Annotated in this window: 50 protein-coding genes; 22 read left to right on the top strand and 28 right to left on the bottom strand. The window is 42.8% G+C overall.

What is annotated here, in order from left to right; translation table 11 throughout:
• Nucleotides 1-22: 22 nt before the first annotated feature.
• Together feoB and ACNS8M_RS01005 are read right to left on the bottom strand one after the other, a co-directional pair.
• Nucleotides 23-1,879, bottom strand: a complete 1,857-nt coding sequence (gene feoB / locus ACNS8M_RS01010; protein WP_168541836.1) for a ferrous iron transporter B — start codon at nt 1,877-1,879, stop codon at nt 23-25.
• Nucleotides 1,876-2,136 (bottom strand): FeoA family protein, encoded by a 261-nt coding sequence (locus tag ACNS8M_RS01005; RefSeq protein ID WP_168418377.1) that lies wholly within the window; start codon nt 2,134-2,136, stop codon nt 1,876-1,878. Before ACNS8M_RS01005 ends, feoB begins: the two co-directional genes overlap by 4 nt.
• A gap of 184 nt (nt 2,137-2,320) precedes the next feature.
• On the opposite strand from ACNS8M_RS01005, the gene xerD reads away from it, so the two are divergent.
• The 4 genes from xerD (at nt 2,321) to thrC (ending at nt 6,844) form a co-directional block, all read left to right on the top strand.
• On the top strand, nt 2,321-3,238 hold the full coding sequence (gene xerD, locus ACNS8M_RS01000) for a site-specific tyrosine recombinase XerD (protein ID WP_168460937.1): 918 nt from the start codon (nt 2,321-2,323) through the stop codon (nt 3,236-3,238).
• 89 nt (nt 3,239-3,327) lie between these two features.
• Nucleotides 3,328-4,143 (top strand): DsbC family protein, encoded by an 816-nt coding sequence (locus ACNS8M_RS00995; RefSeq protein ID WP_168460938.1) that lies wholly within the window; start codon nt 3,328-3,330, stop codon nt 4,141-4,143.
• A 199-nt stretch (nt 4,144-4,342) separates the two neighbouring features.
• The gene (locus tag ACNS8M_RS00990; protein ID WP_168460939.1) at nt 4,343-5,647 is read left to right on the top strand and encodes a homoserine dehydrogenase; all 1,305 of its coding nucleotides are present in this window, start codon (nt 4,343-4,345) and stop codon (nt 5,645-5,647) included.
• A 57-nt stretch (nt 5,648-5,704) separates the two neighbouring features.
• A complete protein-coding gene (gene thrC, locus ACNS8M_RS00985; RefSeq protein ID WP_104852917.1) occupies nt 5,705-6,844 on the top strand; it encodes a threonine synthase in 1,140 nt (379 codons plus the stop codon).
• 114 nt (nt 6,845-6,958) lie between these two features.
• On the opposite strand, the gene ACNS8M_RS00980 is transcribed toward thrC, so the two are convergent.
• A complete protein-coding gene (locus ACNS8M_RS00980; RefSeq protein ID WP_168541838.1) occupies nt 6,959-8,050 on the bottom strand; it encodes a serine hydrolase in 1,092 nt (363 codons plus the stop codon).
• 219 nt (nt 8,051-8,269) lie between these two features.
• On the opposite strand from ACNS8M_RS00980, the gene ACNS8M_RS00975 reads away from it, so the two are divergent.
• Genes ACNS8M_RS00975 through ACNS8M_RS00965 form a run of 3 tightly spaced genes read left to right on the top strand, consistent with a single transcriptional unit; the run spans nt 8,270 to nt 11,997 of the window.
• On the top strand, nt 8,270-8,905 hold the full coding sequence (locus ACNS8M_RS00975) for a response regulator (RefSeq protein WP_004975702.1): 636 nt from the start codon (nt 8,270-8,272) through the stop codon (nt 8,903-8,905).
• A gap of 52 nt (nt 8,906-8,957) precedes the next feature.
• Nucleotides 8,958-10,526, top strand: a complete 1,569-nt coding sequence (locus tag ACNS8M_RS00970; RefSeq protein WP_168418369.1) for a sensor histidine kinase — start codon at nt 8,958-8,960, stop codon at nt 10,524-10,526.
• Nucleotides 10,527-10,569: 43 nt separating this feature from the next.
• Nucleotides 10,570-11,997, top strand: a complete 1,428-nt coding sequence (locus tag ACNS8M_RS00965) for a sigma-54-dependent transcriptional regulator (protein WP_168541840.1) — start codon at nt 10,570-10,572, stop codon at nt 11,995-11,997.
• 56 nt (nt 11,998-12,053) lie between these two features.
• Here ACNS8M_RS00965 and ACNS8M_RS00960 read toward each other — a convergent pair whose 3' ends face one another.
• The 4 genes from ACNS8M_RS00960 to lptF all read right to left on the bottom strand — a co-directional run bounded on the left by ACNS8M_RS00960 (nt 12,054) and on the right by lptF (nt 17,106).
• The gene (locus ACNS8M_RS00960) at nt 12,054-13,223 is read right to left on the bottom strand and encodes a S41 family peptidase (RefSeq protein WP_168525656.1); all 1,170 of its coding nucleotides are present in this window, start codon (nt 13,221-13,223) and stop codon (nt 12,054-12,056) included.
• Nucleotides 13,224-13,241: 18 nt separating this feature from the next.
• Nucleotides 13,242-14,789, bottom strand: a complete 1,548-nt coding sequence (gene gpmI, locus ACNS8M_RS00955) for a 2,3-bisphosphoglycerate-independent phosphoglycerate mutase (RefSeq protein ID WP_168418366.1) — start codon at nt 14,787-14,789, stop codon at nt 13,242-13,244.
• Nucleotides 14,790-14,933: 144 nt separating this feature from the next.
• The gene (gene lptG, locus ACNS8M_RS00950) at nt 14,934-16,004 is read right to left on the bottom strand and encodes an LPS export ABC transporter permease LptG (protein WP_419225031.1); all 1,071 of its coding nucleotides are present in this window, start codon (nt 16,002-16,004) and stop codon (nt 14,934-14,936) included.
• A gap of 1 nt (nt 16,005) precedes the next feature.
• Nucleotides 16,006-17,106, bottom strand: coding sequence for an LPS export ABC transporter permease LptF (gene lptF / locus ACNS8M_RS00945; protein WP_168460951.1), 1,101 nt, complete (start codon nt 17,104-17,106; stop codon nt 16,006-16,008).
• A 158-nt stretch (nt 17,107-17,264) separates the two neighbouring features.
• On the opposite strand from lptF, the gene ACNS8M_RS00940 reads away from it, so the two are divergent.
• The 4 genes from ACNS8M_RS00940 to ACNS8M_RS00925 all read left to right on the top strand — a co-directional run bounded on the left by ACNS8M_RS00940 (nt 17,265) and on the right by ACNS8M_RS00925 (nt 20,144).
• Entirely contained in the window at nt 17,265-18,713 is a 1,449-nt protein-coding gene (locus ACNS8M_RS00940; RefSeq protein ID WP_168460969.1) for a leucyl aminopeptidase, read from the top strand.
• Nucleotides 18,706-19,113 (top strand): DNA polymerase III subunit chi, encoded by a 408-nt coding sequence (locus ACNS8M_RS00935; protein WP_168418363.1) that lies wholly within the window; start codon nt 18,706-18,708, stop codon nt 19,111-19,113. The genes ACNS8M_RS00940 and ACNS8M_RS00935 overlap by 8 nt, the downstream gene beginning before the upstream one ends.
• Nucleotides 19,114-19,160: 47 nt before the next feature.
• Nucleotides 19,161-19,781 carry a cell division protein BlhA gene (blhA, locus tag ACNS8M_RS00930; RefSeq protein WP_168418362.1) on the top strand — a complete coding sequence of 207 codons (621 nt, stop codon included), beginning with the start codon at nt 19,161-19,163 and terminating at the stop codon, nt 19,779-19,781.
• 144 nt (nt 19,782-19,925) lie between these two features.
• Complete coding sequence (locus ACNS8M_RS00925) at nt 19,926-20,144, top strand: hypothetical protein (protein ID WP_136144345.1); 219 nt, start codon at nt 19,926-19,928, stop codon at nt 20,142-20,144.
• 67 nt (nt 20,145-20,211) lie between these two features.
• On the opposite strand, the gene ACNS8M_RS00920 is transcribed toward ACNS8M_RS00925, so the two are convergent.
• The 7 genes from ACNS8M_RS00920 to glnK form a co-directional block, all read right to left on the bottom strand.
• The gene (locus ACNS8M_RS00920; protein ID WP_325781435.1) at nt 20,212-20,757 is read right to left on the bottom strand and encodes a VTT domain-containing protein; all 546 of its coding nucleotides are present in this window, start codon (nt 20,755-20,757) and stop codon (nt 20,212-20,214) included.
• 121 nt (nt 20,758-20,878) lie between these two features.
• Nucleotides 20,879-21,538: a riboflavin synthase gene (locus ACNS8M_RS00915; protein ID WP_096902235.1), complete on the bottom strand. Its 660-nt coding sequence runs from the start codon at nt 21,536-21,538 to the stop codon at nt 20,879-20,881.
• A gap of 33 nt (nt 21,539-21,571) precedes the next feature.
• Nucleotides 21,572-22,864: a DNA adenine methylase gene (locus tag ACNS8M_RS00910; protein WP_131260998.1), complete on the bottom strand. Its 1,293-nt coding sequence runs from the start codon at nt 22,862-22,864 to the stop codon at nt 21,572-21,574.
• Complete coding sequence (gene ribD, locus ACNS8M_RS00905) at nt 22,861-23,964, bottom strand: bifunctional diaminohydroxyphosphoribosylaminopyrimidine deaminase/5-amino-6-(5-phosphoribosylamino)uracil reductase RibD (RefSeq protein ID WP_136144347.1); 1,104 nt, start codon at nt 23,962-23,964, stop codon at nt 22,861-22,863. The genes ACNS8M_RS00910 and ribD overlap by 4 nt, the downstream gene beginning before the upstream one ends.
• Before the next feature lie 36 nt (nt 23,965-24,000).
• The gene (gene nrdR, locus ACNS8M_RS00900) at nt 24,001-24,459 is read right to left on the bottom strand and encodes a transcriptional regulator NrdR (protein WP_096902237.1); all 459 of its coding nucleotides are present in this window, start codon (nt 24,457-24,459) and stop codon (nt 24,001-24,003) included.
• A 139-nt stretch (nt 24,460-24,598) separates the two neighbouring features.
• A complete protein-coding gene (locus ACNS8M_RS00895; RefSeq protein ID WP_325781434.1) occupies nt 24,599-26,011 on the bottom strand; it encodes an ammonium transporter in 1,413 nt (470 codons plus the stop codon).
• 63 nt (nt 26,012-26,074) lie between these two features.
• Nucleotides 26,075-26,413 carry a P-II family nitrogen regulator gene (gene glnK, locus ACNS8M_RS00890; protein ID WP_004650081.1) on the bottom strand — a complete coding sequence of 113 codons (339 nt, stop codon included), beginning with the start codon at nt 26,411-26,413 and terminating at the stop codon, nt 26,075-26,077.
• A gap of 275 nt (nt 26,414-26,688) precedes the next feature.
• On the opposite strand from glnK, the gene ACNS8M_RS00885 reads away from it, so the two are divergent.
• Nucleotides 26,689-26,916, top strand: coding sequence for an accessory factor UbiK family protein (locus tag ACNS8M_RS00885; RefSeq protein ID WP_136143898.1), 228 nt, complete (start codon nt 26,689-26,691; stop codon nt 26,914-26,916).
• 69 nt (nt 26,917-26,985) lie between these two features.
• Nucleotides 26,986-28,473: a YifB family Mg chelatase-like AAA ATPase gene (locus ACNS8M_RS00880; RefSeq protein WP_168418358.1), complete on the top strand. Its 1,488-nt coding sequence runs from the start codon at nt 26,986-26,988 to the stop codon at nt 28,471-28,473.
• Between the two features lie 122 nt (nt 28,474-28,595).
• On the opposite strand, the gene ACNS8M_RS00875 is transcribed toward ACNS8M_RS00880, so the two are convergent.
• Nucleotides 28,596-29,351 carry a TorF family putative porin gene (locus ACNS8M_RS00875; RefSeq protein ID WP_373683483.1) on the bottom strand — a complete coding sequence of 252 codons (756 nt, stop codon included), beginning with the start codon at nt 29,349-29,351 and terminating at the stop codon, nt 28,596-28,598.
• Nucleotides 29,352-29,823: 472 nt separating this feature from the next.
• On the opposite strand from ACNS8M_RS00875, the gene ACNS8M_RS00870 reads away from it, so the two are divergent.
• Both ACNS8M_RS00870 and ACNS8M_RS00865 read left to right on the top strand, forming a co-directional pair.
• Nucleotides 29,824-30,015: a hypothetical protein gene (locus ACNS8M_RS00870; protein WP_179989575.1), complete on the top strand. Its 192-nt coding sequence runs from the start codon at nt 29,824-29,826 to the stop codon at nt 30,013-30,015.
• Between the two features lie 489 nt (nt 30,016-30,504).
• The gene (locus ACNS8M_RS00865) at nt 30,505-31,833 is read left to right on the top strand and encodes an OprD family outer membrane porin (RefSeq protein WP_419225030.1); all 1,329 of its coding nucleotides are present in this window, start codon (nt 30,505-30,507) and stop codon (nt 31,831-31,833) included.
• A 98-nt stretch (nt 31,834-31,931) separates the two neighbouring features.
• Here ACNS8M_RS00865 and ppa read toward each other — a convergent pair whose 3' ends face one another.
• Both ppa and ACNS8M_RS00855 read right to left on the bottom strand, forming a co-directional pair.
• On the bottom strand, nt 31,932-32,468 hold the full coding sequence (gene ppa, locus ACNS8M_RS00860; RefSeq protein WP_004975651.1) for an inorganic diphosphatase: 537 nt from the start codon (nt 32,466-32,468) through the stop codon (nt 31,932-31,934).
• Between the two features lie 124 nt (nt 32,469-32,592).
• Complete coding sequence (locus ACNS8M_RS00855; protein ID WP_419225029.1) at nt 32,593-32,991, bottom strand: MAPEG family protein; 399 nt, start codon at nt 32,989-32,991, stop codon at nt 32,593-32,595.
• 104 nt (nt 32,992-33,095) lie between these two features.
• On the opposite strand from ACNS8M_RS00855, the gene ACNS8M_RS00850 reads away from it, so the two are divergent.
• Nucleotides 33,096-33,476 (top strand): hypothetical protein, encoded by a 381-nt coding sequence (locus tag ACNS8M_RS00850; protein ID WP_168460960.1) that lies wholly within the window; start codon nt 33,096-33,098, stop codon nt 33,474-33,476.
• 100 nt (nt 33,477-33,576) lie between these two features.
• On the opposite strand, the gene ACNS8M_RS00845 is transcribed toward ACNS8M_RS00850, so the two are convergent.
• The 6 genes from ACNS8M_RS00845 to ACNS8M_RS00820 form a co-directional block, all read right to left on the bottom strand.
• On the bottom strand, nt 33,577-35,253 hold the full coding sequence (locus ACNS8M_RS00845) for an AMP-binding protein (RefSeq protein ID WP_419225027.1): 1,677 nt from the start codon (nt 35,251-35,253) through the stop codon (nt 33,577-33,579).
• 148 nt (nt 35,254-35,401) lie between these two features.
• The gene (gene parC, locus ACNS8M_RS00840) at nt 35,402-37,621 is read right to left on the bottom strand and encodes a DNA topoisomerase IV subunit A (RefSeq protein ID WP_419225026.1); all 2,220 of its coding nucleotides are present in this window, start codon (nt 37,619-37,621) and stop codon (nt 35,402-35,404) included.
• A 174-nt stretch (nt 37,622-37,795) separates the two neighbouring features.
• On the bottom strand, nt 37,796-39,115 hold the full coding sequence (locus ACNS8M_RS00835) for an MFS transporter (protein ID WP_168419441.1): 1,320 nt from the start codon (nt 39,113-39,115) through the stop codon (nt 37,796-37,798).
• A gap of 148 nt (nt 39,116-39,263) precedes the next feature.
• The gene (locus ACNS8M_RS00830) at nt 39,264-39,908 is read right to left on the bottom strand and encodes a trimeric intracellular cation channel family protein (protein WP_168419440.1); all 645 of its coding nucleotides are present in this window, start codon (nt 39,906-39,908) and stop codon (nt 39,264-39,266) included.
• 64 nt (nt 39,909-39,972) lie between these two features.
• Nucleotides 39,973-40,440 carry a YchJ family protein gene (locus tag ACNS8M_RS00825; protein WP_168525636.1) on the bottom strand — a complete coding sequence of 156 codons (468 nt, stop codon included), beginning with the start codon at nt 40,438-40,440 and terminating at the stop codon, nt 39,973-39,975.
• A 424-nt stretch (nt 40,441-40,864) separates the two neighbouring features.
• Entirely contained in the window at nt 40,865-42,448 is a 1,584-nt protein-coding gene (locus ACNS8M_RS00820) for a TerC family protein (RefSeq protein ID WP_168419438.1), read from the bottom strand.
• Nucleotides 42,449-42,782: 334 nt separating this feature from the next.
• On the opposite strand from ACNS8M_RS00820, the gene ACNS8M_RS00815 reads away from it, so the two are divergent.
• Nucleotides 42,783-43,403, top strand: a complete 621-nt coding sequence (locus ACNS8M_RS00815) for a TIGR00730 family Rossman fold protein (protein WP_168419396.1) — start codon at nt 42,783-42,785, stop codon at nt 43,401-43,403.
• 138 nt (nt 43,404-43,541) lie between these two features.
• Here the strand turns inward: ACNS8M_RS00815 and ACNS8M_RS00810 are convergent, their stop codons facing one another.
• Nucleotides 43,542-45,434: a choice-of-anchor I family protein gene (locus ACNS8M_RS00810; protein WP_419225025.1), complete on the bottom strand. Its 1,893-nt coding sequence runs from the start codon at nt 45,432-45,434 to the stop codon at nt 43,542-43,544.
• 182 nt (nt 45,435-45,616) lie between these two features.
• Here ACNS8M_RS00810 and mdtD point away from each other — a divergent pair, with 182 nt between their 5' ends.
• The 5 genes from mdtD (at nt 45,617) to ACNS8M_RS00785 (ending at nt 50,851) form a co-directional block, all read left to right on the top strand.
• Nucleotides 45,617-47,008, top strand: a complete 1,392-nt coding sequence (mdtD, locus tag ACNS8M_RS00805) for a multidrug transporter subunit MdtD (protein ID WP_168461855.1) — start codon at nt 45,617-45,619, stop codon at nt 47,006-47,008.
• 75 nt (nt 47,009-47,083) lie between these two features.
• Complete coding sequence (locus ACNS8M_RS00800; protein WP_419225024.1) at nt 47,084-47,875, top strand: GH25 family lysozyme; 792 nt, start codon at nt 47,084-47,086, stop codon at nt 47,873-47,875.
• Nucleotides 47,876-47,909: 34 nt separating this feature from the next.
• Nucleotides 47,910-48,953, top strand: coding sequence for an MBL fold metallo-hydrolase (locus tag ACNS8M_RS00795; RefSeq protein ID WP_419225023.1), 1,044 nt, complete (start codon nt 47,910-47,912; stop codon nt 48,951-48,953).
• Nucleotides 48,954-49,001: 48 nt separating this feature from the next.
• Nucleotides 49,002-50,057 (top strand): DNA polymerase IV, encoded by a 1,056-nt coding sequence (gene dinB / locus ACNS8M_RS00790; RefSeq protein WP_419225022.1) that lies wholly within the window; start codon nt 49,002-49,004, stop codon nt 50,055-50,057.
• Between the two features lie 440 nt (nt 50,058-50,497).
• Nucleotides 50,498-50,851, top strand: coding sequence for a RidA family protein (locus tag ACNS8M_RS00785; protein WP_168461858.1), 354 nt, complete (start codon nt 50,498-50,500; stop codon nt 50,849-50,851).
• A 121-nt stretch (nt 50,852-50,972) separates the two neighbouring features.
• On the opposite strand, the gene ACNS8M_RS00780 is transcribed toward ACNS8M_RS00785, so the two are convergent.
• From ACNS8M_RS00780 to ACNS8M_RS00765, 4 genes are all read right to left on the bottom strand, one after another.
• Nucleotides 50,973-51,515 carry a DUF2726 domain-containing protein gene (locus ACNS8M_RS00780; RefSeq protein WP_168526632.1) on the bottom strand — a complete coding sequence of 181 codons (543 nt, stop codon included), beginning with the start codon at nt 51,513-51,515 and terminating at the stop codon, nt 50,973-50,975.
• A gap of 344 nt (nt 51,516-51,859) precedes the next feature.
• Nucleotides 51,860-54,232, bottom strand: a complete 2,373-nt coding sequence (locus ACNS8M_RS00775) for a YgiQ family radical SAM protein (protein WP_419225315.1) — start codon at nt 54,230-54,232, stop codon at nt 51,860-51,862.
• A gap of 192 nt (nt 54,233-54,424) precedes the next feature.
• On the bottom strand, nt 54,425-55,621 hold the full coding sequence (locus tag ACNS8M_RS00770; RefSeq protein WP_419225021.1) for an MFS transporter: 1,197 nt from the start codon (nt 55,619-55,621) through the stop codon (nt 54,425-54,427).
• A 434-nt stretch (nt 55,622-56,055) separates the two neighbouring features.
• The gene (locus ACNS8M_RS00765; RefSeq protein ID WP_168419404.1) at nt 56,056-57,405 is read right to left on the bottom strand and encodes an aromatic acid/H+ symport family MFS transporter; all 1,350 of its coding nucleotides are present in this window, start codon (nt 57,403-57,405) and stop codon (nt 56,056-56,058) included.
• Nucleotides 57,406-57,671 lie beyond the last annotated feature (266 nt).

Below are 57,671 nucleotides of genomic sequence, written 5' to 3'. Positions count from 1 at the left end.
TCCTGTGAAACCTAAAATAGCCTTAACCCAATAAATATGAGGCTGTTTGATAAGTCAGGAATGACATAAAGTAGGCCAAACCAAATAAATACACCGTCATAAAACTGACTGTACGCCATGAACCTGTTTCACGCTTTACAGTAGCCAAAGTCGCCAAACAATGCGGTGCATAAATAAACCACACCAACAATGACAAACCTGTCGCCAATGACCAACCAAGCTCACCACCGCCACTAATTAAAGCGGCCAAACCTTCGGACATGGCATCCTCATCAACTGCAGACAAGGCGTAGACTGTACCCAATGCTGCCACGACTACTTCACGTGCTGCCATGGCAGGAATCAAAGCAATTACAATCTGCCAGTTAAAACCAATGGGTGCAAAAATTGGCTGTAACACATGCCCCAACATCCCTGCAAAGCTGTAATCAATCGCAGGCATGGTCGCGCCTTCTGGCGGTTGTGGGAAGGTACACAAAAACCATAGCAAAATAGACAGCGCAAAAATAATGCCACCGACACGCTTTAAGAAAATTTTGGCGCGATCTAGCAAACCAATCCACACACTTTTTAGGTCTGGAAAACGGTAGCTTGGCAATTCCATTAACAACACGTGTTCAGATTTGTCTTTTTGCAAAAATTTGAGCACAAACGATACGCCCAAGGCACTTAAAATGCCCGCCATATAAAGACCGAATAACACCAAACCTTGTAAATTAAACATGCCCCAAACGGTTTGATTTGGAATGAACGCCGCAATCAATAAGGCATATACTGGCAAACGTGCGGAACAAGTCATCAATGGCGCAACCATGATCGTGGTTAAACGATCACGTGGATCAGCAATGCTGCGGGTGGCCATAATCCCTGGAACTGCACAGGCAAAACTGGACAACAAAGGAATAAAGGCACGACCACTCAAGCCTGCACTAAACATCAGCTTATCTAGTAGGAATGCAGCGCGGGGCAAATAGCCCGATTCTTCTAAAATCAAAATAAACAGGAACAAAATTAGAATTTGTGGCAAGAACACTACCACACCGCCTGCACCTGCGATAATGCCATCTACAATTAAGCTGTTCAGCAAAGGATGTGAGATATTTTCCCCAAGCACCTCGCCTAACCAGCCAAAGAAGCTTTCAATACCATCCATAAATGGTGCAGCCCAAGCAAAAACAGCTTGGAATACAATGAACATCATCACGGCAAGGCTTACCAAGCCAAACACAGGATGCAGAAAAATTTTATCTAGAAAGTCAGAGCGTTTGTCTTCTTCATCTACAAACTGCACCACATCATGCAAAATGGTTTGAATACGTTGGTGCTGGCTGCCTTTTAAGCCTGTCAATTCAGTCTGTGGTACCGAAAACTTACCCAAATCCAACGCATTCATTAAATTTTGAATACCTGAATCACGCACCGCAACGGTTTCCACCACAGGCACACCCAAACGCTCAGATAGCTTTTGCGTATTAATTTGCATTCCGCGGCGGCGTGCTTCATCCATCATGTTGAGCACCAATAAAATTGGACGTCCCAACTCAATCATTTCAAGTACTAAACCTAGATGCAGTTTCAGGTTGGTCGCATCGACCACACACAAAAATGCATCTTGCTGACCTTCTTCAGCAATTTTGCCCTGCACTACATCACGGGTAATGGCTTCATCTGGGCTGGTGGCTTCTAGGCTGTATGTACCTGGTAAATCCAGTACACGTACCGCCTGCCCCGAAGGCAAGTTGAACTGACCCACTTTGCGCTCTACGGTAACACCCGCATAGTTTGCAACTTTCTGACGCGTCCCTGTCAAATGGTTAAATAAAGAAGTTTTACCGCAGTTTGGATTCCCTACAAGTGCGATACGTAAGGGATCACTCATGCAGTTACTCCCTGTTCAATTTCAACGCGATCAGCTTCCACTTTGCGCAAGGCAAAACGGGTAAATCCCACCTGAATTAAGATCGGATCTCCACCAAAAATACCTTTGGTAATCACCTGCACAGGCGTTCCAGGCACAAAGCCCAACGTTTCTAAGCGATTCGCAACCAAATCATTTAGGGATGTTCCACCATCGGCAGTCCGAAGTACCTGACGAATGATGGCTGTTTGTTTTGCTTTGAGTTCTGACAAACGCACCGTAAAATTCCTATACTATTTTGCCCATTATATACGCAAATGAGAATAATTAACAAATAAGGTCAACTTACATTTAATGGTTTTATATCACATCGACAGGCTTACTGAATTGGATTAGAGTAGGAAATAACTATGCTTATTATCGATTTCCCCAATCAACATTGGGATTTTTCATGTGATCACTATGCTGAACAAAAAACCGCGTATTCCTGCTGCAATTCAAATTCCAGAATCCCTGAGTTTTTTGGAAGGCTATCGCAATGATTTAATTGCACAAAGTGTGAGCCCACATACACGTAATGCCTATTTATCCGATTTAATTCAGTGCAGCGAATATGTCAGTAAACCCATGCCAGACTGGCAACATGATGATATTTCTGATGTGTTGATTGCGCTGACCAAACAACAGAAAAGTCCACGCTCGATAGCACGCTGTCTTTCTGCCCTGCGCTCTTTTTACAAATTTTTAAGAGAACACAAACTACGTTCCGACAACCCTGTTGCAGCACATAAAACACCTAAGTTAGGTCGTGCTCTACCCAAAGACTTGTCCGAAGCCGATGTCGATGCATTGATTCAAGCACCGAATATTCAGACGGCCTTGGGCTTACGAGATCGTGCCATGCTGGAAGTCCTGTATGCCTGCGGTTTACGTGTCACTGAATTACTCAACTTGCGTCTAGACTTGATTAACCTCAAACAAGGTTATTTACGCATTGTGGGAAAAGGCAATAAAGAACGCTTAGTACCCATGGGGCAAGTCGCATGTGAATGGATCGAGCAATATTTAACAGAATCGCGCCCACAACTGTATAAAACCGCCACAGATTATCTATTTTTAACGCAGCATGGCGGCATTATGAGTCGCCAGAACTTCTGGTACGCCATTAAACGCTATGCCCTGCAAGCAGGCATTCAGGCCGAGTTATCGCCACACACCTTAAGACATGCATTTGCCACCCATTTGCTGAATCATGGTGCAGATTTACGTGTGGTACAAATGCTGCTCGGACACAGTGATTTATCTACCACACAAATTTATACACATGTGGCACAAGTCCGTATGCAGCAACTACATGCCCAGCACCATCCACGGGCTTAAAATCAAAAACGACGCAGAAGTTTAACGATCACGACTATTTTTTGTTATGCTAACGCTCTATTTTTTACGCCAACAAGAAAGGGTTGTTTATGACATTTACCCGCTCAACACTTTTGATTGCCTGCTCACTTGCCAGTGCTTTTGCAATCACCGCTTGCTCAAATGCCAATAACGAAGACAAAAAGCAAACTACGCTCACCGCAAGTGCTCCCGCTACAGGTGAAGCATCGACTCTAATTGAACGCAATGCACAACAACGTCTAAGCACGACCTTGCAGCAACATTTTAAAACTGCAGGCATCAGTGCCAAAATTACCGATATTAAAGCCACTGAAGTACCCAACCTATTTTGGGTCAGCCTAGAAGGCATGTCTTCAGTCTATGCCACCAGTGACGGCAAATATATTATTCAAGGTGACGTAATTCGTTTAGGCGACAAAGAACTGCACAACGTCAGTGAAAACCTGCAAGCAGGCGTGAACAAAAAAATCTTTGCTGAATTAAAGCAGGAAGATTTACTGGTCTTCCCTGCCAAAGGCAAAACCAAACATGTAATTTATGTCTTTACCGATGTCAGCTGCCCATATTGCCATCGTCTACATGAACAAATGGATGAAATGAACGGCAAAGGGATTGAAGTCCGTTACATTGCTTGGCCACGTGGCGAACAGCACATGCCAAACATGGAAGCGATCTGGTGTAGTGAAGACCGCCATGCAGCCTTTAATGCGGTTATGAATGGTGCAGCAATTGCCCCTGCCAACTGTAAAAACCCAGTTCGTGCTCAATATCAACTGGGTTTAAATATGGGCGTAAATGGCACGCCCGCAATTTATAATGCTGAAGGCGTTTATTTGGGTGGCTATTTGTCTACTTCAGAATTGGTGAAGCGTTTAGAAAACTAAAAATACGCAGTTTTTGGGATGTTTCATCTTGGTCATAAACTAAGATGAAGCGTCCATAGAGCCAATATAAATAACGAATTTTTATCTGTGATTTTACTTTTTTTTATATACAAAAGATAAGTGAGATCTGCCCTAGAGTCAGCGCGTTTTTTTAGCTATGATCTAAACTCGCTTAAAGTTGATTAATATGGAGTGTGACGTGAAACCAGTTCGTCTGGCAATCCTCGGTCTTGGTACTGTGGGTGGTGGTGCCCTTAAACTATTAAAAGAAAATGCTGCTGAGATTAGACGTCGCACCGGTCGTGAAATTGAAATCACCTATGTGGGAACACGTCGTCCGCGTCCAGACCTCAACTTGCCAGAATCTGTCAAGCAAAGTGATGACTTGATGGACATCGTACGTCAACCCGATGTAGACGTCGTGGTTGAAGTCATGGGCGGTATTCACCCTGCGTATGAAGTCATCATGGAAGCGATGAAACACGGCAAACAAGTCGTGACTGCCAACAAAGCCCTGCTTGCAGAACATGGCAATGAGCTATTTAAAGCAGCAGAAGACAATGCTGTACAAATTGCCTATGAAGCAGCAGTTGCAGGCGGTATTCCAATTATTAAAGTAATTCGTGAAGGTTTGGCTGCCAACAAAATTGAATGGCTAGCAGGCATCATTAACGGTACTGGCAACTTTATTTTAAGTGAAATGCGTGAAAAAGGCCGTACCTTTGAAGATGTCCTGAAAGAAGCGCAAGAATTAGGTTATGCCGAAGCCGATCCAACCTTTGACGTTGAAGGTATTGATGCTGCACACAAACTGACCATTTTGGCTTCATGTGCTTTTGGTATTCCACTACAGTTTGACAAAGTCTTTACCGAAGGTATTGGCAAAGTCACAGCGCAAGATGTGAAATATGCAGAAGAACTAGGCTTCCGCATCAAACACTTAGGGATTGCACGTCGTACCGACAAAGGGATTGAACTTCGCGTCCACCCAACTTTAATTCCTGAAGAAGAATTGATTGCCAACGTCAACGGCGTAAAAAATGCAGTCTTGGTACAAGCCAATGCTGTTGGCCCAACTTTATATTATGGTGCGGGTGCAGGTGCAGGCCCAACAGCGTCTGCTGTGGTTGCCGATGTTGTCGACATTGTCCGTGATATTTCATATACCGAAGATGGTGCAGGTACGATTCCACAATTGGCATTTGAAGCATTAACCGACTTGCCAATTCTAAGCCGTGAAGAAATGACCACTGGCTACTACATCCGTATTAATGCTGAAGACCAAACTGGTGTTCTTGCCGATGTAACCACCATCTTAAGCCGTGCAGGCATCAGTATTGATGCCATCATGCAACAATCACGCTTAAAAGACCTTATTCCTATCGTGATTCTGACTGACCCAGTTCAGGAATCAAAAATGGATGAAGCGTTACAACAAATTCAAGCATTGCCAACCATTCATGGCGAAATTGTACGAATTCGTTTAGAATCGCTTGATAACTAATCGGGTGGAGGGGAATATTTCCCCTTGCCAAGCTCTACACACAATTGGAACATCATCATGTCGAATGCCAATCGTTATACTGGTTTAGTTGACCGTTATCGTGACCGTTTACCAGTGTCTGCAACTACACGTGCAATCTCTCTAGGCGAAGGTAACACGCCGCTCATTAAGCTTGAGAATATTCCACGCATTATTGGTAAAGATGTTGAAATTTATGTGAAGTATGAAGGCTTAAACCCGACAGGTTCATTTAAAGACCGTGGTATGACCATGGCAGTGACCAAAGCGGTTGAAGAAGGTTCAAAAGCCATTATCTGTGCATCTACAGGTAACACTTCTGCTGCGGCTGCAGCTTATGCTGCCCGTGCTGGCATTAAAGCATTCGTTTTAATTCCAGAAGGCAAAATTGCCATGGGCAAAATGGCACAAGCGATGATGTACGGTGCAATCACCATGCAAATTCGTGGTAACTTTGACGATGGTATGCGCCTCGTTAAAGAAGTGGCTGACCAAGCACCTGTAACGATTGTGAACTCAATCAACCCTTACCGCCTACAAGGTCAAAAGACCATCGCTTATGAAATTGTAGATGAGTTAGGTCGTGCTCCAGATTACCACTGCTTACCAGTAGGTAACGCAGGTAACATCACTGCTCACTGGATGGGATATACCGAAGCAGTTGCCAACCAACCTGCAGATCAATTCGAGCAGGTGGTATATGACGCAGCTACTGACAAATTCACAGGCCCAAACCCTGAAGGCCGTCCAATCATGGTCGGTTATCAAGCGTCTGGTGCTGCGCCATTCTTACGTGGTGCGCCTGTTGAAAACCCAGAAACTGTTGCAACTGCAATCCGTATTGGCAACCCACAAAGCTGGAACCATGCTAAAGCAGTGGTACGTGATTCAGAAGGTTGGTTTGATGAATTGACCGATGCCGAAATTTTAGAAGCACAACGTATGCTGTCTATGTATGAAGGCGTATTTGTTGAGCCTGCATCTGCTGCGTCTATTGGTGGTGCAATGCGCGACATCAAAGCGGGTAAAATCAAAGAAGGTTCTGTGATCGTATGTACCGTAACAGGTAACGGTCTAAAAGACCCTGACACAGCCATGAAACAATGTGCAGATGCTGTTATGTTGTCAATTGATGCCACCATGCAACAAGTAAAAGACTCGATTCTTTCAAATATGTAAAATTTGAAGTGTCATAAAAAACCCTGCTTTGGCAGGGTTTTTTCTTGTTTATATTTCTGTTCAGGTTTTTCAGCCTTAATCGTGAGAATCACACCATTAAAGCTGAATATTCGCTTAAATGCGTTTTGGCAACTGACTTGCCCAGCTCATTAAACGGGTTGCATCATTGGTGCGTGCTTGTGAAGTATCTGCACCCAAAAGCACCACCACTGCAGGACGGTTATTTAAAGTGGTGTGCATCACCACACAACGCCCTGCCTCATTGATATATCCTGTTTTAGACAGATTGATATTCCAGCCACCATTACGCACTAACGCATTGGTATTATTAGATTTCAAGACTCGATAACCCAAGTTAAAGTCATACGTTGGCGTCGTTGAGAATTGACGAATCAAACCATATTGCGAGGCAGTACTTACCAAAATACCCAAATCACGTGCAGAAGAAACGTTACGCGGGTCTAGACCTGTGGCTTCGGTAAAGCGGGTAGCATTCATGCCCAATTCACGTGCTTTAGCATTCATTGCTGCAACAAAGGCACTTTTTCCCCCTGGGTAGGTACGCGCTAAGGCTGCTGCTGCTGGGTTTTCAGATTTCATTAAAGCAAATAATAATGCTTCGGCACGGTTGAGCTTGTCACCCACACGCAAAGTCGAACTTGAGTTTTTGCCTGCAGCGCCTGCAAAGTCTATTGATTGTAAGGTAATTTGTTCAGACATATTCAAACGAGCATCTGAGGTGACCACTGCAGTCATCACTTTGGTCACTGAAGCAATTGGCAGTGCTACGTTGGTGTTTTTGCTGTACAGCACTTCACCAGTTTGTGCATCCATCACCAAAGCCGCGCGCGCATTGACAGAAGGCTGGCTGCTATAGGCAGAGGTATCTAAAATACGGACGGTTTTTGGCGTAGTAGACGCGGGTGCAACACCATTGCTGCTACGTACAGTTGTGGTAATTTTGGTTGAACCTGGCGGTGTAGGCTCTGCAACATAAGTGTCTGGTGTAGCCTGAGCGCTCGCACTGCTACTTGCTAGGTCACCATTTAAGAATTGACCGGCTTGCTCTGAAGACCAACTTAATGTCGCCTGACCGTCGCTCCCAGAGGAAGGATTGATGACAAGTTCAGCAAAACTGACAGAACTTAGGCTGAGCATCATAGATGCGATCAGCACATGCATTAACGACTTCTTAGAATTTTTCACGACTGCTTACTCAACTCAGGGAGGTAAGATACATTTGCGTATTACCTCAAATATGCCTTACATTTAATAAAAAATACAACAATGAATAGTTTTTGCCAGGATATTGTGCAGAACTTTTCATTCTGGATTAAGAATAGCATTGCTAATTTTGTCGTTTCATTGCAAGCTAATTTTGCTTTATGTAACAAAAAAGATGATTTTTTCAAAGGGAGAGTGTAGGTGATCACAGTTTTAGTAGTGGACGATCATGAATTGGTACGTACTGGGATTTGCCGTATGCTCGAAGACCATGCCGATGTACAGGTGATTGGACAGGCTGAATCTGGTGAAGAAGCGATTACCTTAGTACGTCAGCATCATCCCAATGTGGTGTTATTAGATGTGAACATGCCTGGCATTGGGGGTGTAGAAACCACGCGTCGCTTGTTGCAGACTGCACCCGACACTAAAGTTTTGGCGGTTAGTGGTTTGGCAGAAGAACCGTACCCATCTTTACTGCTCAAGGCGGGAGCAAAAGGCTACATCACCAAAGGTGCACCAGTGAGCGAGATGGTACGTGCCATCAAAAAAGTCATGCAGGGCGGCAAATACTTCAGTGCCGATATTGCCGAGCAACTGGCCAGTTCATACTTATCTGACACGCAACAATCGCCTTTTGATAGTCTGTCAGAACGTGAAATGCAAGTGGCAATGATGGTGGTGAACTGTATCAGCGCACAGGAAATTGCCGATAAACTCTTTGTCAGTGTAAAAACGGTGAATACCTACCGCTACCGTATTTTTGAAAAATTAAATATTGATAGTGATGTCAAACTCACGCACCTTGCGATTCGTTATGGATTGATTAAGCCTTAATCTTTACTGTGTGCTTGTTGTGCATTTTATCCGTGTATAAGACGATGACCCTATGCCAGATTTAAAACAACATTCTGAGTTAAATCAGTATCATCTTGGCATGTGGTATGGTGCGTATCGGCTTTTAATTGCCTTTTGTTTACTGCTGATTACCCTACTCACCTTTCAGCAGCTTGGTTCACAGTATCAACATCCTGGTTTATATCTGTATACACTGGTCTGCTATTTTGTGTTTAGCTGTGTGCAACTGATCAGCTATAAATATATTCCCTTCAAAAGCAGCCAACAACTGACTCTATTTTTTGCGGTTGATATTATTGCGCTGAGTAGCCTGACTTTTGCAACCGATGGACCCAACCTCTATTTAAGTTTATTGTTTGTGATCACGATTTTTGCGGCATCGTTATTGCTGCAAAAACGTAAAGCCTTAGCCATCACCCTCATTGCCATGATTATGGTGATTTACCAACATTTTGTTGGCAGCTTACTGGCCTTTTCTTCACTGAATAATATTGGTCATAGTGCCCTGCTGGCATTTTTATTTTGGGTGGTCTATGGCAGTGGCCGTATTGCGGTACGACGCTTTCAGCTGTTAGAAAATCTCAACTTTTCGCAATCTTTAGAACTGCACCGCCTACAAAATATTAATCGGTATATTTTAGAACAAACGGAAATGGGTTATTTGGTGCTAGATGAAAATTGTCATGTGGTTTTAAGCAACCCTGCGGCCTGTTATTTATTGGGTATTCCTGCACAATACGCACACTCAACCTATCCACTGTATAAAATTCAGCCCGATTTATTTGATCTGTTCAAATTTGACCAGTTACAAGATGGTGAAAAATTTCAGTTTGAATCACAACTCAGCAATTTTCACGTGCATATTCAGGTGCAAAAACTCAAAGTACCGCATCAAACATTAACCTTATTGGCACTTCAGGATGGACAAAAAATAAATCAACAAGTCCAGCAACTCAAACTGGCGGCCTTAGGGCAATTATCAGCCAGTATTGCCCACGAAATCCGTAATCCACTGGCTGCCATTGTACAGGCCAATACGCTCCTCAGTGGCAGTGACGCAGCACAACAACAATTGTTGTCCGGCATGATCAGTAAACAAGCGGCCCGGATTGATAAAATTATTCACGACACCTTAAGTATGGTGAAAAACAAACAAACCACACCTGTAGTGATTCAGCTAAACCAATTTTTGCCGCAACTCATTAGGGAAGATTTACCCGATGCTGCCAGTAAAATTCGGCTGCAACTTGAAAATCAAATCAGTATTCTGTTTGATGAATTACAGTTACGCCAAGTGCTAATAAACCTGATTCGCAATGCCATTCGACACAATTCAGCAGATCAGCAAGCCATAGAAATTCATGCATATCATCAAGCAAGTCATATTTACATTGATGTACAGGATTTTGGCTCAGGGGTTGCCAGTCAGGATATTCGCTATCTGTTCCAACCATTTTTCAGTACCGAAATTAATGGAACTGGTTTAGGATTATATTTATCACATAGTTTTTGCGAAGCCAATCAAGCCAAGCTAAGCTATGTAGAACAAAAACAAGGGGCATGTTTCAGAATTAAATGCCAATGCCCACCCGCGATTTAGTCTTTATTTAACGATGTAGTTTTTGTGTTGTTTTGGGGAAAATATGCACGCTGTTCAACCTTTGGTTTTATTGGTCGATGACGAAGAAGACCTTTGTACTCTTATGCAAATGACTTTGGCTCGCATGGGCATTCAAACTCATGTGGCCTACCGTCTGGAACAAGCGAAACAGCGTTTGGCTGAACATCATTATGATGCTTGTTTAACCGACTTAAACCTACCCGATGGCAATGGTATACAACTGGTGGAATTCATTGCAGAGCAATATCCCAATTTACCCGTAGCCGTGTTAACAGCTTATGGCAATATGGAAATTGCAATTGCGGCATTAAAGGCGGGTGCATTTGACTTTGTTAGCAAACCAGTTAATCAGATGCATTTGCAGCAACTCCTTGAAAAAGCGCTAAATAAGCCGTTTGATAAAGCCGAACCAAACAGCCAAGATCAACTCGAATACAAAATGTTGATTGGGCAATCTTTGCCTATTCAGCAATTACGCAGCACCATCAAAAAAATTGCCCGCTCGCAAGCGCCTGTGTTTATTACAGGCGAATCAGGTACAGGGAAAGAAGTAGTTGCCAATTTGGTACACCGTTTAAGTAACCGCAATGAAGGGCCATTTATTGCAATTAACTGCGGGGCAATTCCAACCGAGCTCATGGAAAGCGAGCTGTTTGGGCATAAAAAAGGCAGCTTTACAGGCGCAACCCAAGACAAACAGGGTTTGATTCAATCTGCACATGGTGGCAGCTTGTTCTTAGATGAAATAGCCGAGTTGCCACTGAGTATGCAAGTCAAACTGCTGCGTGCGGTTCAGGAAAAACGGATTCGTCCTGTCGGTTCAGACACCGAAATTGATGTCGATTTTCGTGTGATCAGTGCCAGTCATCAAGACTTAGAAAGTTTGGTTCAGCAAGGACGTTTCCGTCAGGATTTATTTTTCCGTATTCATGTGATGGATTTGGTTTTGCCTGCCCTGCGTGAACGTGAACAAGATATTTTATTACTGGCAGATCACTTCATTCAAAAAGTCGCACAAGAATGGGATATTCCTGCTAAACAGCTCACCCCACGGGCCCAGCAATTTTTACTGGAACAATACTATCCTGGCAACGTGCGTGAATTACGCAATATTATTGAACGCGCCATGACCCTGAGTGATGATGCCGTCATTGATCTACAACACCTGCAAACTGCGCCATTACGACAGTTTAGTATGGAAACTAGCACTGAGACTCCGTCATCCTCAGACACAAATAACACACTCATGTCAGATGCGATGCCAACAGGACGTAAACTGCCAGAAGAAGGTTTAGAAGCTTATTTAGAAAAAGTGGAAAAAGATATTTTACTGAATGCCCTGAATCTAACCCACTGGAACCGCACCTTAGCCGCAAAAAAACTGGGGATGTCTTTCCGTTCTTTACGTTATCGTTTGAAAAAATTTGGGCTTGATACTGAAGATGAATAAGCACTATTCATCTTCAAACTGTATGCGTTGTAATTTGTGAATGACCAATGATCGTATTAACGACGACTGAGCAACAAGTTTGCCACATGCTCTAAATAGGCATCCTCTTTCATCTCTGCAGTTTGGATATATTGCTGATTCGGCTGAATCCCTACGCCTTCAATCATTTGATCGCGTGGGGTGTAGTAATGCGAAACCGTCATTTGCAAGGCTGAACCATCGCTGAGAGGAAACAGCTTCTGTACCACACCTTTGCCATAGCTTTTTTCACCCATGACCCAAGCTCGTGCGTGATCTTTCAAAGCAGCAGTAAAGACCTCTGCGGCCGAAGCCGAACGCTGATTAATCAGTACCCCTACTTTTAAATTTTGAAATTCAAAACTTGGTAATGCCTGAAATTGCTGATCGCCCTCAGAACGACTTTTGGTCGATACAATCACACCCTGATTTAGAAATAAATCGGCAGATTCTACTGCAGCAGACAACAAGCCCCCTGGGTTATTACGCAAGTCAATCAATACAGCTCTTAAACGTGGTGTACTATGTTCTTCAATTAAGCGTTTGATTTCATTAGCAGTATCTTGCTGAAACACGCGGACCTTAAGCAACAAGACCTGATTCGGAAGCATTTGTGCCTGAATATCAGTTTCCACTTTTTTGTTGCGCACCAATAACATAGAGGGCTGATTGGCCGCACGCTGTACACTTAAAGTCGAACCTACTGAACCTGTGAGCAAGTTATTGACCTGCTCTGCAGTGAGTTTTCTTAATTCCTGATCATCAATTTTGAACAGGCTATCACCATTACGCAGTCCTTGTTTGGCAGAGTCTGCATCGGTATTTAAGTTCTGAATTACCCACTGCTGCTGGGCCATTTCATAACGTAAATTAAAATCGACCGAAGCCAAATCGCCTTCGGTATATTGTAGAAGCTGTTTATATTCTTCTGCAGTTAAATAACGCGAATAGCGGTCTAAACCGCTCACCAAGCCACGAATGGCTTGCTGAAATAAGGCATCGTCACTTTTTTCAGTCACGTAGTTGTCTTTGACTATGCCATAAATTTGTACAAACTCCTGAATCGCCTCGACAGGCACATCTACATAATCCTGTGCCTGTGTTGGCCCATCCAGCTCTAACTCATCAGGTGCAGCCCAAGTCTGGGAATGACCAACCCACAACAGCAATGTCGTCAATGCCAATGCATAAATTTTGTGAGCCGTCATTCCATCACCAGTCTGAGGTTATGCCTGTAGGCAAATTAAGTTACGACCTTGCATGTCTGCAGGGACAGGCAATTGCATCAAATTCAGTAAAGTTGGCGCAACGTCTGCCAACACACCACCTTCTGCAATAGTCGCCTGTGTTGGGCCTACATAAATGAATGGCACCAATTCAGTCGTATGTTGCGTGTGTACCTGACCACTGTCATAGTCTTGCATTTGTTCAACGTTACCATGGTCAGCAGTAATAATCATGTGACCCTGTTTCGCCATCACCGCTTCATAGACGCGACCCAAGCAGGTATCGACCGCTTCAACCGCTTTCACTGCAGCATCAAAAACACCAGTATGACCGACCATATCGCCATTGGCATAGTTCACCACCAACAAGTCATACTCACCTGAATTGATTGCAGCAACCAGTTCATCGGTCACTTCATAAGCACTCATTTCTGGTTTTAAGTCATAAGTTGCCACATTTGGTGATGGAATCAGGATGCGTTTTTCACCCGGATATTCATCTTCACGGCCACCACTAAAGAAGAAGGTCACGTGTGCATATTTTTCAGTTTCGGCAATACGCAACTGGGTTTTACCTAAGTCTGATAAGTACTCACCAATTGAGTTTTTCAAATCTTCTGGCATATACGCCACAGGCGCAGCAATACTGGCTTGATAACGGGTCAACATCACAAATTTAGACAATTGCGGCACAACTTTTCGCTCAAAGCCAGCAAAGTCCTGTTCCACAAAGGCTTTGGTTAATTCACGCGCGCGGTCAGCACGGAAATTCATGAATACCACGCTGTCGCCATCTTGAATCTGGGCAATTTCACCAATACGAGTGGCTTTAACAAACTCATCGCTTTCATCTGCTGCATAAGCCGCTGCCAAGCCCTCTACCGCAGTTGCAGCAGTACGCACTGCCTCACCTTCAGTGAGTAGACGATAGGCTTGTTCTACACGATCCCAACGGTTGTCACGATCCATTGCAAAGTAACGGCCAATTAAGCTAGCAATACGCCCCTGACCTGGATATTGTGCAAATAATGCATCCAGTTTTTCTAAAGAAGGCTGTGCGCTTTTGGGTGGTGTATCACGACCATCTAAAAAGGCATGTAGATACACTTTTGCACCACGTTTAAGTGCCAATTCTGCCATCGCCACAATGTGATCTTCATGCGAATGCACACCACCTTCAGACAATAAACCCAAAATGTGCACTGCACCGTTAGCAGCTTTGGCTTTTTCTACAGCATCCACCAACACCTCATGCTCAAAAAAAGCACCTGTGCGGATGTCTTTGGTAATACGGGTAAAGTCTTGGTATAACACGCGCCCTGCGCCCAAGTTCATGTGACCCACTTCAGAGTTGCCCATTTGACCATCTGGCAGGCCAACATCTTCACCAGAACCAGAGATCAAACCATGCGGATGCTTTTCCTGCATAGCAGTCAAATTTGGTCGTTTCGCTGCTAAAAACGCGTTGTCTTCGACCGCTTCGCGATGACCCACACCATCCATAATCACCAATACGTGAGGGATTTTGCCAGCAGTTGCATCCGCCATAATCAATACTCTTTTTCGTCTACAAATTAATCATGCTATCTTAACGAATTTTGCGTCAAGACTCTATGTTCAGAAGATGGTTTCCACCACTGATTCAGATAGGTTTAGCCAATCAAACAGAAAAGCAGCAGCATCGGTGCGCACTTAGCGTGCACGATGCAATAAATAGCCGCCGATGACAAACATCAGAACAATAGGAATAAATACGAACCACGCAGGCGATGGTGCATAAACCAAGCTTGCATAGCCCAAGAAATCCTGCAAATAAAAGAAGGTTAAACCCACAAATAAGGCAATCACCAAACGAAAACCCATAGATTGCTGACGTAACGGCCCAAAAATAAAGGAACAGGCAATCACCACCAAGGCAATTAGGGCAAATGGCGCACCAAGTTTTTGCCAAAAGGCCAATTGGTAAGTTTTTGGCACTTGGCTGTATTCATGCATATAACTCATGAAACTCACCAACTGGCTAGGTGATAAATCTTCAGGGTCGATGGTGACCATGTGTACATATTTCGGCTGCAAAGCCAAAGCCAATGCTTGTTGGCTATTTTTGGCCAAGGTCGCGTTACCTGCCTGCAAAATATCCATCTGTTCAGTTTGATTCAGCAACCAACTACCATCTTTTACAAACTGCCCTTGTTCGGCAGACAGCGTGCCACGTAAACGATAGTTGTCATCAAAATCGACCACCTGCACATTTTTTAGCTGACCTTGTGCATTGGCATAGTCAATATAAATAAAACGATTGCCTTCACGTGACCAATAGCCACGAACTTCGCCCAACTCCGCTACGCTGCGGTGACTTTTAACACTTTTGGCCTGTTCGTTGGTATACGGTATCACCCACTCACTGAGTACAAACGACAGAACGACCAACACCAAAGCGGAACGAATGACCCATCCCACAATACGCCACAGACTAATTCCCGCAGAGCGCATCACAATCAATTCACTGTTGGATGCCAAAGTACCCAAACCTAAAACTGCACCAATTAAGGCAGAAATAGGTAAAATTTCATAAAGATAGGTTGGTGCACCCCACAACACATACAGCAGTGCCTGCCATGCGCCATAGCCTTCTTTGAGTGAACCCAACTCTCCCAAATAGGTAAACAACACCTGTAAACCTGACAGAATTGCGGTGGCACCAAACATAGCCAATGCCGTGGTCTTGGTAACGTGTTTTGCAACTATACGACGTGCCAACATCTTAAGACCTCACTCGCTGAATTTGCTGCTTAATTTTAGGTGCCAGTTTTTGTTTACGCGAGAACAAGGCTGCGGCAATGGTATACGCCAACAACACCAGTGGATAGGCAATCATGCCCATCTCTTCCTTGCTAACACGGGTTTTAACTGCCATCAGTGCCACGATCAAACTGGCAAAAATTAACAAAGCTGGAAATAGTTTTAAATAACGTCCCTGTCGTGGACTCACTTCTGATAATGCCACTGCTAAAAACAGCGCTACCACAATTGCAAACGGCACAAAAATACGCCAACCTAGCTCACTGGCCACCACAGGGTCTTCACGATTTTTCCAGAGTTGTGACGTGGTTAAAGCTTCGACTTCAGCACTTTCAAATTTGGCTTCTTTGTCATTTTCTAAACGTAAACGATAACTTTGGAATTCTGCCTGTGAATATTTGGCTGTGCCAGGGAATATTTCATAACGGCGGCCTTCAACTAAGTCCACCACATTGGCAGGATCATTTTCCAGTTCCACCCGTGTAGCCTCTTTGGCCAAAATCATCACATCAGGGCGGCCTGCTTTTTCAGCCCGTTGATAGAAGAAAATATCTTTAAGGTTTTTACGGTCTTCAGATAAATCGCCTGCATAAATGGTGTATGGCCCCGAAGATATAAATTCTTTGGGCCGCACCAAGTCAAAGCCTGTACGTACCGCCTGACTGGTGGTCAGTGCTTCAAACTGACGAATCCCCCAAGGCGATGCCCACAGCATCAAAAAGCCTTGCACAATCAGAAACACCAACGTCATAGGTACCAATAAACGTGCCAGCTGATGTCGACTCACACCACTACTGTTGAGTACCGCCATTTCATGATCGACATATAAACGACCAAAGACCAGCATCAGACCAATAAAGAAACCTAAAGGTAAAATCAGCGTCAAAAATTCAGGCAAGCGATAGCCAATGATGCTGAATAAAATACTCGCATCCAAACGCCCTTGCGCAGCTACGCCAAAATACTTGATCAGTCGACCACCCATCATGATCAAGGTCAGTAAGGCAATCACAACCAAGGATGTCGACACAACTTGCTTGACCAAATAACGCCGAATAATCAAATTATTTCTTCCAAAATGTGAGGGAATCCAATTCGCGTTAGTTTACCTGAATGTTGAAAATATAAAACCTATCACCTTGTTATACATTGAAACTCGACGCATAAAAATGTTTCAATGGTTGCATAGTTTGCACATTTAGATAGGCATAAAATCCAGTGATAAAATTTAGCTTAAGTACGTCATTCCCAGCGCAAAGCGCCAATGAATATTTGTTGATTTTAGTGGCTGCAGAGCAAGTTCCACAGGCAACTGCTGCTTATCAAATCAAGGATTTAGACCGTATTCTTGATGCCACACAATTTAAAGCAGGCTTAAATGAAAGTCTAAGTCTGGTGGCCAATGTTGCAGAATGCGCACATAGCGCTCTGATTGGCTTAGGCAAAGTTGAAGAATTACAGCCTACCAAGCTGGCAAAAATTGCACAAAGCATTATCAAATCTTCACAAAAAAAATTTAAACAGATCAGCATTGATCTGTCTGCCTTGCCAAGCGAGTTGCACTATGTATTTGCACTCAGTCTCACCCAAGCGGCATACGCCTTTGATGAATTCAAAAGTAAAAAGAATGAATTTAATCTTGAACAGATCAACTTAATTGCCAAGGAAAGTTCACTCACTGCCGATCAGTTGCAGTTAATTGAAGCCATGCAATCAGGGCAAAACATGGCACGTGACTTGGGCAACCGTCCGGGCAACATTTGCTTCCCTGAATATTTGGCAGAACAGGCTCAAGCCTTGGCGGCAGAGTTTCCAGACCTGCTCAAAGTCACCATTTTAGATGAAGCACAAATGGCGGAACTGGGCATGGGTGCATTCCTTGCAGTCAGTCAGGGTTCAGACCGTCCAGGGCGCATCATTAGTCTTGAATACCAAGCGCAGCGTGATGAAGCCCCTGTGGTCTTAGTGGGTAAAGGGATTACTTTTGATACAGGCGGCATTTCACTCAAACCTGGCTTAGGCATGGATGAAATGAAATTTGATATGTGTGGTTCTGCCTCAGTCTTAGGCACCATGCGCGCACTGTGCGAAGCACGTTTGCCAATTCATGTGGTCGGCACCATTGCTGCGGCTGAAAATATGCCTTCAGGTAAAGCAACCCGCCCAGGTGATATTGTGACCAGTATGAGCGGTCAAACCATCGAAATTTTAAATACCGATGCCGAAGGTCGTTTGGTACTGTGCGATACCCTTACCTATGTGAAACGCTTCAACCCTGCGTTGGTGATTGATATTGCCACTTTAACAGGCGCGTGCGTGGTTGCACTCGGTTCAGTGCTAACCGGTATGTTTAGCCCTGACGATGAACTGGCAGCAGAATTGGAAGCCGCAGGACAAACTGCATTTGACCGTGTATGGCGCATGCCTGTAATTGATGACTATCAGGAACAACTGGATTCACCATTTGCCGACATTGGCAACATTGGTGGGCCAAAAGCAGGTTCAGTGACTGCAGCTTGTTTCTTGCAGCGCTTTACCCGTGACTACCGTTGGGCGCACCTAGATATTGCAGGTACAGCATGGAACTCAGGCAGCAATAAAGGTGCAACAGGCCGTCCTGTTCCATTATTGATGCAATTCCTTGCACAACGTGCAGGCCATAATGGCTAAAGTCAGCTTTTATTTGTTTGAAAAAAGCCCTGAACGGCAAGTGGAAAGCACTTGCCGTTTATGCCGCAAAATTCTGCGGCAGCAGGCGCGCATTTGGCTGCACTGCCCTGACGCTGACTTGCAACAAGCCTTAGATGAACGTCTATGGAGCTTTGATGCCAGCAGTTTTATTCCTCATGGCATCAACCAAACACAGGCCAGTGTATGTATTTCTGCCGAATTACCACTTGAATCGGACTGGATTGTGTTTAATTTTAACAGTCAGGCACTTGAAGCCTATGCAAAATTTAGTCACATTATTGAGATTATTGAAAATCACGATACCGCCAAAGTGCTTGGGCGTGAAAAATTTAAACAATATCGACGTTTGGGCATAGAACCACAGACGTTTAAGCTTTAATTTTAAAACGATTTTTACAAATACTGCTCAGAATAAGGAGAGTTGTTGTGACCTTAAATGTCGGCTCAGATTTTAAACAGCGCTGGTTAACTGCGCCTCAGGCTGTGCGCCAGACATTTATGGATGATCTTTACCGCATCTGTGAAGTCTTGCAACCTGAAACGAATTTGCAAAACTGGATTGCCCAAGATCAACGTGCACAACAGCAATCTCAGAACACCATTGAACAAGCTTATGCTGATTTAAAAGCACGCTTGATTGAAGAAGCTCGCCAGCGTCGTCAGTTGGCCTTAGAGAAAAAACTGGAACAGCAGCGCGCGGAACAAGCAGCCTATGCTGCACAGTTACAACAAGATGAAGCACAGCGCTTTGCAGAGCAAACCCAGACCCTAGCCATTATGCGCCAAAGTTTGGATCATGAAATTTCAACCTATATCGCACGTTATCAGAAAAACCCTGAATTCCCTGCACTGAGTTTTAATAAAGCAGCTTTAAGTGTTAGTGATGATCAAATCCTGTCTGAATTGGAAAGTGTGCGTTTGCGTTTAGAATTAGAAGCAGAAACCCAGATTGAACAGGCGGTGACCATTTTCCGTGCACGCCTGCATGCTGCCGCTCAGGAAGAAATAGACTATATTTTAAAAAATTCAAATTTTTCTAAAGAATAATTTTACTTTTTATACAAAATTAACCCAAAGTCTTAACCTAAGTGTCATTAAACTGCAACATTTCTGTCACATCATGAGCGCTCGGAAAAAGTTGAATTTTCAACTTTTATTTCCTTTTATGACTTTTGCAATCATGGGTTTCAAATGGATATCTTGACGAAAATTTCAGGAAAAATCGACCATCTACATACGGGCGAACAGTGGAGTATTCGTGCTCAGGATCTATGGATGAGTCGTGCAGACTTCCAATCATTATGCATGTACTTATCTAAAGAGGCTGAAAAAGGTGAGTTTTCAATTCAAAGCGATAACGCAATTGTGCCACGTTTAGGTGGTACTGAGTTGACAGTCATCAAACACTAAAACCAAATATGATCAAAAGTCCACACTGTGGGCTTTTTTTAGCACTAGCCAAAATAAAATTAAGGGTTTAAATCCAATCACCCAACCAAGATAAAATATTACCTAAACCGTAACCTATTGCCATTAAAGAAAAAATCCACACAGCAGCACCGACTACGTTATACACAGTAAAAGTCGCCAAAGGCATATGCCCCGACCCTGCTGCAAAGGGTGCAAAAGACCGCACGAAAGGTATAAAACGTGCCATTAAAATAGTTTTACCGCCATGTTTCATAAAATAAAGGTTGGTTTTTACAATATATTCGGGTTTGAAATAACGTGAATGCTGATGAAAGTATTTTAGTCCCAATATGCGTCCAGTGTAGTAGTTGACGCTATATCCCAAGACCGCAGCAACAAAAAGCAAAATGCCCATATAGTGCAAATGCACCACGTCAGTGGTAGAGCACAGCGCACCAATGGCGATCAGCAAGCTGTCACCTGGCAAAAAGAACATAAACACGGAACCTGTTTCTGCAAAAATGATCAGAAACAAAATGGCATAAATCCACACCCCATAATTATCGAGTAATATGGGCAGCCAGTATTCCAAATTCATTAAAATATCAATCATCTACAATAAACCAATGCATCATCCATGATGAAAAAATGACTTTATTCGGCTGAATTATCCCTAAAAATAAAAAAACAGTCTAATTTTTCAATCAGACTGTTTAAATTTAACGGCGTTGTGCTTATTTTAAAAAGCCATTTTCAGCCAAAAACTCCATGCTGATTTTGGATTGCTGTGTGGTTTCTGCAGCTTTATCACCCAATAGCAAACGCTCAATATAGCGTGCCAATACATCCACTTCTAAATTGACTTTGCTGCCGACTTTCCATGTACCAATATTGGTGCGTTCTGCCGTATGTGGAATTAAATTTAGACTGATGATGCTGCCACGTAAATGGTTAATAGTCAGGCTAATGCCATCTACCGTCACCGAGCCTTTTTCTGCCAAATATTTGGCAATTTCTGCAGGTGCAGTCACTTCATAGTAAATCGAGCGTGCATCTTCACGCACCACGGTAATTTCACCCACGGCATCTACGTGCCCACTCACGATATGCCCACCAAAACGTGTGGTTGGCAGCATGGCCTTTTCAACATTGACAGGTTGACCGACTTTCCATGTACCTAAAGTGGTGCGGTTCAGACTTTCACGCGACACATCTGCCGCATACCAGTTATCGCCCCACTCAATCACGGTTAGACAAATACCATTGGTGGCAATCGAGTCACCCAAATGCACATCTGACATATCTAAATCTGTCTGAATACGCAAACGTACATCACCGCCCACACTTTGCAGGCTTTCCACTTTACCTAAACTTTCAATAATGCCTGTAAACATAATTCTTTCTCTAATGTGTTCATTAAGGTGGGCTTACCACAAGGCCAGCTGGGTACTCACCCCTGAGGTATCGACACCGCCCAATTCTGCAAAATGGTACAACTGACCCAGCAACTGACGAATTGGCGGGCCTGATTTGGCATGGGTGTCGGTAATCACAATAAATTCCAGCACGCGCGCACGTTCAGACTGACGCTGCTTACTGACACGATAACGTGGCACATCTTGCGTCAATAATGTCACGCGGCCACGTTTCAAGTTAGCTTGTAGCAAGTCAGTGGCACTGATATTACCATCGGTAGAATAGCTGGTCAGAATAAAACGTGCATTGATGGTTTCCAATAAGGTTTCATAAGCCTCTTTGGCATACTTGGAAGAGTTGTATGGACTTGGACGTTCCTTACGCCACGCACGGTCAATACCACTTTTAAAGCCTTTGGTGTCTGGAGTGGGTAAATCGACCTGATCCCACAGCGTTAAAGCATTTAAAACATGATAGTTACTGCTATAGGCATGTTGGTTATATGGAGGGTCCAAATACGCGACATCAACCTCAAAACCACTCATTTGATTAGCCAGATGCTGTGCATCAACACACCACATTTCTGCAGCAGGTTTGCTGGCATCGCCAATTTCACAAAAACGGCTTGGCGTGAGCCACAATAACGATTCAATTCGTTCTAGTGCAGTTTTAGTTTTACCACCCCAACCATGGTGGAAGCTTTTAAATACCCCACTGGTATTGCTGACAAAACTGGCAGAATAGAGTAAAGGTGCCAACAAGGCCGACATCTCAACATCATCAATTGCACCCTGCGCTTGCCACGTGGCAATTTGCTGACGAATCGCATCAATACGCATACCGTTACGACGTTTAAAAAATAAACGGTCACGGCTCGGGTCATAAATTTCGTCGTTACGTGGGCATAAGTTATGCGTTACCCAGCCTTTGACTTCAGGCAAGCGGTTCAAATAATCAATGGCTTTTTGATAACCGCCTAATTCTTTAAACGCAGGTGCTTCGGTGCAGGCCAAAATCGCATGGTTTAAGGCATGGCTGTAGGGTTCCCAGTCATTGGCAATTACCCGATAGCCATTTTGGCGAGCCAAACGTGATACCACGCCTGAGCCTGCAAAAAAGTCAGCAAAAATTGGGGCACGACCATCTTTAGGATGTAGCGTTCCTGTCTGTTCAAGGGCTTCTAAAATCAGATGCAGTAAACGGCGTTTATTGCCCAAATAAGGCACCAATTGATGAAATAAGTATTCATCGGTGGTGCGTGCCGCATGACGACGTTTGTGATAAACCGTTGACTCTGAACTCATAGTGTCTCTTGAGAAGGAATTAACCTAAGGCGCACGTCATCACCCAATTGAGTGACGTCGCAAAGTTTAAATCGAAGTTGCTCTGCCATCTGCTCAAATTCTGCATTAAACATGGCACGTGCTGATTGCCCTAATAATGTAGGCGCCACATAGCTGATGACTTCATCAACTAAGCTTTCTTGCAAGAAAGCGGTAGATAAAGTTGCGCCTGCCTCAACCAGTACATCATAAATTTGATGCTGTTTGACCAGTTCAGCCAGTAAGCTTGCCAAAGGCTGTACCGCCAATTGTATCACGCCTAAGGCTGCCAACTCTGCACGATACGGCCCCATCACCATCACGGTTTCAGGTTGCTGCAGAATTTGTGCGCTCAAAGGCAAACGACCTTGACGGTCTAAAATAATCCGTTTTGGCTGTACCACATTGTGAAGATCATCCACCGCTGCCAACTGACGTACATTGAGCAGACAGTCATCGGCCAGTACCGTATCAATACCCGTAATGACTGCTGCAGAAATTGCACGCCAATGTTGCACATCTGCACGTGCTGCAGCCCCTGTAATCCATTTAGATTCACCCGAAGCCATGGCGGTACGACCATCCAAACTAGAGGCAATTTTTAAACGCACATAAGGCATACCTGTAGCCATAGCTTTTAAAAAGCCTGCATTTAACTGTGCTGCTTCAGCTTCTGCCACGCCCACACTGACCTGAATACCTGCATCCTGTAAAATCTGAACGCCTTTACCTGCCACCAATGGATTTGGGTCTGGACAAGCCACAACCACTTTGACCACGCCTGCATCAACCAAGGCTTTGGCACATGGTGGTGTGCGCCCATAGTGTGCACAAGGTTCCAAGGTCACATAGGCGGTTGCACCCTGCGCTTGTTCAGCGGCCTGACGCAAAGCAAAGACTTCGGCATGTGGCTGTCCTGCACGCGGATGGAAACCTTCGCCCAATAATTGGGCATCTTTAACAATAACGCAGCCCACGTTCGGATTTGGCTTAGTGCTGTATTGCCCCAAACGTGCCAGTTCAATGGCACGACGCATCCAAAAAAGATCATCAGGTTGCGCGTCAGTATTGAGTTCAGTCATGGATGGATGCTGTGGAATAGATGCTGGCATTGTGCTTTATTGCTCACGCGACTGCATTTGTTCAATTTGGCGACGGAAGGCTTCAACATCCTGAAAGTCTTGATACACCGAGGCAAAACGTACATAAGCGACATGATCCAATGCAAATAAAGCCTGCATAACAACCTCACCAATGGTACGTGATTTCACATCACGCTCTCCCAAACGGCGAATTTGCAGTTGGATGTCACTAAGTACCGTTTCAATTTGCTCTTGGGTCACAGGACGTTTTTGCAAAGCATGCATTAACGAACGACGCAACTTGGCTTCATCGAAAGGCTCACTTTTACCATCGGATTTAATTACCCGAGGCATGACCACTTCATAACTTTCAAAGGTGGTAAAGCGTTCACCACAGCCAATACACTCACGACGTCGGCGAATTTGGCAGCCTTCTGCCGCCAAACGTGAGTCAATCACTTTACTGTCTGCAGTGTTGCAAAATGGACAATGCATAGCGGTTTAATTGCACAAATTTAAATGAAAATGCAGTGTAGCAAAATTTCCAAACTTTGTAGAGTTTTACGCAACATATAGAAAAAAAACAGCCCCGAAGGGCTGTTTTACACAATATATTGATTATGTGCTGTCTGAATTATTCTACACGTTCACCATGTTGGCTTAAGTCGAGTCCCATACGCTCATCTTCTGCAGCCACACGAATACCGATGGTTAGATCAATTACTTTTAAGATGATGAAAGTCAGTATAGCTGAGTAAGCAATGGTCGCTAACACACCTTCAACTTGCACCCAAAGTTGGCTCATCAAGTTGCTTGGTGCAGCATCGCCCATAATAAACTCGCTGGCAAAGAAGGCGGTTAAAATTGCACCGACAATACCACCTACACCATGTAGTCCAAAGGCATCTAGAGAGTCATCAGCTTTCAGGGCGCGTTTTAAGGCAGTAATACCCCAGAAACATACGACACCACCAATTAAACCCATCGCTAATGCACCACCAACAGTCACAAAACCTGCTGCTGGAGTAATCACCACCAAACCTGCAACAGCACCCGATGCAGCACCTAATACCGAACCTTTACCACGTACCAGTTTTTCAACAACAAGCCATGCGATTGCTGCGGCTGCGGCTGCCACTTGAGTCACAACTAAGGCATAACCCGCTGCACCATTCGCGCCTAAAGCAGAACCACCGTTGAAACCAAACCAGCCCACCCAGAGTAAACTGGCACCCAGTACAGTCAAAGTCAGGTTATGCGGAGCCATAGATTCACGGCCCAAGCCCATACGTTTGCCCAACATGTATGCAGCAACCAAACCTGCAACACCCGAGTTAATATGAACAACAGTACCACCAGCAAAATCAAGTGCACCATCATTGCCTAACCAACCACCACCCCATACCCAGTGGGTAATTGGTGCATAGACCACGACCACCCAGATCGCGATAAAGGCAACAAAGGCACCAAACTTCATTCGTTCTGCAATTGAACCACTGATAATTGCCACAGTAATAATGGCAAAGGTCATTTGGAATATCACAAATAGAATTTCAGGAATACTGCCACTGAGCGCATCGGTACCAATGCCCGCCAGCATGACTTTGTCTAGACCACCAATAAAGGCATTACCTTCACCAAAAGCCAAACTATAGCCCACTGCCACCCAGGCAATACTGACCACGGCTGCTGCTACAAAGCTATAGGCCATAGTATTGAGTACGTTTTTCTTGCGTACCATACCGCCATAAAACAGTGCCAAACCAGGAATGGTCATGAGTAAAACTAAAGCAGTCGAAACTAAAATCCAAGCGGTATCGCCTGTATCTAATACAGCTTCTGGTTCAGCAGCTTCAGTCGTGCTGACTTCTGCTACAGCTGCAACTTCTGTTGTTGCATTTGTTGTTTCGATAGGAGATGTTTCGGCAGTTTCAAGCACTGCAACATCTGAAGTTGGTGCGGTGGCTGTTACGGCTTCTTCAGCCCAAACAACAGAACCACCAAGAAGTGCGCCTGATAGACTCAGCGCGAGTAGCATTTTTTTCATTTGTGTCCCCCGACCTTTGTTTTTGTGAGTTATTAGGTACTCAGCAAACTTCGTGCCATTTTCTTAAACAGCGTCTGCACCCGTTTCACCTGTACGAATACGGATGACTTGTTCGAGGTTAGTAACAAAGATTTTGCCATCACCAATCTTGCCTGTACTAGCAACACGAGTGATTGACTCAATCACCGAATCCACCATTTCATCACTAATTGCGATTTCAATTTTAACTTTAGGCAAGAAGTCAACGACGTATTCAGCGCCACGATAAAGTTCGGTGTGACCTTTTTGGCGACCGAAGCCTTTGACTTCTGTTACGGTGATCCCTTGAACACCAATTTCAGATAATGCTTCACGCACATCATCTAATTTAAAGGGTTTTACAATTGCAGTTACGAGCTTCATGTTTGTTTTCCTTCGGCTTAATTCACCAGTAAGGTTTTATGTTCAAATTCCATGCCAAAGTTCTAAGGTCGGGGGAAATTAGAAACCGTGACATGAGTTTTCTTTATACCTTATTTTATACATTTATATGGTTTTGATCTTCAAAAAATAGACATATTTACTAGAAGATTTACGATTTTACTCATCGAATAAATCCATATTTCGTCTGAAATGCTATAGTCTATTAAAGACCAGTGCTACACTGCCTACCTTTGTCCATCTGTGTGGAAACAACAATGATTGAAACTTTATTACAAGCCATTTTGGAACAAATTGAACAACCCAAAAAAGATTTAGAACATAATTTACGTGCTTTACTGAATGAAGCCGTGACAAAAATGGATTTGGTCTCTCAAGATGAGCTAGATCGTCAGCGTACTGCGCTGAATAATGCCAATTTGCGTTTAAATGAATTGTTAAAACAAGTCGAAATGCTCGAACAAAAGATGCAGCTCAAAAAATAAGCACCAATTTAGTGCCATAAAAGACCAAACACCTATAAAAATAACGCACCAAAACGGATCATAATAATAATGTCTTTTGCCAAAGTTTATACACGGGGGCTATTGGGTCTGCACGCCCCTGCCATTGAAGTCGAAGTCCATTTAAGTCAGGGTTTACCCTCTTTGACGATTGTCGGCTTAGCCGAAGCGGCAGTCCGTGAAAGTAAAGATCGGGTACGCTCTGCCATTATCAATAGTGGTTTTCAATTTCCAAGCAAACGTCTAACCATTAATTTAGCACCAGCAGACTTACCTAAAGATGGTTCTCGCCTTGACCTTGCCATTGCTTTGGGCATTTTGATTGCTTCAGGTCAACTGCCCGAACACAGTAGCGATGGTTTAGAATTTATTGGTGAACTGGCTTTAGATGGTCAATTGCGTCCAACTACAGGTACGCTGAGTATTGCGATTGCCTGCCAACAGGCACAGCACTGTTTAGTTTTACCCGAACAAAATGCGCAAGAAGCCGCACAATTACCAGACTTTGAAGTTTTTGCTGCCAATCACTTAAAACAAGTTTGTGAGCATTTGGCACAACATCAGCCACTTCATAAAGTCACGCCAGCAAACCAGCCTTTGCTCTCGGCTTCGGCTTTTGATCTGGCAGATGTAAAAGGGCAATTACGCCCAAGACGTGCTTTGGAAATTGCAGCAGCAGGCGGACACTCCTTGTTGTTTAAAGGCCCGCCAGGCACAGGTAAAACCTTGTTGGCTTCTCGCCTTGCCAGTATTTTACCGCCCTTAGATTTACAAGAAAATTTACAAGTTGCGAGTATCTACTCAGTCGCCAACACACCGCATACTTTTGGGCAACGCCCATTTCGTGCCCCACATCATACTGCCTCTGCCGTAGCATTGGTCGGGGGTGGCTCATATCCAAAACCTGGCGAAATCACGCTGGCGCACTTAGGCGTGTTGTTTTTAGATGAATTACCTGAGTTTGATAAGAAAGTATTAGAAGTATTGCGGCAACCGTTGGAGTCTAAAGAAATTGTGATTTCTCGGGCATCGCGACAAATTACCTTTCCTGCGAACTTTCAATTGGTGGCTGCAATGAACCCCTGCCCCTGTGGTTATGCTTTTAATCAGGACGTGCGCTGTCAATGCTCTACAGAAAGTATTAAACGCTATCAAAATCGTATCTCAGGACCACTGTTAGACCGCATTGATTTACATATTGATGTTCCACCACTACAAGCCCATGAATTACAAGACAGTAGACCTGTTGAAGATTCCGAAACGGTGCGAAAACGCGTAATTCAAGCTTATGAATTGCAAATGCAACGACAAAAGGGCTTAAATATGTCGCTCAGCCCAAAACAATTAGAACAGTTTGCCCTATTAGATGGCACTGCACAGGATATTTTAACCATTGCACAACAACGGTTAAATTTGTCTGCACGCGCTTATCATCGGGTGTTACGCGTCGCACGTACTATTGCAGACTTGGCGCAAAGTGAACAGATTCAAAGCGGCCATTTGAGTGAAGCATTGTCTTATCGTGGCAATCCAGCCTAGGCGAAAATATTGAGATATAAAAACAGCCCATTGCCATGTCTAAGCAATGGGCGAGTTATCTTGTTATTCTTTTGGATGTTACTCCCAATTGGAGCTTCTTATTTATCCTAAATACAGAGGACTTAGAATGCTTTGGTCAAAGTAAACACAGCACCTGTTTCAACACCACGCTTCGCAGCGTGTGACATGCCATCTGTATCAATATCTGTACCAACTGCAGCCAATTCAGCAGATAAACCTTCTACTGATGCAAAGCTATAGCTCACACCTGCTTTCCAGTCGATATAACTGTCTTCACCACCACCAAAATCAAAATCATCTGCTAGGGTGTAACCAATACCCGCAACACCTGAAAAACCTGTATCTGCAAACGGTACGCTATAAGTTGCATTGAAATACCAAGCATCTGTATCACCACCTAGAAAATCATTGGAGTAGTTAATTGCGGTAGATAAGCTGGCATCTTTAAATCCTACATCGCTAAAGCCCAATTTGGCATAGGCTTCCAACCAGTTTAAATCGCTTTCACTTGGGTAAAGGTAATACCATAGACCCACGTCTAATAATGGCTTGCTGGCAAAACTGTCTAAAGTAGTGGCATAACCCAAATAAGGGTCAAGTTCTAAATGTGCTGTACCGCCAAAATCGACATTGGAACCCCACACACCGGCATAAAGGCCTGAATCATGGCTCAACGCAAAACCTGCTTGCACCGCAGGATCACTCATTGTTTGTGTCATGCCACGAAAACGATAATCACTGGTCATTGCCGCAGTACCACTAAAAGACAATGCTGAAGTTGCTTCTGAAGCCATACTTAGACCAGATGCTGCCATCATCGCTGCTGCAAAAAGTGTTTTAAATCCCATGTTCATGATTATTCCCCCTGCATCTGATGAGATGCTTGTGTCTATTGTTGTTTAACTCACATGGAGGATTGCAAACCGTGTGCCAACATTCAAAAAAACAAGATTTTTCATACTCAGAATAGGCTCACAACCACATATAAATAATTGTTATTTATGTTTATTTTTAAATTAATAAATTTCTTGTTTTTATCACTGTGGCCTATAAGATACTTTTTTTATTCTTTTTAGGTAGATGTTTAAGTCATATTTACTGTGCAGATACCGAATACATTGCAACATTTTTGATGTGCCTGACTTAGAACTCCATTTTAAACTACCTAAAAAAGTGCAATAACATTTATTCCCACATCTTTGCATATACTAAAAACTGGGACAAAGTCATTACTCATATGCTTATAGCCCCTTGCCCATTAAGGGCAAACAGCATGTTTGGCCTAGAAAAAATATTTTTGAATGCGAATAATTTTTTTGCACCAAGAACATGCATATCATTCAAATTGTTAAACCGAATAGCCAATGTGAGATTTCAGCAGCATTGTGGCAGGCCGATGCAATCTCTTCTGAAGTTATTACACTTAAAAATTTAGCGAAGAGAGAAATACTAATTGGGTCAAATTCATCAAAAACAGCGCAAATAAAACACCGTATTTCACATGAAACACCTCATAGCTAAAAACTATTACTCACCCCATAAACACGATTCTATTTTTTATACTTTTAGTTCAAATAAAAACCAAAATATCCAACTTTATCTATTTTTAAATTTAAAACCGCACTTATGAGTAAATACTTAACAAGATGAAATAAACATAAAATTTTAGGTTTTTACTTACTTATTTCGCCATAAATTCTTAACTTAAACTACTGAAATATTAAACAAAGCTGATTTTATGGCTAAAATTTACAAAAAACTTAAAGCATTGCTCCCAAGTCATCCATTCTAACTGTTCAGCTCATTTAAAATTATGTTCATGTTTTTACTAAAAATTAAAATAATTATTAAACTTTTAAAAATTCAATCTTTTTAATGACCCTACAGTTTATCGAAAAAATGCTTAACTTTAGTGTCATAAGCCCCTTAAAAATGATATTTTCGCGCCTAAATAGCGATACAATTCGGCTACGTTTCAACTACACATTTACCGCATGAGGCTGTCTCCCAATGCTGAAATCTAAAAAACTGACACTTGCGTTATTGATCAACGCAGCGCTTATTTCAACTGCATTTGCTAGCGAACAAAGTGAATCTAAAGGCTTTGTAGAAGACGCAAACGGTTCGGTTTTATTCCGTACAGGTTTTTTACATCGTGATAAAAAAGATGGTCTCACTAATGACACTAGTTCTGCTGCCCAAACAGCAATTGTCAAATTAGATTCAGGCTTTACCAAAGGTGTAATTGGTTTTGGTGCAGGGATTATTGGGGATGCTTCATTTAAACTCGGTAAAAATGGGCATACTGGTAACCAAATGATCCCAACTCATAGTCAAGATAATGCCGATGGAACTAAAGATGCCTATGATCATTGGGCACGTGGCGGTGCTTATGTAAAAGCACGTGTATCGAATACCACAGCTAAATATGGTACACAAGTATCTGAAATTCCAGTAATTGCAAGCAATACTGCTCGTTTAACCCCTGAGTACTACACTGGTCTTTATATTGAAAGTAATGAAATTAAAGACTTGACCTTAATTGGCGGTAAATTTACTAAAAACCAATGGTCTAATGATATCAGCTCAGACCAACAAAATTTGGACAGTGCTATTTTCTGGGGCGCAAAATACAAGTTTAACGACCAAGTTAATGCCTCTTATTATGGGGTAGACGTTAAAGATAAATTAGAACGCCATTATGCCAATGCAAATTACAACTTTGCTGTACCAAACGATGCAAATGTAACCTTAGATGCTGTCGCCTATAACACACAATGGGAAGCTGGCGCAGCCACAGGTTCACATACTACAGATAACCTTGCAGACCGTGAAAACACTATTTGGGGAGTTTCGGCAACCTACAATAAAGATGTTCACAATGTAATGCTGGCTTATCAAGATAATGCTGGCAATACAGGTTATGACTATGCATACAATGCAGATGGTCTACAAAGTATTTATGTACCAAATTCATACTTATCTGATTTCAACGGTAATGATGAAAAATCAGTAGGTTTGCAATACAACTACAACTTTAAAAACCACGGTTTACCTGGCTTGAACTGGACAAGTGCATTTGTTTACGGTTGGGATATTGATGTTGCGGAACGCGACAACCAAACTGAAATTATTGATCAAGCTGAAGAACATGAGTTTTTCAACCAAGTGAAATACACGGTTCAATCTGGTGCCTTCAAAGATGCGAGCTTACGCTTACGCTACTCGTACTTGCGTTCAAGTAGCAGCTACAATAACCAAAAAGTGAATAACAGCGAAGGTATTGGCTCAACCAATGAATGGCGTATCTGGTTAGATATTCCTGTGAAATTATTCTAATTTCTCAGAATAGAAACCCAATAAAAAACCTGCACAAAAATTGTGCAGGTTTTTTTATCTCAGCTTTAAAATAAAAAGCTTAGCAGGCTAAGCGCAAATTATGGATTTGCTGCTTTATAACCTTCAATTGAGTTCAATACTTCTTGTTTTGCAACATCTGCACCTTCCCAACCACTTAACTTCACCCATTTACCTGGTTCTAAGTCTTTATAGTGTTGGAAGAAGTGTTCAATTTGGCTGATCAACAATGGTGGAAGATCAGTATATTCTTGAACATCTTTATAAATTGGGGTTAGTTTTTCGTGCGGAACAGCAACCAGTTTCGCATCAATACCACCGTCATCTTCCATGTTCAATTTACCCACTGGGCGGCAACGAATCACAGAACCTGGCTCTACTGGATGTGGTGTTACGACCAATACGTCTAACGGGTCACCATCCAATGAAAGTGTATTTGGTACATAACCGTAGTTCGCTGGGTAGAACATTGCTGTACCCATAAAACGGTCTACAAATAACGCATCAGAATCTTTATCAATTTCGTATTTGATTGGCGCTGCATTGGCAGGAATTTCAATAATTACATAGATGTCATTTGGTGCATCTTTACCCGCAGGGATATTGCTGTAGCTCATAGCATCACTCTTTAACAAGTTAAATCTTTTTAAAACCGCGTCAATTATAACGGTATTCGGTCTGGAATTACTGCGAGATTATACATCTGCCAAGTAAAAATACATATTTTCAGACCTGACTTGATCAGGTCAGTTTAATCACCATCAATAAAATACAAATTGGGCAAAGCAATGACAAAATCCAGACAATTGAGCGTAAAGTGGCCCAATTGGCTAAATAGCAAATGCCGTAAGCAATACGCAGTACAATATAAGCAATACCAAACATCATCACTACCACTTGTGGGATGACCATATATTCAGCCATCAATACTGCTGCCACAAACAATGGTAAGCTTTCAAAACTATTTTGTTGCACCGCATTAGCACGTGCCGCTAAGCCTATTGCTTTGGCTAAAAATTCACGTGGATTTTGATTATCTTCACTTTTAAAACCACCTGCCATTTTGGCCACTACTGTAAAAACATAGGGCAACAGACAGGCAATAATAATCAGATAAACCACCCCACTTATGCTTTGCATCAATTTTTTCTCATAAACTGTGTTTAGAACTTATCATAACATGGCATTTCTTGAATAAATTTTGTTAAATAGCATGTTTTAAGCAATTGTATAAAGGATCCATTATGGTCAGCCCTGATCAAAAGGAAATGTTCGATGTACTTGAAAAGCAGCGCCAACATCAACTGCGAGTGGATCGTGTTTTAAAAATTGTCTTGCCTATTGTGGCATTTTTATTGATGGTGATTTGTGCCAACATGAATGTATGGTCCACCATTTTTACTTTTATCGTATTGTGGGTCGCATTTTATGCCGTGGGTATTAAGCGTTTACCGCTGTGGCACTGGCTGATTGTGATTGTGGTGTATTGCCTAATTGACAATATTTTGAGTTACGGCAGTTTCAATCAGTCTGGGTTTAGCCGACAATTTGGCGCTATGTTTATTTTCTTAGGCATTGTTGGTGTGGGACGTCGTTATTTTGACCGCTGGCTCATGAAAGAATAATGCTGTTTTGTTCTAAGATATAACGATTGGTTTTCTAAAAAAGAACCATAAAAAATGCCCCTGAATGTTCAGGGGCATTTTTTAGAATATGCTGAATGAATTATGCAGTTTTACGCAAATCTTTACGTAAGATTTTACCTACGTTCGATTTTGGCAATTCATCCATAAACTCTACATAACGTGGGCGTTTATAACCAGTTAGGTTCTCTTTAGCGAATGCCAATACTTCTTCTGTCGTCAATGAAGGGTCTTTCTTCACTACAAACAGTTTAGGCACTTCACCTGATTTTTCATCAGGTACACCAATGGCAGCCACTTCTAAAACTTTAGGGTGTTTAGACACAACTTCTTCAATTTCAGATGGGTAAACGTTAAAGCCAGACACTAAAATCATGTCTTTTTTACGGTCTACAATTTTCACATAACCACGTGAATCCATCACACCAATATCACCGGTACGGAAGAAACCATTGATCATAACTTTTTCAGTTTCGTCTGGACGGTTCCAGTAACCACGCATCACTTGCGGACCACGGATTGAAATTTCACCTTGTTCACCCAGTGGAACTTCATTACCGTCATCATCCAAAATAGCCACTTCGGTTAATGGCAATGGAATACCAATCGTACCGCTAAATTCTTCAGATGCAGGTGGGTTTGCAGTCGCAACAGGAGAAGTTTCAGATAAGCCATAACCTTCAATAATGTTGGTACCTGTAACTTTTTTCCACGCTTCAGCTGTTGATGGCAATACTGCCATACCACCGCCCATCGCCATCTTCAATTTGCTGTGATCAAGCTGCTTAAACTCTTCATTGTTCACTAACGCATTGAATAACGTGTTTACTGCAGGGAAGAATGTCGGTTGATATTTACGCAATTCTTTCATTACCGCAGGTAAGTCACGCGGGTTTGGAATTAGTACGTTGGCCTGACCTTTATACATGCCGTAAAGTGCACACACCATGAATGCAAAGATGTGATAAAGCGGCAATGCACAGAAAATACGGTCATCTGGCTGACCATCTTGCGCACCAAATTTACTTTGGAAAATACCATCACATTGCAGCATGTTAGCAACAAGGTTGCGATGCGTTAATTCTGCACCTTTAGATACCCCAGTTGTACCACCTGTATATTGCAATACAGCAGTATCACTTAAAGTTAAGCTTGGGCGTTTGTAGTTGCTTGGATTCACTTTAGACATTGCCGCATTAAATTTAATGTGACCTGGAATGTTCCATGCTGGAATTTGCTTACGCACTGAACGTAAAACGAAATTCACCAAAGTACCTTTTAAAGCACCTAGCATATCGCCCACAGAAGCAACAACCACGTGCTTCACAGGAGTTTTACCAATAATGGCTTGATAAACAGAGGCAAAGTTTTCAACAATTACCAAAACTTCAGAACCTGAGTCATTTAACTGATGCTCAAGCTCACGCGAAGTATAAAGCGGGTTCACGTTCACCAACACTAAACCTGCGCGGAACACCCCCAGTGCAACAACAGGATATTGGAGAACGTTCGGCATCATCACCGCAACACGCGAACCTGGTGCCAAACCTAAACTTTGTAGATAAGTTGCAAATTTACGGCTTGCTTCTTCAAGCTCACTAAAGGTTAAAACCTTATCCATAAAGATAAAGGCATCACGCGAACCAAATTTTTGGAAATTGCGTTCAAAAACATCTACAAGTGACGTGTTTTCTGCAGGTAGCTCTACAGTTTCTGGAATCCCTGTCTTTTGGTATTCAGCAAACCAAATCTTTTCCATAATGCCAATTTCTCCAATCAATAATCCTTAGTTTTAAACTGTTTTTCTCAATATCGGACGTCGTTGTTTGCTTGTTTATGTCCAATATTGCATCCATTTTCACGAATACAAACCATATATAACGTATTTTGCTTAAAAAACGCTAGTATTATCTTTGAATTAACAGTTTATTTGCTTTTTGATAGCCGCGTGGTAGGAGCTGACCTTTCGTGCCACGCTTCGCCACATATTTAAGCAAGTCTTCGCCTTTGAGTTTTAATTGTTGCTGTCCTGCAAATACTTGAATTGCTTCATCTAAATTTAAGGGTAGCATAGACAACAACTGATCTTTTTCTTCGAGTTGTATCAATTTATTACCTTTACCTTTGTTTAAAACTGGCAATTCTGACAACTCAATTACCAATAAACGTCCCGCTGAACTGAGCAGTGCAACATGACTGGCTTGTTCAGTCATTTGTAAATTCATCACCGTGGCTTTTTCAGGCAAAGATAAGAACGCTTTACCGGCTTTGGCACTGGTATCTAGCTGCTTGGCCTGCGTTTTAAAGCCATAACCTTTGCTGCTGGCGGCTAAAATTTCACTGTCATCTTCTGCAATCAGTAATTGTTTAAAGCCAACACCACTGGCAGGTGAAAGCTTAGAACTCAGCGGCTCACCTAAACCACGTGCCGATGGCAAGCTATTAATGGCCAGCGCATAACTGCGTCCTATGTCATCAAGAATATAAACACGCTGATTGGATTTGCCTTGCGCATGACTAAGGTATTGATCACCTGCACGGAAGTTCAGATTTTCTGCATCCACTTCATGTCCTTTGGCACAGCGAATCCAACCTGCTTCTGACAACACCACAGTCACAGGGTCGGCAGGTAACATATCTTGCTCATTAATTGCAGTCGCTTCAGCGCGCAATACGATTGGTGAACGACGATCATCACCAAATTTTTTCGCGTCTTCTTTCAACTCATTAATAATCAAATTTTTCAAAGATTCAGGGTTGGCCAATTGTTCACGAATAATGGCTGCTTTGGCTTCGAGTTCTTCCTGTTCACGGCGAATTTCCATTTCTTCAAGTTTGGCTAAATGACGTAGCTTTAACTCTAAAATGGCTTCGGCCTGAATTTCATCAATCCCAAAATGTGACATCAGTTCAGCTTTAGGATGATCTTCTTCGCGAATAATTCGAATTACAGTATCAATATCTAAATAGGCAATCAGCAAACCTGCCAAAATATGTAGACGCTTTTCGATTTTATTGAGATGGTACTGCAAACGACGTGTAACGGTATTCTTACGAATTTCAATCCATTCCAACAAAATACGACGAATCGATTTAACCTGTGGACGACCATCTGCACCAATCATGTTCATATTGACGCGATAGCTCGATTCTAAATCGGTGGTGGCAAACAAATGACTCATCACCGCTTCGGCATCAATACGGTTGGAGCGCAGTACAATCACCAAACGGGTTGGGTTTTGGTGGTCAGATTCATCACGAACGTCGCTGACTAATGGCAGTTTTTTTGCCTGCATTTGATCTGCAATTTGGGTAATGATTTTCGAGCCTGAAACCTGATATGGCAGTTCTGTAATCACGATTTCGTTTTTTTCGACGCTGTAAACAGCACGCATACGGTAACTACCACGCCCTGTACTTTGCATTTTTAGCAATTCTTCAGGCGGGGTAATAATTTCGGCTTTGGTCGGTAAATCAGGCGCAGGAATATATTCTGCGACTTTTTCATCACTCAAATTTGGATTACGAATCAGGGCAATAGTACCTTTGACCACCTCACGCAGGTTATGCGGTGGAATATCGGTGGCCATCCCCACGGCAATACCTGTGATGCCATTCAGCAAAATATTCGGTACACGTGCAGGTAAATTGACCGGTTCTTTTAAAGAGCCATCAAAGTTATCTTGCCAGTCACAGGTACCCTGCCCCAATTCTGCCAACAATACTTCGCTGTATTGCGACAGTTTAGCTTCGGTATAACGCATCGCGGCAAATGATTTAGGATCATCTGGTGAGCCCCAGTTACCCTGACCTTCAATAAAAGGATAGCGATAGCTAAATGGCTGTGCCATCAATACCATGGCTTCATAACAGGCGGAGTCACCATGTGGATGGTATTTACCCAGCACATCCCCCACGGTACGGGCCGATTTTTTTGGTTTGCCGCTGTGCTTGAGCCCCAGCTCACTCATGGCATATACAATACGGCGCTGAACAGGTTTCAGACCATCACTGATATGTGGCAATGCACGATCCATGATGACGTACATGGCATAGTTGAGATATGCACGTTCAGTAAATTCTGCTACGGAACGGTTTTCTGTCGCATGATGCGCAAGGTTTGTCATAAAACCTATCGTCCTAAATCATTTGTTTTTGTATCAATGGGCTTATGCTAAGTCGCAGTTGCATCCTGCACAAGAGTTAGTACAGGTGCTCTGCGACATTTTGTGTCTTATGACTTAAAAATATGCATTTTATAACCGATATGCAATGCCAAATAAAAATAGGCAAATTGTCTTTTACAAACCCATCGACTCTAGCGTTTTGCCTTTGGTTTCTTCACCCAACACCACTATCACCACAGCCACGGCCAATAAAACAGCGGTAAACATCATAAAGACATAACTAAAGCCGTTTTGCATCACCATTAAGTGGGTGACCACCATTGGGGCGACAATCCCCCCTACACGCCCAATGGCCGAGGCCCAACCCGAACCAAAAGCACGGATATTGGTTGGATATTGCTCTGGGGTGTAGGTGTATAACACGCCCCACGCACCCAAGTTAAAGAACGACATCAAACAACCCCAGAACATGATCATTGCTACGCTGTCTGCCTGACCAAAGAAGTAAGCCGAAACTGCACACATCCCAATAAAGCCAGCCAAAGTGGCTTTGCGCCCTAATTTTTCGACCAACCATGCGGCAGCAATATAACCCGGGAGCTGTGCCAAAATCATGCCCAACACATATTCAAATGACTGTACGATGCTATAACCTTGCTGTACCAACAGGCTTGGTAGCCACGTAAAAATGCCATAATAGGAATAGACAATACCAAACCAAATTAACCACAGCATTAAACTACGGCGGGCAAATGGCCCCGACCATAGCTGGGTAAATGAAATGTGTTGTTTGGCTGCAACAGGCTGAACTTCAATCTGTTCAATCACCTCTACCCCGCATTGACGCTCAAACTTTTGTACTAAGGCATGTGCTTCAGCAATACGTCCACGATTAATTAAATAAGGAATCGACTCAGGGACTTTTTTCCAGATCACCAACGCATACAAGGCAGGCAAACCACCTATTAAAAATGCCATGTGCCAGTCAAATTTTGGAATCACAAAATAGGATACCAATGCCGCACATAACCAACCCAAACCCCAAAAACTTTCCAGCAATACAATAAAGCGCCCACGTACATGTGCAGGAATATATTCACTGACCAAAGTTACGGCAACAGGAAGCTGCCCACCTAAACCTAAGCCGACAATAAAACGAAATACCAACAACCAAGTTAAATTAGGTGCAAAGGCACAGGCTGCAGTTGCCAGACTATAAATAACCAAGGTACTGGCAAATACTGTTTTACGTCCAATTTTATCGGCCAGACCACCTGAAAAGACTGCGCCAATAGCCATACCGACAAAGCCAATTGACACTACCATGCCTTTTTCCGCAGGGGTCATGCTCCAGTCTTCTGCCATTTTTGCCAAAATAAAGGAAATCAGTCCTGTATCCATGGCATCAAACATCCAGCCCAGACCAATCACCACCAGAAGGCTATAGTGAAATTTACCAATCGGCAGACGTTGTACACGTGAAACTAAATCCATAACACACTCTTCAGGTTGGCTAAAAGGAGGGCTGTGCGGGCACAGCGGTGTGTTCTATTTTTATACTATGAATACTTATAAAAGGGATAGTCCCCAAAGACCAATCCTATGCGATCAGTCTAAAATTTAAATTTGAAAATGAGCAGTCTTAGGACTCATCTTTGGATGATGCCGAATGCTCATCATCATCCTGATAAATAAATTTTGGCATTTCTAGACCAAAATAAATGGCAATCAAACGCAAGGTAAAGCCAAACACCAAAGTCGCAATCACGGTTAGTTCTAAAGACAACCCAATTTCAATACATAGCCAATAACAAATGACAGATACAAAAGAAATACTGGCATATAACTCACGGCGGAACACCAAAGGCACATCGTTACATAAAATATCGCGCAAAATCCCGCCCGATACGCCTGTCAGCACACCTGCCACGGCAGATACCACAAAACCATGCCCCATTTCTAAAGCAATTTGACAGCCAATAATGGTAAATCCAATTAAACCCAAGGCATCTAGCACCAAGAAAATTGAGCGTAGATGGCGCATCCATTTGGCAATCAAAATCGTGACAAAAGCGGCAATACAGGTCAGCACCAAATATTCAGGATGCTTCACCCAGGTTAAAGGATAGTGCCCCAACAAGACATCTCGTACCGAACCACCACCCAATGCGGTGACACAGGCAATCAGGGTGACCCCAAACCAGTCCATGCTACGACGCCCTGCAGACAATGCGCCTGTCATCGCTTCTGCAGTAATGGCAATTAAGTAAATGACCAACAACAACATGGACTTGCCCTTCTTTCACTAGGCCAATAGATGCGCGTTATGATAAGCGAAAACCAAATAAAAGTTATAAAAATTGCGCACAACATTGCTTAAATTTTTTACCCGAACCACAAATACATGGCTGTTTCATGGTTGGCTGTTGCCCTGTGGTCGGGTCTAGAAAATACCAGCGTGCCTGATATTGTACAAAATGGGAAATTTCATGGTGAACCTGTACCTGTTTAGCATCATGGTAATGCGCTTTAAACTCTACTTGTGCATGAGTTTTGTCCAGCTTTTCATTGCTGCTCAACACTTCCAATTTCAACCATTGATTTGACCGACTCCAATCTGCAATCGCAGCTACATCTAGGCTGGCCTGCTGCCCCAACGCAGTCGTCTGCACAATATAATCAATCTGCTGCAAGGCAAATGCACTATAGCGTGAACGCATCAACTGGGTTGCTGTGGTTGCATGCCTTTGCCCCACATGTAAAGGCTGACAGCACTGTTGATAATTCCCTTGCCCACATGGACATGCCCAATCACTCATAGAAAATTCCAGAAATTTATCTCAATAATAGGGTCTGTTGACACTTCGTCTATGTTTGCGGCATGAGAGATATATCTCGCAAGGTTTTTTAGCTGATATAAGGCATGGGGCAGGAAATTTAGTCATTCTAAATGACTGGCACATAACGCAATAGCAGCAAAAAATATGCTCGCCCCCCTTGCGCAGCAAACAAAGCAGTGCTTTGTTTTTGCTCATGTGGCTAAAACTTTCTCAGATTGCGTTATGAAACTTGGCAATAGTCTCGCTATTCCCTGCGTTTCATGCTTTACGACGTATACGTCTCATGCTCAGTTTTAGCCTACAGCGCAAGCCATTTATGAAATGTCAACAGCCCCCCCAAATAGCCTGACAATGCAGGCTATTTTAACGGAAGCACAAGACTGAAATACAGCTAAGTCAAGGCTTATGATGTACTTGAGGGCTCTTGCTGAATCAGATGGACTTTTTCAATTTTATGTCCATCCATCGTCACGACTTCAAATATATATCCATCGGATAACAGCTTTTCACCATTTTCAGGCAAACGTCCCAAATGGAACAGAATATAACCCGATAAGGTTGAATATTGCTCGCTTTCATCCACCAAATCACGCCCAAGCAATAAAGAAACATGGCGAATATCGGTGGAGCCATCTAGCAGCAAGGAACCATCTTCCAGACTTTCGGCATGCGCATCTATGGTGTCTTCATCAGGGAATTCACCTGCAATGGCTTCCAGAATATCAATAGGAGTTGCTACTCCTTCAATAGAACCATATTCATTCAGCACAATTGCCATTTGTAACGGCGCTTGACGCAGTTGTTCCATCACCATCAATACCTGTGCATTTTCATGCACAATCACAGGTTCACGCAGATGTGTTTCAAAATCCAGCACACCAGTTTCAATGTACTGATTCATCACTTTATGGGTCAGGACAATACCCGAAATATTGTCTAGTTCACCACGTGCCACGATCACTCGTGAATGGGTCATGCTCAATAACTGGCTACGGATAGAAGCTTCGTCTTCATCTAAATCAATCCATTCCAGCTCGGGACGTGGCGTCATCACTGACTTTACAGGACGTTCAGATAAGCCCAATACCCCTTGCACCATGACACTATGATAGACCCCATTTTCTGCATCAAAGACTTCATCGGCAAAGGCGCGCGTGGCCAACACATCTTCACTCACATGGCTGCTTTCTGTGGTGTTTTGGCTTTTCCCACCCAACATACGCATCACCGCAGAAGCAGTACGGTAGCGTAAATCAGTCGTGGTCACGGTTTTTTCCTGATTTCTGCGGATGGTTTGGTTCAGGAATTCAATCATCACCGAGAAGCCAATTGCGGCATATAAATAGCCTTTTGGAATGTGATAACCAAAGCCTTCAACCACTAAGGAGAAGCCAATCATCATCAGGAAGCACAAGCATAGAATCACCACTGTCGGATGCTTATTGACAAAGTCCATCAGTGCTTTGGAAGCCCATAGCATAATGCCAATTGCGATGATCACCGCAATCATCATGACAGATAAATGCTGCACCATGCCCACAGCAGTAATTACGCTATCGAGGGAGAAGACAGCATCTAACACCACAATCTGCACAATCACCATCCAGAAAGTAGCGTGCACAGGGTTTTCTTCTTTTAGTGCAGGTTTGCCTTCAATGCGTTCTCGCAGTTCCATAGTGCCTTTAAAGAGCAGGAACACACCACCAAACAGCAGAATCAGGTCACGTCCAGAGAAAGGATGATCAAAAATATGAAACAGTGGTTGGGTCAGCGTTACCACCCACGCAATAGAAGCAAGTAAAATTAGGCGCATGCCCAAAGCAAGGATCAGACCCACGACCCGTGCCGTATTGCGTTGTTCTGGTGGAAGTTTTTCAGCCAAAATGGCAATAAAGACTAAGTTATCAATACCCAATACAATTTCGAGCACAATTAGGGTCAACAAACCCACCCAAGCTGCAGGGTCAGACATCCATTCAAAGATCATCTGTTCTTCTCCTGAATATCTAAAGCTGAATACGCCCAAAACGTATCCTGTATTAAAGCTAACTTGGTTTGCCCTTGCAGGCTTGACATCACATTAAAAAATATTCGTTCGGTGCGACAACTGCCACTGTCCATGACGATTCTATAGTTGTAAGACAAGCCTTGAGTATAGGAAAGTTTGCGCTGAGATTCATCCCCTTTTTTAGATGCAGCGCTGCTGTGTCACGGTAGAATCACAAATCTTTGCAAATTGAAAAGAAACGATCTGCGGGATTGTCATATTTCGGGACTAAGCTAGAGCCAAGAAAAAGAACATGTTATGGTGAAGAAAATAAATGAATAGCGTATCTAGAATGACCCAATATATGAATAATCCCTCTCCTCAGACGACTCAACCCTTGGTTGCCTTGTATTGCGGCTCACGTGCTGGCAATAACCCGATTTATCAGGAAAAAGCAGTGCAATTGGCCAGAAAGCTGGCAGAACAAGGTTTTGGTATGGTCTATGGCGGTGCGAGTATTGGTTTAATGGGGCTGGTTGCAGACACTGTCGTGCAACATGGTGGACAAGCTGTAGGGGTCATTCCTGAGTTTATGCTGGATTATGAAATTGCCCACAGTAATTTAACTGAATTACACGTGGTTAAAAGTATGCATGAACGCAAGGCGATGATGGCAGAGCGTGCCAGCGCCTTTGTAGCCTTGCCAGGTGGTTTAGGGACTTTTGAAGAGATTTTGGAAATTGCCACTTGGGGGCAATTGAATCAACACCAGAAACCGATGATTTTATATAACGTAAATGGCTTTTATGATGCCCTGATTCAGCAGTTAGATCATGCCGTACACGAGGGTTTTTTACCACCGCAGCACCGTGCCAAACTGATTGTTTGTAATCATTCACATAAAATTATTAATGCACTGAAAAACTTAGATTCACCACGTCATTTTGTGGGTTAAAGCGATTTATCTTTTAGCTCATTACTGCCCAAAAATTTAAGCGAGTCATAGACTCGCTTTTTTTCTGTTTTTTAAGGTGTTATTTACTCAATAAAAAAGAGAGCATCGCAATGCTCTCTTCAGTTTGTATTTCAGCTTTTACTCAATTAATTTAATTTGGTAAACCGCTGTCGTACCACTGACTTCATTACCTACGACCAAAAGAGGCTTACCATTTGGTGAGTCTTTGGCTGCAATAAAGGTTAAGCCTTCAGGGCCGAGGTTCGAATTTTCAACCGTAACAGCATTACCTTCCGCATCGAAAGATGAACGAGTTTCACCAAACTTACGATCATTAAAATATTCAACAAAGAAAGGCTGGGTTGGTTGGGTAATGTCATACACCATAATGCCCCCCATACGCTCCAATCCAATAAAAGCAAAGGTTTTTTGACCAATTTTACCTAAAGTAATACCTTCAGGTTCAGGTCCTTTATTGTCACTACGATCATCGACTTTTAATTCATCATGATTAGTATTAAAGTATTCTGGAAATAATTCAGCAGTTATGTGCTCAAAGTCATTTTTCGAGTCCCAAACAATTTGTTTGGTTTTAGGATCTACAATACTAAATGAACGACCACCATAGGCATAAAGTTTGTCATAGGTCATTAAACCATCGCTATCTAGTACAGGCTCACCATTTTCATCTTTCTTGTAACCTTGCGCCCAAGTAATCGTTAAACGCCCCAATTGTGAATCTTTAATCAAATTATCTGCACAGACTTCATTGGTATCAGTCGTGGTACATGTTTTAAATACGCTTGAATCAAGCTTTGCACCTTTAACGCCAGACTTTAATAAACGTAAATGTGCAGCATAATCGCCATTGGTACGAAAGCCTTTACTATTAAATAAGTGTTTAACACGAATTTCTTCTGCATAACCTTGAGTTAGATCATCTGTACCAAAATATAAGTCTTCATCAACCAACCATTCACGTGCATCACCTTCATTTGCAGTGACCAAATAGCTTTGTCCATTGGCTTGGTATTGTGCAATTGCATCTGGCATATACATGCCGTATAAACCTGGCCAAGCCTGAATATTAATCATTCCTTCATCTTTAGCACAGGCTGTAATCGTATTTCCGTTATGGTCTTGTTTACCTACAACACAATCACGATCGCCAGCATCTAAAGCATTTTCAGCTAAGCCAAAGTCTTTATAGCCCAACGGGAAAATATCGACCACTTGGTCTTGAACCAAATCAATCACAGCAATCGCATTATTTTCTTGTAAGCTTGCCCAAGCAGTTTTACCATCATCACTCACAGCGATATATTCAGGTTCTAAATCTTGCGCAACAGTCGCATTTGGACCAAAGATACGCACGCCCGCATCTAATAATTCCTGCTTACGTGTATTCCATGCCTGAAAATCTGCAGTTCTTACCGTAGGCTTAGCAATATCCGTCAAATTAATAATACTGATGGAACCTTCTGGATCAATGGCGTAGCCCTCATTTGGCTCACCTTCATTGGCAACCAAAACTTTTTTTCCATCTGGGGTAAAAGTTAGCATATCAGGCAATGCACCAACTTCAACTTTGCTGATAAAACTCAGGTCTTTAGCCTTAAAGAATGCCACGATGCCTTTATCAGTTTTAGGTGTCGCCTGAACGGCTAAAGCCACAATACCTTGATGTACCGCTACACTATTCACTTCAGAATTCGCCAAATGAGCCTTGGCATCTAAGCTATCAAGCTTAAAAGGTGCATTTGGGTTGGTTAAATCGAGTACATCAACCACACCATTTTTAGCATTCACAACAAATAAACGTTTGCTTTGAGCATCATAAGCAGGGATTTCCGCTGCACTCGCACCAAAAACTTGTGCATCGTATATCCCTAAGCGCTCCAAACTAATTGTTGTTGGTGTATCTTCAACAACTTCTTCAACTTTTACTGGAATAGGATCGTTATCATCGTTACATCCCACCATCCCCACAGACAATAAAGCCAACATTAATGCAGAAATTTGCGTTTTCATAAATTACTCGTCATTTTTCTAAATGCACCCAACTTACAAACTCAAAGTGAATAATCCGTGACAGGTAGATGACGATTTCATGGCATTTTTTTGAATTTTCAACACTTTTCATGTTTTTTGAGGTTCTGCCCGTGTATCACTGAAATGGTTTAAACTAAGCCAAATGCCCATTTCCCCGAGTTATGAACCAGACACCCACCCATCAAGCCTTGCATCCTGAATACCGACTATTGGTTTTTCTGGTTTCGATTGGCTTTTTTATGCAGGCGCTAGACACTACCATCGTCAATACTGCCATTCCCGCCATGGCACACAGTCTGAATGAAGACCCTTTGCGCATGCATAGCGTGGTGGTGGCGTATGTACTTTCGGTGGCTGCCTGTATTCCATTAAGTGGCTGGTTGGCAGACCGTTTTGGGGTACGCAATACCTATTTTGCCGCGATTATTATTTTCACTTTGGCATCATTAGGTTGTGCAGCAGCGCAAAGCTTGAATGAATTGCTGATTTATCGGGTCATTCAAGGCATAGGTGGGGCTTTACTCTTGCCTGTTGGGCGCTTGGCAATGCTAAAAATCATTCCACGCACCCAGTTTTTATCAGCCATGAGTCTGATGAGTCTTGCAGGCTTAATTGGCCCCTTAATTGGTCCAACCCTTGGCGGCTGGTTGGTGGAAGCTGCGTCTTGGCACTGGATTTTCCTAATCAATATTCCTATGGGCATATTGGGCTGCTGGATTTGTGTCAAAGCCATGCCCAACCTCACCGAAGCAAGCGTGAAAAGCTTCGATCTTTGGGGCTTTATTTTACTGGTACTTGCCATGGCAGGCTTATCACTGGGCATTGAAAACTTGGCGAATCAACAACAAAGTATTCTATGGAGCGTGGCGTTATTAATCATTGGTGCACTGGCTGCGGCAGCTTATGCACGACATGCACATACGCATCAAAATGCCTTGTTTCGCAGTGATTTATTCCGCCACCGTATTTATGCCATTGGTATTTTAGGCAATTTCTTTGCCCGTTTTGGTGGCAATGCCATGCCTTTTATTATGCCCATCATGCTACAGGTGGCTTTTGGCTTTGAACCCTTCATCACAGGTTTGATGATGATTCCTACCGTACTCGGCTCACTGGTCTCTAAACCGATTATTCGACCTTTAATTCAACGTTTTGGCTATCGTCAGTTTCTACTGACCAATACCTTACTAGTCGGGGCATGTATTGCCAGTTTTGCACTGACCACCGCTGAAACTGCCACATGGTTACGGGCGCTACACTTCTTTATTTTTGGGGTACTGAATTCTCTACAATTTGTGGGTATGAACACCCTCACCCTAAAAGATTTGCCTGCGCAGGATGCCAGCAGCGGTAACAGTTTTTTATCTATGATTATGATGCTATCCATGAGTATTGGTGTGGCTTTGGCAGGCACGTTGGTCAATGCTTTTAGTTCCTATTACGGCGCAGAACAACTGACTCATGCCTTTCATGCCACTTTAATCTGTTTGGGTGTTTTAAATATTCTGGCATTTATGGTGTTTTGGAAAATTCCGAGACATACTGCGGTTTAAAACGCTCTCAAAAATCACATAGTACTGAGCCATCCTGCGGGTTATGATAGAACTTTACTCAGCCTAAATCTGAATATGCGCAAACCGTCTCGTCAACACGCCAGCTCCAAGTTTACGCCGCACTATCGCATTGCAATTGGCGTAATAGGTAGTGCGATTTTGGCGGTATTCATATATTTCGGTATTCTGCGACAGTCCCCTGCTGCTGCACAGGACTATCCTATTCAGGGTTTTGATGTATCCCATCATCAAGGGGAAATTCAGTGGCATAAAATCTCGCCACAAAAATATGCCTTTGTCTATTTAAAAGCTACCGAAGGCGGTGACTTTAAAGACCAAAAATTTCAGCACAACTGGCTCAAAGCCCGTGAACGTGGTTTTTTGGTCGGTGCCTATCATTTTTATCGGCTATGTCGTGATGGAAAAACTCAGGCAGAAAACTTTATGAACACGGTGCCCAAAAAGCAGGACAGCCTACCACCTGTCATTGATTTGGAATATGACAGTAACTGCATCAACACCCACACCAAAGAGCAGTTGCTCAAAGAAATTCAAAGCATGCACGATGCCCTGTATCAGCACTATGAAAAACAGCCTATTTTTTATGTATCCAAAGCCTTCTACAATATGGTATTGACCGAAAGTTTTGCCCATACACCACTGTGGGTCAGAGAGTATCATGGCAAACCACAACTGGCAGGTCAGCCCAAATGGCTGTTCTGGCAACATACCAATCAAGGTAAAATTGCAGGGATTGCCACACAGGTAGACCTGAATGTTTTTTATGGCAATGCCAAACAATGGCAACAGTTTTTAGACAGTTATGCTATTCAGCCTTTAAACCTTGAAGCCATGCCCAAAAAATAACAAGATAGCCGCATCACAATAAAAAAATACCACCATGAAAATCATCAAAGGACTACTTTGGGCGGCACTCGCTCTCAGTATTTGCGTAGGATTCGCGCTCTTTTACCTACTACAACCTGCGGGTAAAGTAGAACAGTTTGCTGCTTGGCAATACCAATCAAATCACCCAACAACATCAAATAACACCACATCTGAAACGACAAACATTGGCTTAAAGGTTCATTATTTTGGTGTGTCCACCTTATTATTTGATGATGGTGACAGCCAAATTTTAATTGATGGGTTTTTCAGTCGTCCGTCATTATCACAGGTTATGTTTAGCCGACTACAAAGCCAGCCCGATCTGCTCAACAGTTTGATTCAACAACATCAATTGCAACGCACTCGGGCGATTTTAGTCACACATTCACACTATGATCATAGTCTGGATTTGCCATTTTTAGCGCAGCAACTACAGCACAGCCAAATTATCGGCTCAAACAGCAGTTTAAATATTGCCCGTGCAGCAAAGATTGCTGAAACCCGTTTAAGCCACGTCAATCCTGCACAACCTTTGCAGATTGGAAAGTTCAAAATTACAGCCATTCCTTCACAGCACACACCTGCCACAGCCATCAACAATGATTTAGGTGAACAGATCACCCACCCCTTACATTTGCCTGCCCGTTTTTATGAATTTAAAGAAGGTGGCAGTTTCGACTATTACATTCAGCATCCTGAACAAAATATTTTGGTCAAAGCCAGCACAGGAGCCATTCCCAAACAACTACAACATTTGCAGGTCGACACCCTATTTTTGGGCATTGCACAACTTTCTAAACAATCTACAAGCTTTCAGCAGCAGTATTTAGATGAAACTCTAGGCACACTACGACCAAGCGTGGTCATCCCAATTCACTGGGATAACTTTTTTCTACCTTTATCTCAAACTTTGCAATTTTTACCCCGCATTGCCGACCACGGGCCACGCAGCATGCAAAGCCTAATTGAATATGCCGAATCGCAGAACACGCAGGTGATTTTGTTGAATACCACGACGCCTTATCCGCTGCGTCAGAAGCTACACCCTGCTTCCTAAACATGCGATACTGTTGAAATCTACACGATTCAACTATTGTTCTGTACCATGCGAAAAATCATTCATATTGATATGGATGCCTTTTATGCATCTGTCGAGCTGCGCAGTCGCCCCGAGCTACGACATTTGCCTGTGGTAATTGCCTCGCATCATCCACGTGCGGTGATTGCGGCAGCGTCTTATCCTGCGCGTGAGTTTGGTTTACGCTCGGCCATGTCAATGTCACAAGCCCGCAAACGCTGCCCGCAAGTGGTGGTACTGGAACCCAATTTTGCCCTGTACCGTGAAGTCTCTGCACAAATTCATCAAATATTTCAGCATTATACGCCACTGATTGAACCCTTGTCTTTAGATGAAGCCTATTTGGATGTCACAGAAAATTTACAGCACATCCCAAGTGCAACCGAAGTTGCGATGCGGATTCGGGAAGATATTTTTCAATGCACAGGCTTAACGGCTTCGGCAGGTGTTGCGCCAAATAAATTTTTAGCCAAAATCGCCTCTGACTGGCACAAACCCAATGGCATTTGTGTCATTAAACCCAGTCAAGTACAGCAATTTATTCAAGACTTACCACTCAAGAAAATTCCAGGCGTAGGTAAAGTCACTCAGGAAAAACTCAAAAGTCTGAACTTAACCACTTTGGGCGATTTACAACATATTGAAGAAAATATTCTGATTCATCATTTTGGCAAATACGGTCAGCGCCTGTTTTTGTTTGCACAAGGTATAGATGAACGTCCTATACAAGCAGAACGTGAACGCCAACAAATTTCTAAGGAAATTACCTTTGATGATGATTTAACCTTAGCGGAATGTACTGGCTACTGGTCAGGTTTAATCGATCAGGTTTGGCACAGTTTAGAAAAAAAGCATTATGTCGCACATGGCGTCTCCGCTAAACTGAAACTCAAAAACTTTCAGGTCTTACAGCACAGTAAAAGTTTTAAACAGCCATTGTCTAGTAAAAAGGACTTGGAGGATGTATTGCAGATACTACTGGCTGAAATGCATATTGCACCGCAAGATCAATTTCGTTTAATTGGTGTCGGACTATATCAGCTCAGCCCTGCTGAAGAACAAGCACAATTGTCTTTACTTTAAAACATTTTAAACCCTGTTAATTACTGTACTTTTGAATGTAGTGATTTTCAGCCTCTACAAACACTCAGTGCCACCAATTTGTATAAAATTCAGACAAAAGAATAAAAATAAAACAATTTGCACTTCACAGCAGGGCTTTTTAGAGTAATCTATGCGCGCGATGTATTTATCCGTACATACGCTGAGATGCCAAAAATCACCATTACTTTTGGCATACTTGTCCTGTGATTGGCGTGACGATCAAATCCGAAGATTACAGGACAACTCTGCGCTTGGCACTTCGCCCAATCTAACACTCTCTCAGTATCCTCTTCTGATCAAATCGCTCAATTCTTCTAAATCTTACTTAAAGTGGCATCGCTTCTATTTTCCAATAAATTGCCAACCTCTATAATAGTGCACGCTTTAACCCTATTGCTTTGGTGCAAGGATCACATTCCATGGCTGTACAACGTCTGCATGTTCAACAACGTTATTCTGAAATTGCCATTTCAGGCAATTTAGTGCATTTAGCAGGACAATTGGCTGAAGACACACAGCAAGATATTTATGGCCAGACACAGCAAACTTTAGCGATGATAGACCGTTTACTGGCAGATGCAGGGACCGATAAATCTCAGATTATGTCGGTGATGATTTTTCTGAAAGACATAGAACGTGATTATGCCGCTATGAATAGCGTCTGGGATGCGTGGGTAGCAGACATTCAAGCCTTGCCGCGTACTTGTGTAGAAGCCAAACTGTATCACCCCGATGTTTTGGTGGAAATGACTGTGGTTGCAGTCAAACCTTAATCCCCACCGAACCTAAAATAGAACCGATTAAATCAAGAATCACAGCTAATCAAAAAAAATCAGCATGTCATGACGACATGCTGATTCATATGATCGATCAAGCAATTTTAGCTGCAACGGCTTAGCCCAAAACTTTCACCTTATGGCGTACAGAATGTGCTAAAAAATCATACTTCTTTAGCGCAGTATCCAAATCTTCTAAATCTGCATACGATGATGATGACTGCCCAAAAGCTTCGCGTAATTCGTGATATTCTGGCACTTCTTCATAACGCAGCACTTTATAGCCCGCCAAACGCAATAACTCATCCTGATATTGTGCATTACGGCTACGTTTCAGCATTAAAACATCATCTAAAGCGACAATCGCCACCACCTGATTGTTTGCATCTAACACCACAAAGTCAGCCACCATATTGCGATATTTATGGCGAGTACGAGAAAATTTCGTGGTCAGCAAGGCATCAAAAGACACATGCGCCAATACGGTATGCTTAGGTAAAATTTCTTGCAAACGTGTATAGGTCAGTTGTTCATTCAAACTGAAAATCGCACGTTGCTTCAGTGCACTGTCCTGAGGTTTTTCTTTATTTTCCAAACTCTTTACCGTCATCAAGAGAAAGAAAATAAGTATAAAAACCCCTATCAAAATATAAATGGTCATAATTCATTCCTTAAAATCATTTTTATAGTTGTTTCGGCTTCATGCCAATTTTTTCATCAAATCAGTATATAACACGCTTTTTTATTTAAGCATTCAATTTATGAAACTACATGCAACACTCACAAAACCATCATAGAAACAGACGTTTTGTTTCACAAGCTAGCCTTTTGTCTAAGCGCTGTAGCATATAGCAGCGTGCTTTTTATCTTTGTATGTCTGTACTGTATAACATGCTTAAAAAACAATGCAATGCTTAAGCATTTCGATTGTCGAACAATTCCGATGAAATGAAAATACCTATAAAAAAGGACGCAGCAGCGCCCTTTGGTCAGTTCCGAATTAACTTAAGCTCTAGATTTTAGCTTAGATTTTTTCTGTGAAAATGGACGTTTTTCGCCTGTTTCACGAGGTGGCAAACCCGTGTGCTGAGTCAAAATCTGCCCTTTTTTCGGACGATTGCTGTTCTGACCACGGTTGCCAGTTTGACCTGTACGTTTTTGCGAATCACCCGCTACTGTTGAGTTTTTCTTACGTGCAGATTGATATTGCCCTTCTGTACCTTGCGGTTGATAGGTCGGAATCAAATGCTGCTTAGAATTACCAATAAGGTCGGCACGCCCCATTTCTTTTAAAGCTTCACGTAGTAACGGCCAGTTATTCGGATCATGGTAACGCAAGAAAGCCTTATGCAAACGACGACGCTTTTCACCTTTTACAATATCTACATTTTCGGTATAACGCGCCACTTTAGCCAGTGGGTTTTTACCGGTGTAGTACATGGTTGAAGCCGTCGCCATTGGCGATGGATAGAAAGTTTGCACCTGATCGGCACGGAAACCATTCTTTTTCAGCCATAAGGCCAAATTCATCATATCGTAGTCCGTGGTACCCGGATGCGCAGCAATAAAGTACGGAATCAAATATTGCTCTTTACCTGCTTCCTTACTGAAACGATCAAACATCTGTTTGAAGCGATCATAAGTTCCGATGCCCGGTTTCATCATCTTAGACAATGGACCTTTTTCGGTATGTTCAGGCGCAATTTTCAAATAACCGCCCACGTGATGCGTCACCAACTCACGAACATATTCAGGGTTCAACACCGCCAAGTCATAACGCAAGCCTGAACCTATCAGAATTTTCTTAATGCCTTTCAACTCACGCGCTTTGCGATACAACTGAGTTAATGGCGCATGGTCAGTATGTAAATTTTGGCATACGCCTGGGAATACGCAGGAGGGTTTACGGCAATTCTTTTCAATTTCTGGGTCTTTACAGTGCAAACGGTACATATTGGCCGTTGGACCACCCAAGTCTGAAATAATGCCTGTGAACCCAGGGGCAGTATCACGAATTTTTTCGACTTCACGCAAAATCGATTCTTCAGAACGGTTTTGAATAATCCGTCCTTCATGTTCGGTAATTGAACAGAATGTACAGCCACCAAAACAACCACGCATGATATTGACTGAGAATTTAATCATGTCAAAGGCTGGGAAACGTGCATTACCATAAGCTGGATGCGGCAAACGTGCATAAGGCAAATCAAACACATAGTCCATTTCTTCAGTGGTCAATGGAATAGGTGGTGCATTCAACCAAACATCACGTTCACCATGCTTTTGTACCAACGCGCGGGCATTACCTGGGTTGGTTTCTAAATGCAGAATACGGTTGGCATGTGCATACAACACAGGATCTGCGCTGACTTCTTCAAAAGAAGGCAAACGAATGACAGCCAGCTCACGTGGTGGTAATTTGTGTTTAATGGCTTTAGACGCAGGTTGCAATTGTACAATCTGGGTATCTGCATCCAACTGATCGCCTTCACGCACAATCGGATTGCTCACCACATCTTTTTGGAAATTTTGATATTGAGCAAGCTTGTTGCCTTTTTCTTTTTCAATCTCACAACCGTCTAAATCTTCGGTCATCACATAAGGGTTAATGATTGGATCGACACGCCCTACGCTGTCCACATCATTCGATGCAATTTCAACAAATTTGGCTTTGGCCGCACGGTTATGCTTATTAATAATAAATGCGGTTCCACGTACGTCGGTAATGTCATGGATTTTTTCACCCTTAGCCAAACGGTGCATGACTTCAATAATGGAACGCTCGCCATTGCCGTACATCAGCAAGTCTGCTTTAGAATCCATTAAAATGGAGCGACGAACTTTGTCTGACCAATAGTCATAATGCGCAATACGACGCAAAGAGCCTTCAATCCCGCCAAGTAAAACAGGCACATCAGGAAAAGCTTCACGACAGCGCTGACAGTACACGGTTGCAGCACGGTCAGGACGTTTATTCGGTACATTGTCTGGTGAATAAGCATCGTCAGAACGGATTTTTCTGTCTGCAGTATAGCGGTTGATCATCGAATCCATATTGCCTGCGGTAACGCCCCAAGCAATGGTTGGCTTACCTAAGACCCGAAACGACTCCACATTGGTCCAGTCTGGTTGTGCGATAATGCCAACACGAAAGCCCTGTGCTTCAAGCACACGACCAATCACACCTGACACAAAAGAAGGATGGTCAATATAGGCATCGCCACAAACTAGAATAAAATCGCAGGCATCCCAACCCAGCTGATCCATTTCTTCGCGTGACATCGGCAAAAATGGCGCAGGCTCAAAACATGACGCCCAATATTTGTCGTAATCAAACAACGCTTTGGGTGCGGTCTGAGCAGTATAAGCAGTAGACATGGCTTGCAATTCTCGGCTGGCAAGTGGAAGATCGGCAGTCATCAAAGATGAAAGCCGATCATTTTAGCATGAATTCCATTCATCTTGCTTGATTAAAAAATATGCAAAATCAGGTGGCTAATTTTTATTAATTTTGTGTAGGTAAAGGATCATGATGTAATCAATAAAGCCGAAATTGCATCAAGCCATCGTTCAGACTTTTACTTTTAAACGCCATGCACCCAGCAAAGCCAAGCCTAAAACCAGACTCATCACCCAAGTTAGTCCTGTCCAACCCCATTGTTCCCAAATCAGCCCACTACCACTACCCAGCAAACTAGAACCCATGTAATAACTGAATAAGTATAAAGATGAGCCTACCGCACGATATTGCAGTGCCTGAATTGACACCCAACTGCTGGCCGTAGAATGCGCTGCAAAAAAGGCAAAGGTAAATAAGAGCAAGGCAAGTAATACTACCACCAAATGTGCAATCGACATCAGCCAAAGTGCAGCAAGCATCAGTACGATCACCACTGGCAATACCCGTTCACGCCCGATCCGATTTCCCCAACTTGCCGCACGGGGTGAACTGTAAATGCCTGCCAAGTAGGCAATTGAAATCACCCCAATCCAAACTTGAGAAAGCTCAAATGGTTTGGCTAACAAGTAGTAACTGATATAGTTAAAAATACTGACAAAACAGCCCATCAACAAAAAGCCCTGCAGAAACAGGATTCTTAACTTACGGTCTGCCAAATTGGCCACAAAGGCATCTTTAAAGCGTGATAAACGAATTGGATACGCTGTAAAGTTTTTGGATGCAGGCAAGAGTATATAAAAGATAATTGCAATGATCAGGTTTAATCCACCAATCACCAAAGTTGCCGTTTGCCAAGAAACAAAATCAACCAAGACCCCTGCAATTAAACGTCCACTCATACCACCAATGGCTGTTCCAGAAATATACAGCCCCATGGCAAAGCCAATATCTTGCTGCTGAATTTCTTCGCCAATATAGGTCATGGCGACAGCTGCAACACCACTAACAGCAATACCAATCAAAACTCGGGTGCTTAAAAAGAACGGCCAGATGGGCAATAAAGCGCTCAAAATCAGCAAAATTGAAGCGAGAAATAACGCCATCACCATAATGGGTTTACGCCCAAAACGATCTGAAATAAAACCTGTAAATAGCAAACCTACAGCTAAGGCCACCGTAGAAAATGACAGCGGAAAACTACTTTGCGTTGGCGTAACGTTAAAAAAGTCTGCCAAAATTGGCATCATTGGCTGCACACAATACAGAATCGAAAAAGAAGCAAACCCTGCTAAAAACAGTGAAAAAAGAATTGCCTTAAACGGTTTTGAGCCATACTGAATATGAGATGCTGCAGACAAATCAGACATATTTACTCCCAGATTAGTCTCAGTATACGCCTGTTTATACACAAAAATAAGTTCAGTATTTTATCATTTGCTCAAAATTATCAGTTTCGACTGAATCCAAACCCACATAGCCTTGTCAGTTTTTGCTTACAACAACTGCCGCTATTAGATGCTAGGCAGCCGAGTGCAGCTTGGATATTCTTAAATCATCAGGAAACAGGACGTTTCCCAAACAGAAAACAACAATAATATGTTTGCGCATCAGGATCGTGAGGTACGACAGGAGTTATACCTAAAACACGAAATACAAAGAAACCCCGTCAGGATGATGGGGTTTCTTTTTATCTGCATATTTTATCTATGCTTTTATTGGCAATTTTATCTATTTTTAATCAATACAATCCATAAAAAATCCCCAAGCAACGTTGAGGATTTTTTATGATCAGAACTTCAAATTAAGCTTTTGCGGCTACTGCTTTGCCAGCTTTAATTTGTTCAGCTTCATCTTCATTCATAATTAAGGCAACAGCAATTGCAGTAATCAAGACAGGTAAACCTACGGCCATGAAATTGAAGTGAGCGGGCAAGTTCATGCCCAACAAACCGCCAATTAAGATTGGCCCTACAATCGCACCCATACGGCCAATCGCAGATGACCAACCAATCCCTGTAGAACGTACTGCAAGTGGGTAATATTGTGCGACATAACTATATAGCAACATTTGTGAGCCAATTGAAGCCGCACCTGCCAAAAATACCAAGATATAAAGCAGGAACTGATTAGACTGGAAGCCCATTAAGCTCATCACCAACGCACCCATGATGCCTAAGAACATTAACACAGGTTTTAGATGGAAACGGTCTGCTAAAATACCACCACCCACAATACCCACAACTGCACCTACGTTCATCACCATCATGAACATTAAGCTGTTGTCCATCGAGTAGCCAGCTGCCATCATCAATTTAGGCAACCAACTGCTAAGCGCATACATGGTTAATAAGCACGTAAAGAATGCCAACCAGAACAATAGTGTATTGACTGCACGACCACGTTTAAACAAGCTCACCACATTGGCCGCTTCTGGCACATCTGCTTGGTACAATTCAAATGTTGTGTCTTGCGTAATTTTCAAATCTGGTGCTAAACGCGCCACAATTGGACGTGCTTGATCTTGCTTGTTTTCTTTTACAATAAAAGTCAAAGACTCAGGTAAGAATTTCCAAATCACAGGCAATAAAAATAATGGAATCCCTGCAATAAAGAACATAATTTCCCAACCAAAACTTGGGGTAAACCATGAGCCGAGTAATGCAGCCATTACACCACCAACCGCATAACCACTGAACATCGTGGTAACGAGCGTACTACGCATAGTTTTAGGTGCATATTCTGAAGTTAATGCCACCAAGTTTGGCATTACACCGCCAATCCCTAGACCCGCCAAGAAACGTAAAATTGCAAACTCAGTGGGATTCGAAGCAAAACCACCCGCAAAGGTTAAACCACTAAATAGCACAATACAGATCATGATGACTTTCTTACGGCCAATTTTATCGGCCAAAGAACCAAAAATCATGGCACCAAACATCATACCTGCCAAGGCAGTACTGGCAAGCATACCCGCCTGAACAGCACTCAAGCCCCATTCATCCATCAATAATGGCAAAACAACGCCATTAATTGCCAAGTCGTAGCCATCAAATAAAATGATCAGTAGACACCATGCCACGACATTAAAATGAAATGGTTTGAATTTTGCGTGATCAATGACATCATTCACGTTAATTGCTTGATGTGCCATTCCTCACCTCCTGTGAGCTGTGTTTCAGTGAACTCAAATAGCGATTTTTACAGTGAAGACTTTCATTTTTATCAGTCATCCATGTCCACTTTGCTATTCAAGTGGATTGTGTAACTTTCACACAAAACAAGGGGAATAAAAATTCAACATTAGTCTAAATCCTTTTATTAATTATGGATTTAATGTTGTTTTTACAAAATTAAAATGTGATTATTATTCTTAACATTTTATTTTATCCATAAAAAAACACCCTCAACGTTAGTTGA

Source organism: Acinetobacter sp. A2 (assembly GCF_048537555.1).
In the GTDB taxonomy this organism is placed as follows: Bacteria; Pseudomonadota; Gammaproteobacteria; order Pseudomonadales; family Moraxellaceae; genus Acinetobacter.
Note: the sequence above shows the minus strand (reverse complement) of the source record. Positions and strands in the feature narration are given on the sequence as shown.

What these genes read in the sequence shown, in the direction of transcription:
- feoB (WP_168541836.1), bottom strand. Translation starts at nt 1,879, where the DNA reads ATGAGTGATCCCTTACGTATCGCACTTGTAGGGAATCCAAACTGCGGT.
- xerD (WP_168460937.1), top strand. Translation starts at nt 2,321, where the DNA reads ATGCTGAACAAAAAACCGCGTATTCCTGCTGCAATTCAAATTCCAGAA.
- ACNS8M_RS00995 (WP_168460938.1), top strand. Translation starts at nt 3,328, where the DNA reads ATGACATTTACCCGCTCAACACTTTTGATTGCCTGCTCACTTGCCAGT.
- thrC (WP_104852917.1), top strand. Translation starts at nt 5,705, where the DNA reads ATGTCGAATGCCAATCGTTATACTGGTTTAGTTGACCGTTATCGTGAC.
- ACNS8M_RS00970 (WP_168418369.1), top strand. Translation starts at nt 8,958, where the DNA reads ATGCCAGATTTAAAACAACATTCTGAGTTAAATCAGTATCATCTTGGC.
- ACNS8M_RS00965 (WP_168541840.1), top strand. Translation starts at nt 10,570, where the DNA reads ATGCACGCTGTTCAACCTTTGGTTTTATTGGTCGATGACGAAGAAGAC.
- ACNS8M_RS00960 (WP_168525656.1), bottom strand. Translation starts at nt 13,223, where the DNA reads ATGACGGCTCACAAAATTTATGCATTGGCATTGACGACATTGCTGTTG.
- gpmI (WP_168418366.1), bottom strand. Translation starts at nt 14,789, where the DNA reads ATGGCGGATGCAACTGCTGGCAAAATCCCTCACGTATTGGTGATTATG.
- lptG (WP_419225031.1), bottom strand. Translation starts at nt 16,004, where the DNA reads ATGTTGGCACGTCGTATAGTTGCAAAACACGTTACCAAGACCACGGCA.
- ACNS8M_RS00935 (WP_168418363.1), top strand. Translation starts at nt 18,706, where the DNA reads ATGGCTAAAGTCAGCTTTTATTTGTTTGAAAAAAGCCCTGAACGGCAA.
- ACNS8M_RS00925 (WP_136144345.1), top strand. Translation starts at nt 19,926, where the DNA reads ATGGATATCTTGACGAAAATTTCAGGAAAAATCGACCATCTACATACG.
- ACNS8M_RS00920 (WP_325781435.1), bottom strand. Translation starts at nt 20,757, where the DNA reads ATGATTGATATTTTAATGAATTTGGAATACTGGCTGCCCATATTACTC.
- ACNS8M_RS00915 (WP_096902235.1), bottom strand. Translation starts at nt 21,538, where the DNA reads ATGTTTACAGGCATTATTGAAAGTTTAGGTAAAGTGGAAAGCCTGCAA.
- ACNS8M_RS00910 (WP_131260998.1), bottom strand. Translation starts at nt 22,864, where the DNA reads ATGAGTTCAGAGTCAACGGTTTATCACAAACGTCGTCATGCGGCACGC.
- ribD (WP_136144347.1), bottom strand. Translation starts at nt 23,964, where the DNA reads ATGACTGAACTCAATACTGACGCGCAACCTGATGATCTTTTTTGGATG.
- nrdR (WP_096902237.1), bottom strand. Translation starts at nt 24,459, where the DNA reads ATGCATTGTCCATTTTGCAACACTGCAGACAGTAAAGTGATTGACTCA.
- ACNS8M_RS00895 (WP_325781434.1), bottom strand. Translation starts at nt 26,011, where the DNA reads ATGAAAAAAATGCTACTCGCGCTGAGTCTATCAGGCGCACTTCTTGGT.
- glnK (WP_004650081.1), bottom strand. Translation starts at nt 26,413, where the DNA reads ATGAAGCTCGTAACTGCAATTGTAAAACCCTTTAAATTAGATGATGTG.
- ACNS8M_RS00885 (WP_136143898.1), top strand. Translation starts at nt 26,689, where the DNA reads ATGATTGAAACTTTATTACAAGCCATTTTGGAACAAATTGAACAACCC.
- ACNS8M_RS00880 (WP_168418358.1), top strand. Translation starts at nt 26,986, where the DNA reads ATGTCTTTTGCCAAAGTTTATACACGGGGGCTATTGGGTCTGCACGCC.
- ACNS8M_RS00870 (WP_179989575.1), top strand. Translation starts at nt 29,824, where the DNA reads ATGCATATCATTCAAATTGTTAAACCGAATAGCCAATGTGAGATTTCA.
- ACNS8M_RS00865 (WP_419225030.1), top strand. Translation starts at nt 30,505, where the DNA reads ATGCTGAAATCTAAAAAACTGACACTTGCGTTATTGATCAACGCAGCG.
- ppa (WP_004975651.1), bottom strand. Translation starts at nt 32,468, where the DNA reads ATGAGCTACAGCAATATCCCTGCGGGTAAAGATGCACCAAATGACATC.
- ACNS8M_RS00855 (WP_419225029.1), bottom strand. Translation starts at nt 32,991, where the DNA reads ATGCAAAGCATAAGTGGGGTGGTTTATCTGATTATTATTGCCTGTCTG.
- ACNS8M_RS00850 (WP_168460960.1), top strand. Translation starts at nt 33,096, where the DNA reads ATGGTCAGCCCTGATCAAAAGGAAATGTTCGATGTACTTGAAAAGCAG.
- ACNS8M_RS00845 (WP_419225027.1), bottom strand. Translation starts at nt 35,253, where the DNA reads ATGGAAAAGATTTGGTTTGCTGAATACCAAAAGACAGGGATTCCAGAA.
- parC (WP_419225026.1), bottom strand. Translation starts at nt 37,621, where the DNA reads ATGACAAACCTTGCGCATCATGCGACAGAAAACCGTTCCGTAGCAGAA.
- ACNS8M_RS00835 (WP_168419441.1), bottom strand. Translation starts at nt 39,115, where the DNA reads ATGGATTTAGTTTCACGTGTACAACGTCTGCCGATTGGTAAATTTCAC.
- ACNS8M_RS00830 (WP_168419440.1), bottom strand. Translation starts at nt 39,908, where the DNA reads ATGTTGTTGTTGGTCATTTACTTAATTGCCATTACTGCAGAAGCGATG.
- ACNS8M_RS00825 (WP_168525636.1), bottom strand. Translation starts at nt 40,440, where the DNA reads ATGAGTGATTGGGCATGTCCATGTGGGCAAGGGAATTATCAACAGTGC.
- ACNS8M_RS00820 (WP_168419438.1), bottom strand. Translation starts at nt 42,448, where the DNA reads ATGATCTTTGAATGGATGTCTGACCCTGCAGCTTGGGTGGGTTTGTTG.
- ACNS8M_RS00815 (WP_168419396.1), top strand. Translation starts at nt 42,783, where the DNA reads ATGAATAGCGTATCTAGAATGACCCAATATATGAATAATCCCTCTCCT.
- ACNS8M_RS00810 (WP_419225025.1), bottom strand. Translation starts at nt 45,434, where the DNA reads ATGAAAACGCAAATTTCTGCATTAATGTTGGCTTTATTGTCTGTGGGG.
- mdtD (WP_168461855.1), top strand. Translation starts at nt 45,617, where the DNA reads ATGAACCAGACACCCACCCATCAAGCCTTGCATCCTGAATACCGACTA.
- ACNS8M_RS00800 (WP_419225024.1), top strand. Translation starts at nt 47,084, where the DNA reads ATGCGCAAACCGTCTCGTCAACACGCCAGCTCCAAGTTTACGCCGCAC.
- ACNS8M_RS00795 (WP_419225023.1), top strand. Translation starts at nt 47,910, where the DNA reads ATGAAAATCATCAAAGGACTACTTTGGGCGGCACTCGCTCTCAGTATT.
- dinB (WP_419225022.1), top strand. Translation starts at nt 49,002, where the DNA reads ATGCGAAAAATCATTCATATTGATATGGATGCCTTTTATGCATCTGTC.
- ACNS8M_RS00785 (WP_168461858.1), top strand. Translation starts at nt 50,498, where the DNA reads ATGGCTGTACAACGTCTGCATGTTCAACAACGTTATTCTGAAATTGCC.
- ACNS8M_RS00780 (WP_168526632.1), bottom strand. Translation starts at nt 51,515, where the DNA reads ATGACCATTTATATTTTGATAGGGGTTTTTATACTTATTTTCTTTCTC.
- ACNS8M_RS00775 (WP_419225315.1), bottom strand. Translation starts at nt 54,232, where the DNA reads ATGTCTACTGCTTATACTGCTCAGACCGCACCCAAAGCGTTGTTTGAT.
- ACNS8M_RS00770 (WP_419225021.1), bottom strand. Translation starts at nt 55,621, where the DNA reads ATGTCTGATTTGTCTGCAGCATCTCATATTCAGTATGGCTCAAAACCG.
- ACNS8M_RS00765 (WP_168419404.1), bottom strand. Translation starts at nt 57,405, where the DNA reads ATGGCACATCAAGCAATTAACGTGAATGATGTCATTGATCACGCAAAA.